The organism is Bacteroidota bacterium, from assembly GCA_016715945.1.
Taxonomy (GTDB): Bacteria; Bacteroidota; Bacteroidia; order Bacteroidales; family F082; genus JALNZU01.
On sequence record JADJXJ010000001.1, the window covers coordinates 749,729 to 807,399 of the forward strand.

Sequence of the window (57,671 nt, forward strand, 5' to 3'; positions counted from 1 at the left end):
GTATGTGACCAAGTCGATGAGGAAAATCATGCGCGACCAGGTGTTCGACATACGTTTTGATACCAGTTTTGAGGATGTGATAATGTATTGTGCCCGCTCATCCGGCAGGGCAGCCCAGGGCACCTGGATCAGCGATGAACTCCGGCAGGCTTTTGTTCAACTCCATCGGCTCGGTCTTGCCCATTCGGTCGAAGCCTGGAAGGAGGGGCAACTCGTAGGAGGTCTGTATGGCCTGGCGCTGGGTGCCTGCTTTTTTGGCGAAAGCATGTTTTATCTCACACCAAATGCTTCCAAGGCAGCCTTCATCGGGCTGGTGAAATTTCTTGAAAGCCATGGTTTTATGATGATCGACGCCCAGCAGGAAACGCCCCATCTGGCCAGCCTGGGCGCAAAGGCACGCCCACGTTCCGAATTTCTGATGCTCTTAGCCGATGCCTTGAAAAAACCTACCCTCATCGGAAAATGGAACAGCCCGGCTCAGGATTTTGTATCTTTAACCTTTTGATGCCATCCCTGTAATTATCACGAAGCAAACACAATCATGGATCAGGAATATTTTATGCAGGAAGCAATCCGGCTGGCAGCTTTGAACGTAGCGCAGGGTGGGGGAGGCCCGTTTGGAGCTGTGATTGTGAAAGATAATCAGATTGTCGGTGTGGGCCGGAACAGGGTGACTTCTTCGGGCGACCCCACCGCTCATGCCGAAGTGGTAGCCATACGCGATGCCTGCCGGAACCTTGGTACCTACAACCTGGAAGGCTGCACTATTTTTTCCAGCTGCGAACCCTGTCCCATGTGCCTTGGCGCCATCTACTGGGCTCGCCTGAGCAGGCTGTTTTATGCCGCTACCCGCCATGATGCAGCAATAGCAGGTTTTGACGATGAATGGCTTTATACCCAGATACAACTCGACCCTGCAGAGCGCAGCCTGCCTGCCACAAACATCATGCGCGACCGGGCGGTGGAAGTGTTCCAGGCCTGGGTTCAAAGCGAGAATAAAATACCTTATTGATATGAAACAGGATCTGGCCAGGGAGGTTGCAGGCATATTGCTCCGAAGCCGGCACACATTAGCTTTTACTGGCGCCGGCATCTCAGTCGAAAGCGGAATACCTCCATTCAGAGGCAGTGGTGGCATCTGGGATAATTACGACCCACGATTGCTCGAAATTGGCTTCTTCGTGCTCAACCCCGCCCGATCGTGGGAAGCCATAAAAGAAATTTTCTACGGTAAGTTCCGCGGAGCCAAACCTAATGCCGCACACCTTACCCTGGCCAAATGGCAAAAAAACGGCATCCTGCGAAGGGTCATCACCCAAAATATCGACAACCTGCATCAGGAAGCAGGATCTGAGAACGTGATTGAATTTCATGGCAATGCGCAACGACTGAGCTGCCTCGACTGTCAACGGCAATATCCCATCGACCCCATTCTCATCGCGCGTGCCGTGCCATCGTGCCCCAAATGCGGTGGTTTGCTCAAACCCGATTTTATCTTTTTTGGCGAAGGAATTCCACATGATGCTTACCACGAATCTTTTGCTGAAGCCACAGGCTGCGATTGCATGCTCATCATCGGCACCTCAGGCGAAGTGGCTCCCGCCAATCAAATCCCCATCACCGCTGCCTCAAATGGCGCCTTCATCATCGAAATCAATACTGAAATTTCCACTTACAGCAAACACGTCAGCAACCTGATCGTGCGCGAGCCTTCCGGCAGCTTCCTTCCTGCAGTGGATCAATTTATTAACAATATCCCAGCCTGAAAAAATGAAACATTACCTTACCACACTTTTCTTCCTGTTTCTTGCCTGCCAGCTTTTTGCACAGCCCGACAAAAATACCCTGCACCAACTCGACGAATATTACCTTAGGGCACTGGCCGAATGGAATGTGCCGGGTATGGCCGTGGCCATCACCACCGGCGACAGCATCATATTTGCAAAAGGATACGGAGTGACCGACATCAGCACCCGGCAGGCTGTGGACGAACATACCCTGTTTGCCGTTGCCAGCAATACAAAAGCCTTTACCGCTGCAGCTCTGGCTCTGCTTGTGGAACAGAATAAACTCAGGTGGAACGACAAAGTCAGACAATACCTTCCCTGGTTTGCACTTTACGATCCCTATGTTTCTGATCAGATGACGATTCGCGACCTGCTGACGCACCGCTCCGGCCTGAAAACATTCTCGGGCGACCTGATCTGGTATGGCAGCACCTACTCCCGCCGCGAAGTCATCGAAAAGGCGCGCTACCTCAAACCCGCATTCGGATTCAGGGAGCAATTCGGATATTCCAACATCATGTACATTGCTGCCGGCGAACTCATTCCCGCCATCACCGGGCAGTCGTGGGACGATTTTGTCCGCACAAACCTGCTGAACCCATTGGAAATGAATCGCTCCACCCTGCATGTGAGCGAACTTGCCCGATTGCAGAATGTAGCCCAGCCCCATACCTATGTGGACGGAAAACTGCGTCAGATTCCCTGGGTCGACTGGGACAATATGGGACCTGCTGGCTCATTAATCTCAAGCGCTTCGGACATGGCGCGTTGGCTGCAAATGCACCTTGGCAATGGCACATACCAGCAAAAACAGATTCTCGACCCCGAAAGTGTAAGGGCTATGCAGCAGTCTGTAACCCCGTTACCGGTTTCGAAAGCCTTCGAAGAACGCTTCCCCGGCACACATTTCAGGTCTTATGGCCTCGGATGGAGCATGTTCGATTACCACGGACAAAAAATCGTGACGCACAACGGAGGCTACGATGGTATGATCTCGCAAACCGTACTCATTCCACGCGAAAACATTGGCTTTGTGATTCTTACAAATGCACTGTCGAACATGTACTACCCCTTGATGTACAAAACCCTCGACCTGCTGCTCAATTTGCCGGACCTGCGCGACTGGAGTACCGAAATTTTGGCTCAACGCAAACAAAACGAGCAAAAAGCAAAGGAAGAACGCGCCCGTCTGGAATCAGAACGCATTAAAAACACCAGACCTTCGCTTCCTCTTGCGGCCTACGAAGGTTTCTACGGCAGTCCGGTGTACGACAGCATCAGTGTATATCAAAAGGACGGTCAGATGTGGTTGCAGATGATGCGCACGCCCGACTTTATTGCCAGGCTGACACATTGGCATTATGATACTTTTGAAATGGAATTCATCACTCAGCCATCACTACCCAAAGGTTTTGCTACCTTCGGGCTCGACCGCAGCGGCAAGGTGACCAGTATGGAATTGTTTCTTGACAATCCCGACTTCGATTTTACCGAACTCGCACCAAGGAGACTTTCTCCATGAACCTTTTGCCCTGGTAAATGTTTAACAGCGAAACAAATTCCACGAAAATGAAACACCTGATCATGTTTAGCTTTCTTCTCATAGGCATCGTCACAGTGCAGGCCCAGAAATCATTCCATGATTTTGTGGTAACCGATATTGACGGAAAACCCTTTGCCATGTCGAGCCTGAAAGGAAAAAAGGTGATGGTAGTCAACACAGCCTCCAAATGCGGACTTACTCCCCAGTACGCCAAACTCGAAAAGCTTTATGAGCAGTACGGCGGCGATAAGTTTGTCATCGTTGGCTTTCCGGCAAACAATTTTATGGGACAGGAACCCGGTACCAACGAAGAAATCAAGGCATTCTGTTCCGAAAACTATGGAGTAAGCTTTCCGATGATGTCGAAAATCTCGGTCAAAGGAAACGACATGCATCCTTTGTACAAATGGCTCACCACCAAAGCGCTCAACGGGGTGGAAGACAGCAGTGTCAGCTGGAATTTTCAGAAATACCTCATTGACGAAAACGGTCGTCTTGTAAAAGTACTGAGCCCGCGCACCGACCCGCTTGACAAAGAAATTGTGGATTGGATCAAAGGCAGCTGAAAACAGAATAAAATTACTTTTCAGTTAAAAAACCAAGTGCAGTGCAGTCGGATGACTACACTGCACTTTCTTTATGTTGAAAATCAGATATAAGCGGGTAAAAGCTTCAGGTAGCGGTCGCGGATTGCCGCAAGGTGATCCTTGTTAAGGTTTTCCCGATAAATACGCACCAGCTCAATGGTCTGGTCTTTTTCGAACACAAATGCCCGGGCTGCGTCGAAATAGAGCAGATTGGTATCGTACTTTACCTCCGTGGTCAGTGCTACAAATTTGTCCCAGTTGATAGGGCCGGGCAGCTCGAAGTACCCATGATGGAGCTGCTGGAGGTCGTTATACATGCCCTCGCCCCAGGGTTCCAGGTAAAAGTATTTATCGAGCCTGATCCAGCCATAGGCGTTCTGTATGACCTTGTGCCTGCGCTTCATTTTCAATCCTTCCTCCACGAGCAGTTGCTGCAGCTTTTCGATGTCGCTGTACAATGCCAGGTCGCGCACCCTGATGCAGAACACCGGGTCGTTGCCGGGAAAAGTAATTGAAGCATGTACTGCATCGAACGGAAAACCGGCGCGCTTATGCACCGCATTCACAGCCAGCATGATGTCGCTGGTGAACCAGTGCCCCTCGAGCATGAGGTAAAGATAAAGCGGCTTTCGGATGTCGGGTATCCGGTCATAATATCCGTAAAAGGGGGATACCGACTCGAGCACGCATGTGTCCTTGATTGGGAGATTGTGCTCCACACAACTCAGGGGCTCGTATTTTAGCAAGCCTCCATATCGCATCAGGTTGTTTGAGTCCATTTTGCTTTAATTTGGTTTGGCTTAAAGATACGAAAAAAACAAGTCTTCCGACATCGTCAGACACAAAAAAAAACAGCCCAACGGCTGCCTTGGAGCGGGCAATGGGGGTCGAACCCACGGCCCTCAGCTTGGGAAGCTGATGCTCTACCACTGAGCTATGCCCGCATGTGATGCAAAATTAAAAAACATCGAAGTTTGTTTTTCCATTCAATGATCAAAATCTTTAGACGGATGGTATGGAGAACAAAAAAAGCAGCCATTGCTGACTGCTTTGCTGTGGGAGCTACTGGATTCGAACCAGTGACCCTCTGCTTGTAAGGCAGATGCTCTGAACCAGCTGAGCTAAGCTCCCTCGCGTTTGGAGCTGCAAATATACGGCAACTTTCGGACATGCAAAATTTTTCAAAAAAAATTTTCTACCTCGCGCTCTTCATGAAATTAAACAATTGTTTATCAATAATATATATAAATCTAAATGTAATCTATCAGGTATATGGCATATAAGACAGGATTGGGTGAAAAGCAAAGCATTATATTTCATAGTATTGCATTAAAGTTTTGCTCATGACGCGTTTACGATTTTTGATTTCGGGATTACTGGTTTTTTTCTTGGTTATCGGGGCAGGTATCACCGCAACAGCCTGGCCGGCACATACGCTAATATCGACCGCCGCCCTGAAGAATCATCCCCATTGGCAAAATGCCCGTGAGGTCAGGGCAAAGCCCCTTGAACAGTTTGTGATCGATAACAAAAAGGAGCTGGCCGCATTTCTTGCCGGTTTCGAGCAATGGAGCAGGGAAAATCTGCCATTCTACGTGCCAGCACCCGAAATGCTCTCTTTTCCGGCTGATATTGACGATTACCAGGCGATGCGTGCTTTTTTTATGGCGCTGAGGATCAACCCAAACGTCAAAGTGCCATTGTTTCTCAATATTCCCAGGGGCCAGGAAACGAGTTTGCCCCGGCTCGAAGCTTCCGCCGTAACCACGCTGTCGAACACTGCCGGAATGAATTCAGGAACCTATGTGGCCTTGTCGCCCGACATGGAGGTTGATCCATTTCTGGTGCTCACCACTGCCAACGATGAACCTGACTATGGTTTCGATCTGGGTTTGTTCGACGACAACGGTACCGACTACGGTCGGCTCTACGGATTTGGAAATCAAACTTTTGGCAATCCCAACCTGGAGTACAGCAGCCAGGCGCCTTTTCACATGGGTTTTTACCACGAACCCGGTATTGTTTACAAATTTGCGCCTTTTTTGCGCAAGACATTTCTCGATTACCGCCATCTGCAGTATAAGGCATTGTCCGAATTTGCCTTTGCGCATCACGAACCCTATTGGGGCTACCGCTTTCTGGGATGGTCGATGCACTATCTTGCCGATGCGACCATGCCTTACCATATTCGCCCGCTGCCCGGATATTCCACCTTGAGGATGCTATGGATCAACTTCAAGTCGATGCTCGGATTTGGCAAAGCCAGGCGCGATGCCGTGCAGCTTGTTTCGAACAGGCATACCGCAGTGGAAGACTACCTGCAACAACGCCTGAACAACATTTTCGATAAGGCAGATTTTGACGATCCGCTCTATCAGGCACTAATTTCAGATAATCAAGTGGTTAATGTTGACACAAGATTCCTTGTCGATCAGGCCTCAAAAACTGCATTTGCAGCCTCAAAAAGTTTCGACAGGGCAGTCCGGCGTGGCCTTCCCAACGAGATGGTAAACGACCCGGCCGTGGAAGTGAGCGAGCATCCGGAGATCACAAATATTGTGTCGTATGCCCGTGACGTGTGCGCTCCAAAACACATCGACGCCCTCGAAAAACAATCAGCCGAGCGTTTCGCCTACCTGGGGAAGGTGCTGCGAAGCATGTTGTCGTCAGTTAATTATGAAAATTAAATACAAGAATCTATTAGACAATACTTTAAGCTATGAAGAAGTGGCAAAAGGTCTTACTTGGGGTGCTTGTGGTCCTGCTGGCACTTGCCGGCTTTGCCTGGCTGGCATTGGGCTACATCAGCCGCAGCGCGCTCCCCGATTACAACAAAGATGTGCAGCTGAGCGGACTGAAGGCGGGTGTTGAGGTGTTTCGCGACGAAAGGGGAGTGCCACATGTGTATGCACAGAATTCCCACGATCTTTACATGGTGACCGGCTACCTGATGGCCCAGGACAGGCTCTGGCAGATGGATCTGCTGCGACGTGTCACCCTGGGTCGCCTGTCAGAAATTTTCGGAGCGGATATGGTTGAAGCCGACCAGCTGCTCAGGGCTTTGCGCATGTCGGACAAATCGCTTATGGTTATCGACAGCCTGGATGCTTCCATGCGATCGGACCTGGAGGCTTTTGCGTCGGGGGTCAACCAGTGCATCGCCCATCTCGGAAAAAAACTGCCACCTGAGTTTACCATCCTTGGCTACAAACCCGAACCCTGGCAGGTTGTCCATACGGTGAACCTGATCGGCTACATGGCCTGGGACCTCGCCGGATCGTGGCAAAACGAGGTGGTTCTGCACAAGCTCCGTTCCAGAATGCCTGAAGAAAAATGGTTGCAGCTGTTTCCCGATATGAAACTTCAAAACACCTATGTGTATTCTGATAATCAAAGTTTTACACTACTTGAAGCCGGATTAAAACTGACGGGTCTTGGGCTGGAAATACGCAACGGAAGCAACAACTGGGCATTGTCGGGCGAACGCACCGTTTCGGGCAATGCCATGCTTGCCAACGATATGCACCTTGGTTTTGGATTGCCGGGCATCTGGTACCAAATCCACCAGACCGTCGAAGGAGAATTTTCTGTTGCCGGGGTTGCACTGCCTGGTGCACCTGCTGTGATTTGCGGCCACAACGAACATATTGCCTGGGGCATGACCAACCTTTATGTGGACGAAATGGACTTTTTTACCGAAAAACTGAATGAAGAAGGAACCCATTATTTCTTCAACGGTGAATGGCAGCCTCTGGAGTTGCGCAAGGAGAAGATTGCCATCAAAGGCGGCGACACGCTGCTGAAAATCAATGCATTTACGCACAGGGGGCCAGTCATCTCAGGTTTTAAGGGCGTTGAAAATGAAGCCATCTCAATGCGCTGGACGGGCAATGATTACAGCAACGAACTGCGCACAATTATGTTGCTCAACCGTGCCCGCAACTGGAACGACTTTCGCAATGCCGTGCGTACGTTTGGTGCCGTGGCACAAAATATTGTTTATGCTGATGCAGAGGGCAACATCGGCCTGCAGGTAACCGGAAATGTGCCTGTGCGTAAAGCCGGAAATGCCGTTTTCGTCTATCCGGGCGATACCAATGCCTACGACTGGACAGGCGCTGTGCCTTTTGAGGAATTGCCCTACGAGTTCAATCCCGAAAGGGGATATGTTTCTTCGGCCAACAACAGAACCACCGGGCCGGATTATCCTTATTATATCGGGTACTGGTACGACAATTCCGCACGGATTGACCGCATCAGGGAAATGATCGAATCGCAGGATAAGCTGGATGTGGAAGATTTTATGAACATGCATGTGGATCAGACCAGCGTCTTTGCACCTTCATATGTAAAAACCATTGTGCCGATTCTAAAAAATTCGAGCGATCTGAGCCCGCTGGCTTCAACAGCCACGTCTTTGCTCGAAAATTGGGACTTTTCCATGCGGGCTGAAGCCCCCCAGCCTGCAATATTCGAAGGTTTTTACAGGCATTTTATGGCTGAACTGCTTAAGGATGAAACCGGAGAGCTTTTCACCGAGCTGGGTGGAGGCCTGCTTCGTCACATTTTTGCACAGACCTTTAATAATCCATCGTCTTCACTGGTTGATAACATAAACACCCCTGAGGTTGAAGATTTTGAGACACTTGTGTGCAAAAGCTTCGAGGCTGCAGTGAAAGAGCTGGAACAAAAGCTCGGATCGGAGCCACAATCATGGAAATGGGGCGACATACATCAACTTACGCTGAGCCACCCCATGGGCAAGGTGAAAGCGCTCGACAAATTGCTTGGCCTGAATAAAGGGCCTTATCCGGTTGGCGGAAGCTTTCACACCGTGAACCCAATGGGATATAGTTTCCACAAAAATTACAATGTCACACATGGGGCTTCGCAGCGCCACATCTACAATACCGGAAACTGGGAACAGTCGTTCACAGTGATTCCCACGGGCGCATCGGGCATTCCGGCAAGCAGGTATTATGCCTCGCAAAGGGAGATGTTTCTGAAAAGGGGAGTATTATCGCGAACCCTGGCAACGCGAACAGGTGGAGTCGGCAGCAAAGTACAAAGCTGCTTTCATGCCGGCAAACTAAAACGAAAAAAGCGGGTTGCCCCGCTTTTTTCTTTACATCCGGAAATATACCTTGAAGGTCTGTGGGTTTGATTGTTCCGCATGGTGCATCGCACCCAGGCTTTTTGCCTTGTCAATCAGAGGAGCCGGCAAAAATGGTGCAATCAAAAGATACTTGTAGCCTGAAGGCATCTGCTTCAGGTCTTCAAGCACCTGACCCACAGGATGTTCGCCTGCCTCGAGCATTGGTCTGGCATCAAGTTCCTTATATAGAGGGAACTGTTTCACCCAGTCAGGACACTCTGCCTGTGCTTGAACCGATGCCTTGTCAAGGGCAAGCGCATCCTGTCCTACAGCAGCCCTGAGCCTGTTGATAAGCAGTTCAAGCTCGATTTGTCCGACCTGGGCTGCCTGCTGGAGTGTGGTGATTCTTGCCACTGTTTTTCGCAAGACCGGGTTGCGGAGCTTAGTAAAAGCCGGCACCAGTTCAATCAACACCTCTTCCAGTTCGGGATAGGTCTCGATCAGATGCAGTACTTTGGTTTTCGGGCTGATGATCAATGTGTTTTCTTTCATGGTATTACGGTTATTTGCTATAATTCAGAATGCGTTGCTCTCCTTCCAGACTTCGGTAGTGCGTAAGATCGTGCGATACTTCCAGCGTACCCAGAAACTCCCCGGCTTCGTTGCGCAAAGCAAAATATTCGATGTGAATAAAACGACCGCCTTTGTTGATCCAGAAGGGCGCACGGCTGGCTCTTCCCGAGCGGAAATCCTCTACAATCTTATCCACAATATGTGCACTTGCCGGTGGATGGCAATGCCTTACGTCGCGGTTGAGTATCGCCCTGTTTCGCTGGAAAATCCGATCAGCACTTTGTGAAAAATATTTCACCTTGTCGTGCTTATCCACAAAGGTGATGTCGACCGGAAGGGTATTGAGAATTGCCTGCAGCTCCTCGAGGCTGAAGCTGCCCGTGGGAAGTTGTACCCTGCCATCGTGGCTTACGGATTGTACCTTTTGCTGTTCCACAGCCCAGTCCGGAACCCATTTCACCGGCGGATCATACAAGCAGAAGCCGAACTCAGGCGTCTGTTGTTCAATCTGATACCAGTCGGCTTCGGTGAGGTGATCCAGTGCCATTGGCAATAGAATTTCCTCTTCTTTTTTGGTCATGTCAACCACCTGCCGGATGGCCGGAATGAGGATCATTTCGCTTACACTTTGCAGGTCGTCCATCGTAATACCCTCTGTTTGCAGCACTTCAAGACTTCCTTTAAGCAATTCGCGGATTTCGTCATGCTTTCCCCACATCACTTTTGGTGGCCCGGTGATACCCATACGCTCCAGAAATGGAAACAACAGGTACTCCTTTCGCTGATAGTGTTTGTCAGCATCAATCAGCGCATTGAACGACGACCTTAACTTCCAGATCAACCCCTGAAGCTGATCATCGGGAGCGGTGGGCAGCGACTCAATAATCGCCAGGGCTTCTTCGGCTACCTTTCGCAGGGCGGCATTCTCTTTTCTGAACACATCAACCGGATGCCCCTCGGGCACAATCCTGATATTGCTCAGATCAATACGGCCGTCCAGCACAGCTGCATGCATATCGCACAAGCGCAACACTTCCTCCTCTGGCAATCCTTCAGCAATGAGCTCCTGCTCCACTTCAACTACTTCTCCGTACGGAATGCTTCCCAAAGTGGCCTTTAATTCGGCAGCAACCCCTGCCTCGTCGTGCCCTTCGTGCAACTTAAGAATCAATGTCTTAAGTCTCTTCTTTCGCTCAATTGAGTTGTCAATCAATTCACTCATAAATCAAATTTTTAGTACTGTTTTACTTAAATATTGCTCAAAAGATTCCGGCACTTTTGGTGCCGGAATCTGTTAAAATTTCCATTCAAGACCGGCTGTGATGAATCTGTGCATTCCCACGCGGATACCTTGTGGACGGCGGGTGACAATGTACCGCTCGTTCAGAAGGTTGCGTGCCTGCAGGTGAAAACTCAGGCCATATTTTTGAATCTCATATCCCAGATTCATGTTAAGGGTTTGATAGGCAGGTATTTCGCCAATTCTGCCCGAACTTGTTGCTGAAATATATTTGTAATCGGGATTGGCCTTTGCCTCCGCAATCACCTCCTGCACATTTCCGGTATTGAGCAGGTCGGTGAATTGCCGGCCGGTAAACTGCCAGCTCAATCCTGCACTCAGCCCGTTGCTGTGCGTCACCTCGGCCCATGCAGCAGCTACTAAGTTGGGAGAATAGGGGGTATGGTTACCTTTTACATTCACCCAAACTGTGTCGTATGGAGCATTTTTCCTGATTTTTTGTATCACATAGCGGTTGTCGCTGAACTGCGATTGCATTACGGCACCGCTCAGGCCGTTGCGAACGTCCCATTGGCCGATCTTACCGGATTTGAGCACCATAGCCATCTCCACACCTTTGTGTGTGGTTTGTCCGCCATTGATCAATCCTGCACCTTGTCCGCCCGACGATTCCGAAACCGGGATCACCTGATTGCTGAAATTCATAAGGTAGGCGGTCAGGTTGGCGAGCAGCCGCTGGTTTTCATACCGTATTCCAAGCTCAAGATTCCGGCTTAGCTCTGCATCCAGTTGCACATCTTCGCCGCTGTTGCTGATGGCGTCTTTAATGCGCGGGGGTGCAAAGCCTTTGTGTATTCCTGCAAACAAGCCTAATTCATTGCTTATGTTGTAATTCACTCCCGCACCGGGTATAAGCGCGTAAGTTTGTGTATTTCCGCTCACGAGTGTGTCTTTGCCGGCCACTCGAAGTATCGTGCGCTGATATTCTATGGCTTCACCCCTGAGACCATAGGTCAGGGAGAGTTTTTGTCCGATGCGGGTCTTTTGCTGTGCAAAAAGGCTGGCAGCTTGTCCGCGACGCAACTCGTCATCCCTCAGGTCGCCAGACCTTGCCTCTGCCAGACGTCCGTTAATGCGCTGTTCCTGAGCTTTTTCGGTATGAATCCTGAATCCTGCATCCAGTTGATGTCCCAATCCTGCAAGCTCATAATGTGCGGTAAGGCGATTTTCGTATCCGGCAACTTCGAAGGCCCTGTTGCGGTTGCCTGTGCTGTTGCGCATATAGATGGCTCCTTCGGGCTGGTTGGGGTCGCCCCAAACCACTCCTGTGAGACCGGAGGCATTAGAGTTGTACGTAAAGTCCTGCCTCCTCCAGTTGCGCACAGTGGTATAGGCATAAGCTGTTTGCCTGAGGCTGATCTGGTCAGTGAGCTGTTGCATGTGCTGCAGGCTGAGGGCATACCGCCGGATGTCGAGCCTGTCGTTGGGTGCTATCACCGTATAGTCGTTTCCTCCGGCATCGAACATCGGCTGGGTGAGACCGACGTAGGTAGCATTCGAGGCTTCGTCGTACACGCTCATTTTCAATGTGATCACCGACCGCATGCCGCTTTTCAGCCTGATTTTGCCATTGAGGTCGTTTAGCCTGAATTTCAGAGGGCCGAGCTGGTCGGCTTGTTTGCGCAGGTAGTCGAAGGTGTAACCAGTATTGCCATGCGTATTGCCAAAATGCAGCCTGCCGGTGAAAAATCCCCCGGGGGCGCCACGCAGGCTGATGAGTCCTTCGGCTTGAGCAGGAGGTTCGGCAGTTAGATAATTAATTACCCCACCAATGGTTTGCGGACCAAAAAGAATCTGTCCGTTACCCTTAAGAATTTCCACGCCACTCATTCGCTCAATGGCAGGGGAGTAGTAAAGCTCCGGTTCGCCATAGGGATTTAATGCCACGGGCACACCATCTTCCATCACCAGCTGGTTGCGGCTGCGGTCGGGGTCAAGACCACGAATCCCAACATTGGTGCGCAATCCTGCCGGATCTTCATCCGGAACATGAATGCCGGGTACATGCCTGTAAGCATCCGCATTGCTCACAGCCAGGCGAATGTTTTGATCCTTGCCGTCCACTTTGTGCACCGATCCGGGGAGATAGCGAAGCAACCCGATGCGGCTGCCGCTCACCGTCACGGGGTCCATCGTAAGCGTTAGTTCGTTCAGCAAAACCGAAACTTCCTTCGATTCGTTCCGTGCAAGCTTTACGTTGATCCTTTGGCTTTCGAAGCCAAGGGTCTGAAAAACAATGGTGTATTCTCCCGGTTTAAGATAGAGCCAAAACTTTCCTTCCGCATTGGTTGAAGTACCGGTGTTGGTTCCCTGCACATACACTGCTGTCACGGGAAGGGGATCGTTTTTATGTTTTACTATACCAAACAACAGGGCTTCGCCATCATTACCAGCGGAAATATGATGTATGACACCTAAAAAGAACAAAAGGATGATAAGAGCGGTTTTTGTTTGCATTGTGGAATTTTTGTGCAAACTTAGCCCCCCTTTCAGGCCAGGGGAATCCCCACAATTTGGTATTTGATTCCCTGAATTATTTGCTCAACATGGTATAGCTTACGAATGCAAGTACGTGCAACAGGCTTCCGGCAAGCACAAAGAGGTGGAAAATAAAATGGGTTAAGGGCCGGCCTTTTTTCAGGTAGAAAAATACTCCTGCACTATAGGCAATGCCGCCAGCAAGTATGAGCCAGAGGGTGAGGGCCGGCAGCATACGCACAAGGGGGACAACCACAAACAACGCCTGCCAGCCCATTCCGATGTAAAGCCAGGCCGACACCTTGCGGTGACGATGTGCGTAGAACCAGATTTTGTAAACAATGCCTGCCGTGGCAATAAGCCAGCTCAGGCCAAACAGCACCCAGCCGGTGGCGCCGCCAAGCATGGCCAGGGCCACAGGAGTGTAACTGCCTGCGATCAGCACATAGATGGCAGAATGATCAAACTTGTTGAGGTAATATTTCAGCCTCGGACGGCTCGCACCGTGGTATAAGGTGGAGGCGGTGTAAAGCGTGATCAGGCTGGCCCCGAAAATCGAATAGCTTACTACCTGCCAAACATTTCCCCAGATGGCTGCAAATGTGACGAGTATGGCCGTGGCTGCCACACCGATCAATACACCTGCCGCGTGCGAAATGGTATTGTAGCGTTCTTCTCGTACCCGAGCCGCAGGACTAAAGGAGGGTTTTCTCATGATTGGCTTTTGTTATCAAACGATTCGCAATCCCTAAAAGTTGCCTGCTGATAAAAATAAACAGCACTTTTGATGAATATCCATTGATAACGAGCAATTTATAAGTTTCTGGGGCAAATCATGCGACATGTACATTTCACGGCAAGCCGCCATATTTGTTTTCTTTGCAGTAAAATCGGTACATGAACCTGTTCTATGCACCTGATGCGGCGCCGGGGCTCACGGTGCTTGGCGAAGAAGAGTCGTTGCACTGTGCACGTGTACTCCGCATGAAAACGGGTGAACGCCTGCTTGTGACCAATGGCAAAGGAATGCTGTTTGAAGCCAGGGTAGAAGAACCTCATCCGAAGCACACCTCTATCATATGCGATGAGGGAATCCGGATTCCGGGCACGCCTGATGACCTGGTTCACATCGCCCTGGCCCCGACAAAAAACATCGAACGTACGGAATGGTTTATCGAAAAAGCCACGGAGATCGGTATTGGCACCATCAGTCTATTTTTTTCCGCACATTCCGAACGCCGTACGGTGAAACCCGACCGCCTCAGACGAACAGCCATTGCCGCCATGAAACAGTCGATGAAGGCCACTTTACCCGAGATCGTGGTGTACGAAAACATGCATGACTTTCTGGAAAGCGTTGCAGTTGAGCAGCGTTTTATTGCCTGGATTGATGCTTCGGTTAGTCAGACACTTGCAGAGACTGTTGTTCCCGGTCGGGGAACAGTGGTCATGATTGGACCCGAGGGCGATTTTACACGCGCCGAAGTCAACCTGGCCATCGATCGCGGCTTTGTGCCTGTGAGCCTGGGGAAGTCGCGGCTGCGCACCGAAACAGCTGCGCTCGTGGCTTGCCATACCATCCAACTGCTCAATCAGCTAAAAAAACTTTAGGCATTTTTGCGCGTTTATTCCACATGAACAGATTCAATTTTATCCTAATCATTTTCCTGCTGAATTCGGCTTTGCTCTCCGGGCAGCCCGATGTGCAGATAGCGCTACTCAAATACCGTGGTGGTGGCGACTGGTATGCCAATCCCACCTCTTTGCCAAATCTGGTAAAGTTTTGCAACGAGCAACTTGGTACCAATATCAGCCGGCAGATTGCCACGGTTGAGCCGGGATCGCCGGAGATCTTCAACTATCCTTTTGTTCACATGACCGGGCATGGCAATGTGCTTTTCGATGCAGCTGAAGCCCAAAACCTGCGCAACTATCTGATTGCCGGAGGGTTTCTGCACATCGACGACAACTATGGCATGGACCCTTTTGTCCGTCCGCAAATGAAAAAAGTGTTTCCGGAGCTTGATTTTATTGAATTGCCCAAAGATCATCCCATTTATAACCAGAAGTTTAAATTCCCGAACGGATTGCCCAAAATTCATGAACACGACGGCAAACCCGCCCAGGGTTTCGGGCTTTTCTGGGAAGGACGTCTGGTTTGTTTTTACACCTACGAATGCGACCTGGGCGACGGCTGGGAAGACGCCGCTGTGCACGGCAATTCGGAGGAGACCCGGCTCAAAGCTTTGCGCATGGGAGCCAACCTCATTCAATATGTGTTCAACAGGTAGGCCAAAAGCTTTACTACTAAAAAAGCTTTCTTAACTTTGCATAAAAGCTTGAAAATATTGTTATTATATTAACAAAACAACATTATGAAGGTATTTGACCTCGACATGATCCGGGCGGTGTATGCCCAAATGCCCTCGAAAGTGGATGAAGCCCGCAGGATGCTCGGCAGGCCGATGACACTGGCCGAAAAGATTCTTTACGCGCATCTGGCTGACCCATTGCCATCTAAGCCCTATGAGCGCGGCAAATCGTATGTGGACTTCAATCCCGACCGTGTGGCCATGCAGGACGCAACGGCACAAATGGCCCTGCTTCAGTTTATGTCGGCCGGACGTAAAAAAACTGCCGTTCCCAGCACCGTGCACTGCGACCACCTTATACAGGCCAAACTGGGCGCCGATGCCGACCTGAAAACGGCCAACGACACCAATAAAGAGGTGTATGATTTTCTGGCCAGTGTTTCAAATAAATATGGCATCGGATTCTGGAAACCGGGCGCGGGTATCATCCACCAGGTAGTGCTCGAAAATTACGCCTTCCCAGGCGGTATGATGATTGGCACCGACTCGCATACCCCCAATGCCGGTGGGCTTGGCATGGTTGCTATTGGTGTGGGAGGCGCCGATGCTGTGGACGTGATGGCCGGCATGCCCTGGGAGCTCAAATGGCCCAAACTGATCGGGGTGAAGCTGACGGGCAAACTCAGTGGCTGGACCTCGGCCAAGGATGTCATCCTCAAGGTGGCCGGCATCCTGACCGTAAAAGGAGGTACCGGTGCCATTGTAGAATATTTCGGGCCGGGCGCACTCAATATCTCCTGCACCGGAAAAGGCACAATATGCAACATGGGAGCAGAAATTGGCGCCACCACATCCATCTTTGGCTACGATAGCAAGATGGAAGAATACCTCAGGGGAACCGGACGCGATGCCGTGGCCGACGAAGCCAACAAAATCAAGGAATACCTCACAGCCGACCCTGAGGTGTATGCCAATCCCGAGCAATACTTCGATCAACTGATCGAAATCGATCTTTCCACGCTGGAGCCACACATCAACGGGCCTTTCACACCTGACTTAGCCACCCCGGTATCGAAATTTGCCGAGACTGCCAAAGAAAAAGGCTGGCCCTTGAAGCTCGAGGTAGGCTTGATTGGCTCGTGCACCAACTCGTCGTACGAAGACATTAGCCGTGCTGCCTCGGTAGCCCGCCAGGCACTGGATAAAAAGCTCGAGGTGAAGTCGGAATATACCGTTACCCCCGGCTCGGAAATGGTGCGATACACCGTGGAACGCGATGGTTTCCTGGGGGTGTTCGAAAAAATTGGAGGCGTGGTGCTTGCCAATGCCTGCGGACCGTGCATCGGCCAGTGGGCGCGCCACAATGCCGAAAAAGGAGAGCCCAACAGCATCATGACCTCGTTCAACCGCAACTTTGCCAAACGCAACGACGGCAACCCAAATACCCATGGCTTCGTGGCCAGCCCCGAAATTGTTACAGCCTACGCCATTGCAGGCCGCCTCGACTTCAACCCGTTGACCGATACCCTGATCAACAAGGACGGGGTGGAGGTGAAACTCGATGAACCACAGGGCATCGACTTCCCGCCACAGGGTTTCGCTGTGGAAGACAACGGTTATGTGGAGCCTGCAGCCGATGGCTCGTCGGTGGAAGTGATTGTGGACCCTGCCTCCACACGCCTGCAGCTGCTCAAACCATTTCCCAAATGGCACGGCGATGATTTCCACCAGATGTACCTGCTGATCAAAGCCAAGGGCAAATGCACCACCGACCACATCTCGATGGCCGGCCCCTGGCTCCGCTACCGCGGTCACCTCGAAAACATAGCACAAAACACCCTCACAGGTGCCATCAACTACTTCAACGACAAGGCCAACAGCGTACTCAACCAGATCAGCGGACAATATACCGCTGTGCCTGATGCAGCAAAAGAATACCGCGATACCGGTCCGGGATCCATTGTGGTGGGCGACGAAAACTACGGTGAAGGCTCGTCGCGCGAACATGCAGCCATGCAGCCCAGATTTCTTGGGGTGAGGGTAGTGCTCGTAAAATCGTTTGCCCGAATCCACGAAACCAACCTCAAGAAACAGGGAATGCTCGCACTGACTTTTGCCGAAAAGTCGGATTATGATAAAATACGCGAAGATGACCGCATCAGCGTACTCGGCCTCAGGGAGTTTGCTCCGGGCAAGCCGCTCACGGTACGTTTGCACCATAGCGACGGAAGCACCGAAGATTTCCTTGCAAATCACACTTACAACCACAACCAGATCGAATGGTTTAAAGCCGGCAGCGCGCTTAACCTGATTAAGGAAAAGCAGCATCAGTAATCAGATTTCACATTCCACAACAGCCGGAGGGATTTTACCTTCCGGCTTTTTTTTAATTCCAAAGGATGGGTGTATTTTAGCTACAGTAAAACATTGCCGATGAAATTCCTTGTTACCCTCTTGCTTGCATTTGCGCTGATGCATGCTTCACACGGACAAAGCGTTTGTTTTCACGACGATCCTCACCGTTATATCCCCGAAAAATCAGCTGATTACCAACACATCAGTGCCTGGCTGAGCATCGACACCCTCGACCGATCGTTCTCGGCGACAGTGTCATTCAGGCTGCAAACTACGCGAACCGATGTGGACACACTGAAATTGCAGGCACCTGAATTCAGTTTTGAATACGTCCGATTCGACGGAAACCCTGTCCGCTGGCACATGAGCGACGGATACCTGCACGTGGTCATGCCAAGGCGCAGATTTTTCGACCGGCAGCACACCCTCGAGATGAAATATGTTGTAAAAGAGGCGCCTGAGCTGCATTTTGTGGGTTGGGACGATAGCACTTACACCATGCGCAGGCAAATATGGGCACACAGGCCCTACACCTGGCTGCCTTTTGTAAACGACCGCCTGACCATGGACCTGCATATCACCTTCAGCAGCAACTATCAGGTTTTCAGCAATGGAATCCGTGTCGGCGTCCGCAAAAATAAAAACGGCACATCCACCTGGCATTACCAGATGAGGACCGAACATACCTTTTTCTCAACAGCCCTGGTTATCGGTAAATATAAATGGAAATCTTTCAAAGCCTCCAATGGCCTGCCGGTCGAGCTCTGGTACTATCCCGACAGGGAAAACCATGTCGAAAGTACCTATATGCTGATGGATGAGATGATCCGCTTTTGTGAGGAAGAATTTGGCGTGCCCTATCCATACGAGCTCTACCGCCAGGCGCCCGTAGCCAACTACCTGTATGCCGGCATGGAAACCACCACATCAACCATCTTCGGCGATTATCTCCACATCGATCCCCGTGCCTTCTGGGAACGCAACTATGTGAATGTCAACGTGCATGAATTTATTCACCAATGGTTTGGCAACTACCTCTCGCATTTGCGGCACACCGACGTCTGGCTCACCGAAAGTTTTGCAACCTACTATGCCAAGCTGTTCGAGCGAAAATATTTCGGCGAGGACTACTATCAATGGGAACGCCACAAGGAATACCAACGCATGCTCAATGCCGCACTGTTTGACGACTACCCTATTGCCGACAGCAGGGGAGGGGTTGATCGCTGGTATCCAAAGGGTTCGCTTGTGCTTGATTATCTCCGCTACCAGCTTGGCGACCACGACTTCCGCAAGGCCATCCGTCACTACCTGACCAAGCATGCCAACAGTGAGGTGTGGACCTACGACCTGCGCAAAGCGATTTATGAGGCCACCGGCCGCAGCATGGATGCATTTTTTGAGCAATGGATCGAAAGGGGAGGAGAACCTCACTATGTAATTGATTATGAAGATCATGGAATGTCGTTGTTGTTCCGTGTCCGGCAAACCCAGCAGGTTTCGCCCCTCAGGCCCGTGTTCAAAGGATGGATCGAATTTGAAATAGGTTTTCTGGATGCCACCCGGAAGACCTACAAATTCTGGAACGACGACACCCTGAGCTATTATGTGCTGCCCAAGGAAGGAAACATCATCTACATGATTTTCAACCCGGCCGGGATGATGCCCGCTACCCACACATTCAACCGAAGTATTTATGAAAGGCTGGATCAGTACCTCAACGCACGCCGGGTTTCCGACAGGTATGAGGCCCTGGTAAGTTTGCGGGCTGAGCCGCTGGAATCGAAGCGCGGGTTTTACCTGATGCACGCCCACCTGAACGAACATCCGCTTGTGCGTGCCGAATTGCTCGAACAGCTCCGCTACGATACAGTGCCGGAAAGTGTTGACCTGTTTGCCTCCTCGCTGCGCTCAAAAGATGTGATGGTACGGCGGGCAGCCCTGCAACGCCTTGAGGCCCATCATTTTCCTCAGCTCAAGGAGCTTGTGGTTGCCTGCCTGAGCGATACGTCCTACTCCAATATCATTATTGCCCTCGAAAAACTTTCAGAATTCGATCGCGGCAACTTGAGCCAATACCTCAGGCAAACCGCTCACGAAAGAGGATTCCCCGGTTTGAATGTCCGAATCGCATGGCTCAGGCAGGCCATTGGTGCAGGCATGGAGGAGTATGCAGGCGAGTTGGCTGATTATTGCTCGCTTAAGTACGATTTCCGCACCCGCACGAATGCCATTCAGGCCGTGGAGCAACTCGGTCTTTGGAACGACAAAACCATACCGGCAATCGTGGATGCAGCACTGCATTGGAATTTTCGCCTGGCCCCGGTAGCCACCGAGGCACTAAAAAGTGCCATAACGAAAGATGCTGTAGCCCCGGAACTGATCAGGTCGGTTTTGGAGAAACGGGCCGTCGGTGAGCCGAAAGCCGGGGCGCTGAGCGCGCAACTATTTGAAAATTAGACGTTGAAACGAATGTGAAGGATGTCACCATCCTCTACAATGTAATTTTTTCCTTCCACCCTGAACTTGCCGGCATCTTTTACCCCTTGTTCTGATTTATAGGTAATGAAGTCTGCATATTTCATCACTTCGGCTCGGATGAAACCACGCTCGAGGTCAGAATGGATCACTCCGGCCGCTTGTGGAGCCGTCATTCCCTTGCGTATCGTCCATGCCCTGACCTCTTTCGGACCTGCCGTGAAAAACGATTGCAGGTTGAGCAGCTTATATGCAGCGCGAATCAACTTATTCACCCCCGGTTCCTGCAGACCCGCATCGGCCAGAAAGACAGCCCTGTCCGATTCGTCTTCGAGCTCGCTTATTTCGGCTTCGAGTTTGCCTGCAATCACCAGCACTTCGGTGTCCTGGCCTTTCAGTGCATTGGCCACAGCTTCGGAGTAGGCGTTGCCTGAAGTTGCCGATGCATCGTCCACATTGCAAACATATATTACCGGTTTGGCTGTAAGCAACTGCAATTCAGCAAAATACTTCCTGTCGTCTTCTTCGATGGGTGCGGTTCGGGCGTTGCCCATGTTTTCGAGGTGGTTTTTCAGCACCGTGAGCACGTCCAGCGCATGACGGGCGTCTTTGTCGCCTACCTTGACCAGTTTTTCCAGTCGTTGAATCTTCCGCATCACCAGGTCGAGGTCGCGCACCTGTAGCTCAAAGTCCACAATTTCCATATCTCTGACCGGATCCACCGAGCCTTCGATATGTGGCAGCGAAGGGTCGTCGAAACAGCGCAGCACATGAATCAGGGCATCCATCACCTGGATGTCGGCCAGAAACTTGTTGCCCACGCCTTCGCCCTGGCTGGCTCCTTTGGCCAGACCCGGCACATCGACAATCTCAACCGTTGCCGGCACCACCCTGGCCGATTTAATGAGGGCATCAATGGCTGTCAGCCTTGGATCGGGTACTTCCACCGTACCGATGTTCGATTTGGTTGCGCTGAAAGCAAAGCTCGAAGCCTCTGCCTTGGTGTTCGACATGCAGTTGAAAATGGTGGTCTTGCCGGTGTTGGTCAAGCCAATAATGCCACATTTGAGAGCCATAGGAAAGCGTGTGAATATAATTTGGGCTGCAAAAGTACTCATTAATCGCAAGTTGGCATCAGGTCTCACGGCCATGCGTAAAAAACCGAAGGCTAGATGCTTGATTTTGTGGAATAAATTCGTACTTTTGCACACTCATTTCAGGACCCTTCCGGGTCGGCCTACAAAAAGGCTTGTCTCCTGAAAATGTGTGTATTGTCGAACCTCCCTGTTCAATGGCCGGAAGATTGTGCAGGTACAAGTAAAAATTAAATGACTGAAAACGAAAACATCATCAACGAAGGACAGCTTCAGGAAACTCCTCAGCCTGCAAACAATGTTGATGAGCAAAGCCCGGTGGCAGCCGAAGCTGTTGCCGAGGTAAAAAAAGAAGCCGCTAAACCGGCTAAAAAACAGCAGGTTCCCGGCGATTTCGACTGGGACGCTTTTGACAAGAAAAGCGAGAAGTACAATGTGGCCGACCGCGCAAAGCTCGAAAGCATGTACGACCGCACCCTCAGCGCCATTAACGACCACGAAGTGATCGATGGTGTTGTGGTTGACAAAAACAACCGCGAAGTCATTGTAAACATTGGCTTCAAAAGCGATGGTGTGATCCCGTTGTCGGAATTCCGCTACAATCCGAACCTCAAGGTGGGCGACAAAGTTGAGGTTTACGTTGAAAACCAGGAAGGTGCTGGTGGTCAGCTCCAGCTGTCGCACAAAAAAGCCCGCCTGTTGCGTGCCTGGGACCGCATCAACGAAGCCTACGAAAAAGAAGAAATCATCACCGGTTATGTGAAGAGCCGTACCAAAGGCGGACTCATCGTGGATGTGTTCGGCATCGAGGCCTTCCTCCCCGGTTCGCAAATCGATGTGAAACCTATCCGCGACTACGATATCTACGTTGATAAGACCATGGAATTCAAAGTGGTCAAAATCAACCAGGAATACAAGAACGTGGTGGTTTCGCACAAAGCGCTTATCGAAGACGAACTCGAACAGCAGAAAGACGAAATCATCAGCAAGCTCGAAAAAGGCCAGGTACTCGAAGGTACAGTCAAGAACATCACCTCCTATGGAGTGTTTGTTGACCTGGGCGGCGTGGACGGTCTGGTTCACATCACCGACCTTTCGTGGGGCCGCATCAACCACCCGGAAGAAATCGTTCAGCTTGACGAGAAGATTAAGGTAGTTATCCTCGACTTCGACGAAAACAAGAAACGTATTGCGCTTGGTCTCAAGCAGCTTACACCTCACCCATGGGATGCACTCGACCCCAACCTCAAGGTGGGCGACAAGGTGAAAGGCAAAGTAGTGGTAATTGCCGACTACGGCGCTTTTGTCGAAATCATACCCGGTGTGGAAGGTCTCATCCACGTTTCGGAAATGTCGTGGTCGCAGCACCTGCGCACCGCACAGGATTTCCTGAAGGTGGGCGACGAGGTGGAAGCCGTTATCCTCACCCTCGACCGCGAAGAGCGCAAAATGTCGCTGGGTATGAAGCAACTCATCCCCGACCCGTGGGCCAATATCCAGCAGCGTTACCCCGTCAACTCGCGTCACAAAGCAATCGTACGCAACTTCACCAACTTTGGCATCTTTGTCGAACTTGAAGAAGGCGTGGACGGCCTGATCCACATCAGCGACCTGCACTGGTCGAAAAAGATCAAGCATCCGGCCGAATTCACCAAGATCGGCGAAACCATCGAGGTTGTCGTACTCTCGGTTGACGAAGAAAACCGCCGCCTGAGCCTCGGACATAAGCAGCTCGAGGAAAATCCCTGGGATGTATTCGAAAGCATCTTCACTGTCGGCAGCATCCACAAAGGTACCATCATCGGCACCTCCGACAAAGGCATGGTGGTTTCGCTGCCCTACGGCGTGGAAGGCTTTGCTCCCAACCGTCACCTGAAAAAAGAAGACGGCTCGCAGGCAAAGATGGACGAAACACTTGATTTCAAAGTGATTGAGTTCTCGAAAGAAAACAAAAAGATCATCCTTTCGCACTCACGCATTCACGAAGACCAGGCATTGCTTGCCCGCCAGGCCGAAGCCGAAGGCAAAGCAGGCGAAGCCAAATCGACCAAGCGCGTGGTGAAGATCATCAACGAGAACCTCGAGCGTCCTACCCTCGGCGATCTTGACGTACTTGCTGACCTGAAAGAAAACCTCGAAAAAGAGGAAAAGGCCAACAAAAAGAAGTAATCAGGAACTTTAGCCATATGAAAGGCCATCCTGCCCTGCAGGGTGGCTTTTTTTATTCATGCCGGCTGCATTTGTTGGCTTATTGTAAATTTGGTCCTATGATTCCCTTTCACATCACCATACTTGGTTCAGGTTCGGCCGTACCCAGCCTGCATCGGGCAGCCACCAGCCAGCTGCTCCGTTACGACAACACTACCATACTGATCGACTGTGCGGAAGGTACACAACTTATCATGCAACGCATGCACATCAGCCCGGTCAGACTCCAGAAAATACTGATCAGCCACCTCCATGGCGACCATTACTTCGGGCTGATTGGCCTGATCAATACCATGCATCTGATCGGTCGCACAGCCCCGCTTTTCATCTACGGCCCCGCTGAATTGTACAACATCATCAGCTTGCAGCTTGCCGCAGCCGACACCTCTTTAAGGTTTCCACTTCATTTTCATCCGTTTACCGCTCATGAAACTCAGCTTCTTTTTGCCGACGAACAGCTGAGTTGCAAGGCATTTCCGGTCAAACACCGCATACCCGCATGGGGCTTCCGCTTCGATGAGGTAAACTCACAACGCAATATCCGTCAGGAAGCCATTGAGGAATTTAACCTGACTTTTGAACAGATCAGAGCGGTCAAAGAGGGTGCAGATCTTGTGCTTCCTGATGGCAGCATGCTGCCGGCAGAAACCTTGCTGGCTCCGCCCCGCAAACCAAGAAGCTATGCTTTCTGCACCGATACGGCCTATTTTCCTGAAATGGTACCAAACATCCAGGGTGTGGATGTGCTTTACCACGAAGCTACTTTTTCGGAAAACATGCAGGCCGAAGCCAATGCCACCTGGCACAGTACCACCCACGACGCAGCCAGAATTGCAAAACTGGCTGAAGCTAAAAAACTGATTATCGGTCACTTCTCATCCAGATACAAGGATGCTGATCAATTGGTGCACGAAACAGAAGAAATTTTTTCACCCGCAGTTGCAGCCATGGACGGTCTGACCATAGCCATAGAATAAAAAACAACCGCCAAATTGGCGGTTGTTGCACAGGGTTGTATGAGAAAAGGGCTGTTGGTGGTTGTCAGTCTGTCAGAATACCTGGAATTTGTAAGTCTCTGGTTGCGAAAATTCACTTTCGAAAAGCCTGAGCATGTAGGTGCCGTTGCTGAGATTTGGCAGGTTGATGCCGTGAATCGGGAAGCTTGCCTTCACCAAAGAGCGCCCCATCATGTCGATAATTTCATAAGTCTGGTAATTGCGTTTCGATTGCACATAAAGCATATTGCTGGCAGGATTGGGATATAAAACCGCAGCATCTGCCTTGAATGCCTGCAAACCAACCAAACTGGGATCATATTCGTAGGCGCCCAGGTCAGGATTATTGTCGCGCGGATTGCCATTAATATCGTATGGTACAGGGAAGAAGACCTGAGGGAAATTTGGATTGACCAGCGGACTACCCGGGCCTACATCAAATGTGGTAGGGGGGTTGATAAACAAGGGGTCAGCCGTGATGATACCCGTTCCACCCCTTGGCCAGCCAAACTCGACAACACTGTAGCTGATTTCCAGAATCTGTCCTGGGTCTACATTGAAATTACCGTTTGTTGTGTTATTGGGTGTAGGCCCTGAATAAGAAGGGCCATTGCTGTAAAGGGTTGAATTGGCCACTTTTACTATTCCCGATCCTGGATTAGAGCCAGTGATATAAAACAACCTTCCCGGCGCCTGGCTGTAGTTGATTGTGTTGGTATTGTAGTCGAAGAATCCGTTGTTCCACCAGATCACATTTTGTGCAGTCAGTTGAGTGATGTGTGACCCGCTGACAAATAACCTGTTACCAATCGAAGCATGGTTGTGATAGAATACTGAGTTGAACATGTCCATTTTGGCTCCCTGAAATAAACCGATAGCGCCACCGGCATCCCCACCGAAGTTATCGTGCGCAATGATGCCCTCCACGTTTATCAGGCTGTTGGCAGTAGCAGAGATTGCAGCTCCTGTCCCAACATTCAATGCAAAATAACAATCCTTGATTTTGGGAGAGCTTGCAAATAGGGTTATGGCGCCGCCAAAATAGAGGTTGTAGTTCTGGCGGAATACACAGTTTTCAATTCTGGGGTTCGCAAAACTTTTTAAGCTGATGGCACCAGCGCGAACACCAGCAGGAGCATTCCAGCTATTTGCACCCTGAAAAAAGAAACCATCGAGTACAGTAGCATCAGTAAGCATTCCCTGATTGATGAATATCGCGTACGCATTGTTGTTCAGTGGTGGCTGATGTACCTGGTAATTCGGATAACCTGGCCATCCGGCGCCATCGTCACCACTTACGTCGCCAGTGAGAATAGTTTGAAGAACTTGTGGATTGCGAACACTGAAGTCGCCTTCCTGACCGGGTTGTCCTGGGAAACCACCATAAATCTTGACGCCTTCTTTAAGGACAAACACATTTAAGCGGGGATCCGGATTTCCATACTGTTGATTGGAATCCGTCTGTGATTTGTACACCCCTGCCGCAACCCAGATCTGATCTCCAGGACTTGAGGCCATGATGGCTTCCTGCAGTCCTCTGTAAGATTGATTGTTTTGCCAGGAATGCGGTCCCTGATAATTGAATCCCATCAACCCTCCGGGTTTCACATAGCGTATCACCTGGGCCTGCATGCCTGTGAAACCAAAAAGAAGAAAGAACATCAGTAACAGATACACTGTCTTTCTTGTGAGCGAGTAACGAAAATTGTAAATTACCTCCATAATGGTTGCATTTTTAAAATTAAAACTACAATTGGTTGAACTTCTGTAAAGTTAAACGCAATGATGCATGCAAACCATAATTTGGTTGTATGGAGGCAAATATTTAACAAAATATTAACTTACTTCAGATATATCCGGCTGATATTACAAGTTTTGCAACTATTTTTAACAATATATTGCAAAATACTTTCAAATTGTAAGCATCTCAAAAAGCACTTCCACCGGATGTTTTGCAACATTGCCGGTGCCGTCGGCAATCTGGTGCCGGCATGATGTGCCAGAGGCGGTGAGCACGGCATCAGCCGGCATGGCACGAACTGTGGGGAAAAGGACGAGTTCGCCGATCTTCATTGAAATATCGTAGTGCTCAGCCTCATAGCCAAACGATCCGGCCATGCCACAACAGCCTGAGGGTATTTCTTTAACCTTCCAGGTGGGATGTATGCTCAAAATTCTGCGTGCAGCCTGGGTGGAGGCAATGGCTTTCTGCTGGCAATGCCCGTGATAATAGATTGTCCGGGGTGCGGGATCGAATTGCTCCGGATTAATGCGTCCTTCGTCAAGCATCCTGGCCAGGAATTCTTCAATGGTGAAGCTGTTGCCGGCCAGTTCTTCGGCCCTGGCTTTCAAATCAGCGCCAACAAGTTCCGGATATTCGTCCCTGAAACTCAGAATGGCTGATGGCTCGATGCCTACCAAAGGCGCATGATTAGTCACAATATCCCCCAGCAGCAATACGTTCCGTCGCGCAATCCGCCGTGCCTTACGCAGCAAGCCTTTGCTCAGATAGGTTCGTGCACTTTCGCTATGTTTCGGGATAATGACCTCAAAACCAAGCCTTTCGAGCAGAAGTATGGTCTTGATTCCGATGTGAGTGTCATTGTAATTCGTAAACTCATCATTGAACAGGTAAACACGTCCTTTGCCATTGTGCGTGGGGCGATGTCTGGTTTTCCATTGGCTGAGTGTCTGACTCTGAAGCAGAGGAATTGACCGGTCTTTCGCAAAACCGGTGATCTTTTTGAAAAGACCTGCCAGATGTTTTTGTTTGAAGAATGCGTTTGTTACACCCGGCATAAGTGCTCCGATCCTGTTGAGTGTCGCAAAGTGGGCTATCAGCCACGACCTGAAAGGCAATCCATGCGCATCGTAGTAATGTTGCAGAAACTCCGCTTTAAGTTTGGCCATATCCACACTGCTCGGACACTCCGATTTGCAGGCCTTGCACGAAAGGCAGAGGTCGAGGATGTCGTACATTTCTTTACTTGCAAAAGGATTTGCCTGTTTGGGATCGGATAGGATTTCGCGCAGCAGGTTGGCGCGTGCCCGGGTTGTGTCGCGCTCGTTGCGTGTGGCCATGTACGAAGGACACATGGTGCCACCGATGACTTCAGATTTTCGGCATTGGGCGGTGCCATTGCATTTCTCGGCAGCCCGCAACATGCCCTGGTCTTTGCTGAAATCGAATATGGTGTCGAACTGTCGGGTGGATTGTCCGGGTTCATAGCGGAGCGAGGTGTGCATGGGTGGCGTACGGACAATCTTGCCGGGATTGAAAATGTTATGGGGATCGAAGGTGGACTTAATTTCTTCGAGCAGGGCATAGTTGTGCTTACCCAGCATGAAAGGAATAAACTGTCCGCGCAGCCTGCCATCGCCGTGCTCACCACTCAATGAGCCTCTGTATTTTTTGACCAGCTTCGCAGTGTCTTCGGCTATTTTTTTGAACAACTCCACGTCGGCCGGGTCTTTCAGATTGAGCACGGGTCGCAGATGCAATTCGCCTGTGGCAATGTGGGCATAGTAAACACATGCTTTGCCGTAGCCTTTCAGCATTTTTTCGATGTCGGCAATATAATCCGGCAAAAATTCGGGATGCACGGCGGCATCCTCTATCACAGCCACCGGCTTGGCATCGCCGGGCATGTTGTTTAGCACACCCAGGCCTGCCTTGCGAAGATCCCATACCTTTTTCATGTCCTGACCGGTAACCATCGGAAAATAGTAACCCAGACCTGCCTCCCGCATCTCCTGCTCCATGAGCCTTGCTTTGCGTTCTATTTCCGAAGGATCATGTTCGGCAAATTCCACAATCAGAATGGCGGCAGGATCGCCCTCGACGAAAAAACGGTTCTTACGTTGCTCAATGTTTTCTTTGGTCAGATCCATGACGGTCTTGTCCATGAGCTCAATAGCTACCGGACTGTACCTCAGTGCAATAAGGTTGGCTTGCAGGGAATCCTGCAGGGTTTGGCAATGCACACAGATCAGAGCTTTGTGTCGTGGTGGCAATTCCACCAGGTTGAGTTTGATCTCGGTGATAAAGGCCAGGGTGCCTTCGGAACCTGCAATCAGTTTGCACAGGTTAAACTGCTCGCCTCCTTCGCTGAATGGAATTGTATCAGCCAGCAAATCAAGCGCATATCCTGTGTTGCGCCTTCGTAATCTGGTGTCGGGGTATTGAGCTTTGATTTCGTTGCGGTTCGTTTCATCCCTCAGCATCTCGTCCAGCTTGCGGTAAATCTCTCCCTCAAGTGAGGGGAGCTTCAGCTTTTGTGCATACGACCCGGGGTCGAGCGCGTGAAAGTGCACCTGGCTGCTGTCGCTGAGCAAAGCCTTGATTTCGAGGGTATGATCGCGTGTTGAACCATACACCAGCGAGTGTGCGCCGCAGGCATTGTTGCCAACCATGCCGCCAATCATGCAGTAGTCGGCGGTGGAGGTTTCCGGACCAAAAAAAAGTCCGTGCGGCGCTAAAAATCTGTTGAGTTCGTTGAGCACAACCCCTGGCTGAACCCGCACCCATTTTTCGGCTACATTGAGCTCAAGAATGGCATTTATGTGCCGGCTGACATCTACCACAATGCCATTTCCAACAACCTGACCCGCCAGCGAGGTGCCCGCTGCACGTGGTATGAGCGAGGTCTTGTGAGTTCGGGCAAACGTAATCAGCCGCTCAATATCCTGTGCATGAAGCGGATAGGCTACGGCCAAAGGTTTTTCGCGATAAACCGAAGCATCTGTGGCATAGATCAGTCGAACGGCCTCATCATACAGGATCTCGCCATCAAACTGCCCCCTGAGCTCCGCAAGTGCCTGATAAGGCTTTGACTTACGTACCCCTGATTGTGCTGACATTGGTCTTATTTCTTAACCATATCGGTGCTCTCGAAGATCTTGTCGGCCGATTTGGCGATGAATCCCGAATAGAGCCTGCCATCTGCATCCGGATAACGCAGTGCAAACTCATAATAACATCCCGGTATCTGACGAACACCTTCAATAAACGCTACTTCAATCATTTCGCTGCGGATGCTCGACTGCTCGAGAAGTTCGGCGGGAGTACCCTTGATTTCTCCACCCGAATCGTTGATGCGAAATCCATTGTCTTTCAGGAGTTGGTTGACCATCTGCAGGTTGGTGTATTTTTTCAGGTGATTTACACTCACCGTGAAATGGTTAGCCCTGAAACCATGCACATAGAGCCAGGCGGCATATTCCGACTCGGCCCTGAGCTTTTCGTAAACCTCGAAGCTTACAGGCGCCCACACACAACCACTGAAAATCAGCTCATCGGAGGTGAGCAGCTCCGCCGGAATTTTGTCCACAACATCTTTGATGGTTTGTTGAACAAACGGGCTGAACTTGTGTGCGAGCAGTTCGGAGATAAAGACCCTAGGGCCACCTTCCATCTCGAAATGTCTGGCATACAGGTGCTTATCTTCAAAATGGTATTCTCCTGCATAGATGTACCCAGCTTTGATAAAGAGCTTTGAGAGTACCTCAATATTGACCCTTGGATCGTCGAAAGTGCGGAATGCAATATGGTCGTTCACCACAGTTTCGCCCTCGTTGACAAAGAGGTCGTAAACTTTCTGTACAGAAGGATTCTGGGCTGTGTAGCTTTGCCAGAGACGATCGAAAATTTCTTGTGCTGTCATAATTGTTTTCTGTTTAGAACAATTGCCAAAGGAAATGGTTGATTTTCGGCTCCGAAATTAGCTCAGAAATGCCGGATGATAAAATAATATCACGCAAACAAGCGGGAGTGTGTGCTTTTCCGCGCATCAAGCCGGGCAGTTGCGAAAATTCCCGGCTTCCATCTACCAAAACGTCTGTAATGATGCCCCGTTTTACCTCAAGCGAGATGCGAAAGTTTACCGTGCCAAGCGCAACCTGCTTTTCGAAGGTGTAATCCGGACTGTAGCCAAAGTTCCATTGGTCGGTGGCATACTTTTCCAACACAAGTTTCTGAATGGCTGATATTTCATCCTGACTAAAGCCTCTTATCTCGCTGATTGTCAGATGTTTAATCAAATATTCCTGAAGCAGGATATTAAAATTGCCGAAAGAGACAGATGTATTGGACAGGCTGCTGATGTTGGCCACTTCCACCGGATTGGAGGCTATTGCTTTTGACTGGTAAGGATGGTCAGGGCGACGGATCAGCCGGCGGATGGCATCAAGATCTGCATTGAAAAGCAGGGTGCCGTGATGCATGCTGCGGTTTTTAAACACATGAGCTGCGTTTCCAGAAATTTTTAAGTTGTTGACTGACAAATTGCTAATCATTGACAACTCAACTTTTAATCCAAGGCCAGCCAGAAAGTTGATGATTGGTCGGGTAGCAGCTGCAAAATCAATTTTGTTGGTTTTGGAGCTGTTGTCGGTGATGAGGGTAAAATTGAGATTACCCGGACCGTGAACCACCGTGCCACCTCCGGATATGCGCCTGATAACCGGTACCTCACGTCCGAACACTTCTGCCGGATGAATCTCGGCATAAGCAAGCTGATGTTTGCCAGTTACCACGCACCAGTCGTTTTCCCACAACATTAATACCTCTTCGGTCAGCTGCCGAACTGCAAACTCCTCAGCAGCAAGGTTAAACCATGGGTCAAGGCCCGGTTTCTCCAACAGAATCATGAGCAGGCAATGGAATAGGAGGTTCAAAATTAGCCTATTTAACTCATGAGAGGCCGAAAAGCACTACTTTTGCAGCCTCCGGGAGCTATCCCGATACACAAAAATACCATGCAGGAAATCAGAAACATAGCTATCATCGCCCACGTTGACCACGGCAAAACTACCCTGGTTGACAGAATCTTGTATCAGGTCAAATTGTTCAGGGACAATCAGGAAGTGCAGGAACTCATCCTCGACTCCAACGATCTTGAGCGCGAACGTGGAATCACCATTCTGGCAAAAAACGTTTCGGTAAGATATAAAGGCATTAAAATCAATATCATCGACACTCCCGGTCACGCCGACTTCGGAGGCGAAGTAGAGCGCGTGCTTAACATGGCCGATGGCGTATTGCTGCTGGTGGATGCTTTCGAAGGTCCCATGCCTCAAACCCGATTTGTGCTTCAGAAAGCCATCGAAATGGGACTGAAACCGATTGTAGTAATTAATAAGGTGGACAAACCCAACTGCCGGCCGGAAGAAGTGCAGGAAGCGGTATTCGAACTGATGTTCAACCTGGGAGCCACCGAAGATCAGCTGAATTTTACCACGGTTTACGGCTCATCCAAAGAAGGCTGGATGTCCGATCATTACAACAAACCCGCACAGGATATTTCACATCTGCTCGATGTGATCATCAGGGATATCCCTGCAGCAAAATTCATCGAAGGCACTCCGCAGCTTCAGATCACCTCGCTCGACTATAGCTCATATGTGGGCCGCATTGCTGTGGGCCGCCTGCACAGGGGCACCCTTCAGGCAGGGATGCCTGTTGCGCTGGTGAAGCGTGATGGCAGCATCACAAAACACACCATCAAGGAGCTGTATGTTTTCGAGGGCCTTGGCAAAGAGCGGATTAAGACACCAGTGCATGCGGGCGACATTGTCGCATTGCTGGGTATCGACGATTTCGAAATTGGCGATACCGTGGCCGATGCCGAAAATCCGGAAGCCATGCCGCCCATCAAGATTGATGAGCCCACGATGAGCATGCTGTTCACCGTGAACAACTCGCCATTCTATGGCAAGGAGGGCAAGTTTGTCACATCCAGGCATCTGAGGGAGAGGCTTTTCCGGGAAACAGAGAAAAACCTCGCACTTAGGGTCGAAGAAACCGACTCCCCGGAAAGTCTCCTGGTGTATGGCAGGGGTATTCTGCACCTGAGTGTGCTGGTCGAGACGATGCGTCGTGAAGGGTATGAGTTTCAGCTGGGTCAGCCCAAGGTGATCATCAAAGTGATTGACGGCGTAAAACACGAACCTGTTGAAACCCTCACTGTGCTTGTGCCGGAAGATTTTGCCGGAAGAGTGATCGAGCAGGTAACCATGCGCAAGGGCGAATTGCTCGAGATGCATCCGAAAGGCGATCGCATGCACCTGGAATTCAGCATTCCTGCCCGTGGCATCATTGGTCTGCGAAACAATATCCTCACAGCAACAGAAGGTGAAGCCATCATCGCCCACCGTTTTAAAGATTTTGAACCCTGGAAAGGCGAACTGCCAAACCGCACCAATGGCGCCCTCATTTCGCTCGACACAGGCACAGCTATACCTTATTCTATCTGGAAGCTTCAGGACAGGGGGCGTTTTTACATCAATCCGAACGAAGAAGTCTATGCCGGTCAGGTGATCGGCGAAAACAGCCGTCAGGGCGACCTGGTGGTTAATGTGTGCAAAACCAAAAAGCTGACCAATGTGCGCGCAGCTGGTTCCGACGAAAAGATCCTCATCATCCCGGCGATCAGGTTTTCGCTTGAGGAATACATGGAAAACATCCGTGAGGACGAATACCTCGAAGTGACACCTCGCAGCCTGCGTTTGAGAAAGATCATACTCGACGAAAATGAGCGCAAAAGGTATTCAAAATCTGTAAGTTATGAATAAGAAGGCGATAATAATTCTCCTGTTCTCAGCATTAATGTTCCATTCCTGCAGCGTGATTGACCAGATTGCGCAAACCCAGGCACTCAAGCAATGCACCTTCGACATCAAAGGCCTCGACAAAATCAACCTGGCCGGTATTGAGCTCCGTCAGGGCATGAAGCGTTCCGACCTGACGGCACCTCAGGTAATACAACTAACCGGAGCGTTTTTCAACAACGAACTCCCTCTGACTTTCAATGTGTTGCTGAACATTGACAACCCAAACGACCGGCAGGCGATGATGTCGCGCATGGACTACAGCGTGATACTCGACGGTCGGGAAATGTTAAGCGGTAGGCTTGATGATTCATTTAGCATTCCGGCCAAAGGCAATACAGTGGTTCCGGTGACTGTTCAGGCCGATCTGCTCAAGCTCTTCAGTGGGCAGCAGGCCGATGCCCTGGCCAACCTTGCCTTCCGTTTAACTGGCAATCAGGGTACCCATCCTGTTGAGCTTCAGGTAAAAATAAAGCCTTATATTGAAGTTGGCTTGCGTCAGGTAGCCTATCCGGGTTTCATGACCCTCAAAAAAACCTTCTAACCAGCCAGCAAAGAACGTAAACCTGACAAGCTCCAGGTGGCAGGCTGTTCCGGCTTTTGATGAAACAGCCAAAGTGCGCGTTCGATGGAAGCTTCCGCAACATCCGGATAGTGCATGCTCAAGGAATGGTTTTCTTCTATCCAACCAAGTATTGCTGAAGAGTTTAAGCCCGTTGGTTTCCATATGACCTTAACACCAAGCTGTTCGAGTGCGGCAGCGTTGCAGGCTTGTTCGTACTGGGCGCGCATGGGCACAACCATCAACGGGATGCCCAAGTGAAGTGCTTCGGCAGGCGTTTCGAAACCAGCCCCGCACAACACCCCGACTGAAGATGCCAGACTTTGCATAAAGTCCTGGGCATCAACCGGAACCACAAGCATATCGGGTCTGGGCCGGAATGCGGCCTGCACCCTGGCAAATACCTGCCAGTGTCTTCCACGAATCACCGGAAGTATGCCTATAAGCTTCTCTATCGAATAAGCTGGCAAATATACTGTGTAGTGCCTGCCTTGCCTGGGCTTTATGGAATAAAGTTCGCTGCGGATAACCGGAGTGAAAATATCGGGGTGGTATGCCGCAAAATGAAAACCGACAGCTTCGTTGGCAGGTGCATAATGACGAAGTACAAGCTCTCCGGCGAGGTCTGAGGTTTGAGGTTTTGGCACCCCGGGCTTGAGAAGAGCCGACTGGTGGCTCAGCGCAATGGCGGGCACATCGCGTAACCTGCAGGCCCAGGCCGTCACCGGCTCAAAATCGTTGATCACCAGATCGTAATTCCTGACAGGAACTTCTTCAACGGATTTCAGAAATTTCCAGATCCTGGCATCACTGTACGTTTTGTAAAAATCTATTCCGCCATTCCGTCCAAATGCAAAACCCAGTCCGTCGAATTGATAACGCACTGGAAATGATGGCTTCAGCGAATGCGATTTACCGCTCACAAGCACATCCACGCGGCCGTAGCGCGAAAGTACAGGGTACAACTGTGAGGCCCGGCTCAGATGTCCATTGCCGGTGCCCTGAACTGCAAACAGTATCCTCATCCGTTGAACTCTTTGACCATCAAAGCAAACAACTCATTGGCCTTCAGCTCGTCAATGGCGAAAATTGCCTCATCGGCAACGGGACGTGATGAAACATTCAGGCCACTCAAACGAAAATCGAAAAGGCTCCAGCCCACTTCGTGCTCATATTCCAATGCCGTGAGGTTCTCAATCCAATCGCCTGAATTCATGTATTTTACTTCGTGATGTGAGGTAGAAATATTCCGGATTTCCGGGTGATGAATATGCCCGCAAACAATGGCGCCATAACCTTTGCGCGCGGCAAGTTCGGCAGCTGTAGCCTCAAAATCGTTGATAAACTTTACGGCCGATTTTACGTTTTCCTTCACCTTTTTCGAAAACGATACCTTTTCCATCTTCAGTCCAGAACGCACACTGTTGACATTGGTGTTGAGCCAGATGAGGGTATCATAACCAATCGCCCCCAGTTTGGCCAGCCATTTGGAATATTGCATCACCACATCAAACACGTCGCCATGGAAAAACCATGTGCTTTCGCCATCAAGATCCAAGGTTAACTGATTGACTATATGCAGGTTGCCTATTGTGAAGCCATTGAAGCGACGCAACATCTCATCGTGGTTTCCGGTGATGTAATACACTTTTGTTTTGCGGGCTGCCATGGCAATGATTTGCTTCACAATCTTCATGTGCAGGGGAGGCCAGTAGTTTTTTCTGAATTGCCAGATGTCGATGATATCTCCGTTGAGAATGAGTATTTTTGGATCGATGCTTTTTAGATAAGCATGAAGTTCGGCTGCACGGCAACCCCTGGTACCCAGATGCACATCAGAAATCACAACAATTTCCGGACGTCGGCGGTTTGTAGCCATATTCATGTTTTAAAATATAGCACAAATCAAGCCCTCAAGGCTGAAGTCAGTTTTAAGGCCGGGTAAAATTTTTGCTATCAAATTGCACCCTCAAGGTTAACACAGTTCATGCTAACGCGACAATCAGACAAGAAAAAAGAGGAATCTGAGGTACTCAGGGCTTGGCTGCAAATTGGGTCAGATTTGCCAAAGGGTAGGATTGTCTCCAGTGAATCACCTGATTTTCTGTGGCATATCTCCCGCAGAAAGATTATCGGAATCGAGCTGACAAAGCTGATGTTTCCGTTTTCTGCGGCTCACATTGACCTTGGTATTAGAGAGGGAAGATGGCATCTGATCCAGAAATTGAATCAGCTGATTGTCTCAAAAAATGAACTTATACCGCTTTACCTTTCAAATACCCGATCGAGTGAAATCTGGCTTCTCGTCGATTGCGATGATATGGCATTCGGCTACATGCATCACCTCCTGCCGGGAATAGGGGAGTGGCTGGCAGCAAACAGGTTCAGCAGAATTGATCTTTTCTTTGGCAAACAATCTGTTTCTTACAAGGTTAAGTGATGTTGGCTACGTTAATTACCGTATTGGCTGACCAGGAAAACGGGTGTTTTTTTGTAAGCGAATTTTGGTTCGCTGGATATGATTAATCAAACAGCCGCTCCGGGGGGAAGCGGCTGTTTGATTTTTTTTCCCGGATGTTAAACTTTCACTGTTTCAAGGTTTTGTTGCGCGCCCACTCTTCTTTGTAATATTTCCAGGGGGCCAGCAAAAATCCGTAATTGTAATGGGCATTGGGTTTGTGATGGTCAAGATGTGCGGTGATGGTTGCCCTCAGGTAACGGTTGCTCAGTTTATCGAGCATGTGAAGCCTGCGGTGCACAAGCACATCGTGAAACAGGAAATAGGCCAGGCCATAGAGCGCAATTCCGAGTCCGATGTAGAATTTCCAGTCGAAAGCATCCTTGATGCCGTAGAAGATGAAAAGAAAGCTGGGCGTAGCAAAAATGAGTGCAAAAACGTCGTTCCATTCAAATTTGCGCCCGTCGCGGATGTGGTGATCTTTGTGCAGCACCCACAAGAATCCGTGCATGATGTATTTGTGCGAGAACCAGGCCACAAATTCCATAAACAGGAATCCGCCCAACACAAGCAATACTGCAAAATACCATTCCATAAACTAAGCTATTTTATTGGTTTTTAAATATTCCTGAAGTTGTTTGAGGGCAATTTTGAACCATACGGTGTATTTTTCGGGATGCTGTTCAACATCCTTATAAAGCTCTTTCATACCGACATATTTCCACGAAGCCACCTCGTCGGTATTTATCTCAGGCTGATCGTCGGTGATGCCGATAAAAACATGGTCGAATTCGTGCTCTGTAAGACCTTGACCTACGTCGGCTTTGTAAATGAAGTCGAAAGCTTTGCGCATATCACAACTCATGCCCATTTCTTCTTTCAGGCGGCGCGATGTGGCCTGCTCCAGTGTTTCCTCATGGCGAGGATGGCTGCAGCAGGTATTGGTCCAAAGTCCTGGCGAATGGTATTTGGTCATGGCCCGCTGCTGGAGAAGCATCTGACCATCATTGTTAAAAAGGAAAATTGAGAAGGCCCTGTGCAACAAGGCTTTTCGGTGAGCTTCCATTTTTTCCATCAAGCCCAATGGTCGGTCCTGCTCATCAACCAATACCACAAATTCGTCTTGTGTTGTCATCTTTTGTCAGCAATAACTTTTTGAAGTGCCGTGATTCTTGCCAGATAGGTCTGATCTCCGGAATACATTCCCTGCAAATATAACAGCACATTCGTCCAATATGTTTTGTTAATCCCGGGCTGATTGGGGTTTTTTTCAAGATGATCCAGGATAAACCTTGTATCGGACTCAATATCAGAACTGTAGTTCAGAAAGGAAGGGGTTTTGTGCTGCATACTCAGCCTGATAAAACGCAGCTCAGGTAAATCGTGCCTGAGCTGGATAGCTTGTTCAACCAGGCGGCGCCCCTCCCGGAACCGGTTGTATTTTGTAAGTGGCGAGACGGCCTGCTGGGCTGTGTTTGCCGTAGCTACCCCGTGATAGGCCATCATCAGGGGATCGTTTTGATGTATGCTCTTCCCGGTGATTTGCAGGATACGGTTTGCCGCGGCAGCATCCTGGTCGAGCCTGAAAAATAAAGCACGGACAAGATCTGCATCTGTCGCACCTTGAGACTGAACAGAGTAAGAAAACGCTAACAGCCAGATAATCAATATCATCAAAACATATTTATCTTATACCTCACGTAGGAGGTGAGCATGAGGGCATACTTGCGCGTATTGGGTATCCGGATCCGTTTGTCTTCGAGCAAGCGCTTGGCATTGAGCCTTTTAATTTTCTTGAAGAGATTGTAGTAATACACATAAGCGACATACACACCAAAACGCACGCCGGGAGGGAGCTTTTTGATGCCGCTGAGTCCATCCCTGAAGTCTTTCTCGATGTCGGCTTCGATTTCTTCTTTTTTGAGGCGGTCGAAATTATTGAGGTTGAGACCGGGGAAGTAAGTGCGCCCAAGGTGTTGGTGGTCGTTATGGAGATCGCGGAAAAAATTGAATTTTTTGAAACGCTGAACCCAGCCGCATGGCGGGATATTTGAGTTCGTTGTATTTCTCCATATCGCCATCGGTGAACACATGCAGGCACATCAGACCAACAACTTCTGCCGAACCCAGGATGTAATCCTCATAGAGCATCTGGTTGTATTCTATCTTGTCCAGGTCCATTTCCATGCTTTTCAGGAACCTGTCGATGTGCTCCCATTGGATGTTGTATTTGTGCACTGTATCCTGGAAGCTATGCAGAATCGGGTTGAGGCTGATGCGCCGTTCAATGGCGTCCACGGTGGCCTGGCGGAACTCGCGCATCAACAATTCTTTGTTATGCTCGTGAAAAGAATCTACGATTTCGTCGGCCAGGCGCACAAAGCCGTAGATGGCATAAATGGGCGCATGGTATTTTTTGTCAAAAAGCCGAATGCCAAGCGAAAACGAAGTGGTGTACCTCCGTGTGGTCAGTTTGCTGATTTCGTAGGATACTTTGTCGTAGAGCGCTTTCATAGGGTTGTTTTTTGTTTTTTAATGATTTCTCTTGCAGCTACCTGCCCCGAGATGATGGTTGGTGGCACGCCGGGGCCGGGGGTAGTAAGTTGTCCGGTATATAAGAGATTTTTCACCTTTTTACTAAACATGGATGGCTTCAGGATGGCTGTCTGCATCAGGGTATTGGCCAGTCCGTAAGCATTTCCTTTGTATGCGTAATAGTCCTTGGCAAAGTCCCGGTTCGAATAAAAACGCTTGTAAACGATATCGTTGCGGAACCTATTCCCGGTAACTTCTTCTATCCTGTTGATGCTCAGGTCGAAATAATGCTGGCGGATTTCGTCGGTGTCGTTCAGGCCTGGTGCCACAGGAATCAGAATGAAAAGGTTTTCCATTCCTTCGGGAGCTACGGTAGGATCGGTAGCAGAGGTACAGCTCAGGTAAACGGCGGGCTTTTCAGGCCAGCGTGGGGTATCGTAAATATCGCGGGCATGCTGGTCAAATTCAGGATTGAAGATCAGGGTGTGGTGCAACACATTGTTGAGCTTCTTGCCGATACCCAGGTAATAAATGAGCGATGATGGCGACATCACCCGGCTGTCCCAGTAGCTTTCGTCGTATCGCCGGTAGGCTTTGGGCAACAGCTTCTGCTCCACGTGGTGATAATCGGCACTGGCGATGACATAGTCGGCCGGAACGCTTCTTTTGTTTGTAATCACCTGATTAATAGTACCATTTTGAACCGGTAGCTCCAGCACTTCCTCGTTGTAGCTGAATTTTACCCCTTGCTCGACGGCCAGTTTTTCGAACCCCTGCACAATACTATACATGCCGTTTTTCGGATACCAGGTGCCCAGCACAATATCACCATAATTCATCAGGCTGTACAATGCAGGAATCTTATCGGCAGTGGCTCCGAGAAAGATCACGGGAAATTCAAGTGCCCGGAGCAGACGGGGGTCTTTGAAGTATTTCCGGATGAATGAGGCAAACGACTGGAAAAGGTCGAGCTTGAGTGCACCTTTAATGATATCCCATTCCAGATACTCGGTCAGGCTTTTTGCCGGCTTGTGCACCAGGCGGTTGATTCCTATTTCATATTTAAATCTGGCATCGTCGAGAAACTTCTGAAGTTTTTCAGCGCTACCCGGTTCAATCTGTTCGAACAATGCTTTGATGGCATCCAGATCTGCAGGTAGATCAATCATCTGGTCATTGTCGAAATACATCCGGTAAGAGGGATCGAGACGCTCAAGGGTGTAATAATCGGAAACTTTCTTTCCGAAGTAGGCAAAATACTGTTCAAAAACATCGGGCATCCAATACCAGCTTGGCCCCATATCGAAAGTAAAACCACTTTCGCTGAAGCGACGCGCTCGTCCACCGGGCATGTTGTGCTTTTCAATCACTTCCACTTCAAACCCATGTCTGGCAAGCGTTGCTGCTGCCGAAAGGCCGGAAAATCCGGCTCCGATTACAATGACCCTCTTACCCATCATAAAAGTTTGTGTGTAAACAAAACATTAAAGGCATTGTTCAAAGTTCAACTATTTTGATGAGCGTGCCCTGGCAGTTGCAACTTTTTTTATTTTAGTAACTTTGGCAAACTTAAACAGACATAAATTTCCTTTCATGCTTTTAGCAATTCAGGATTTCACCTTGCCCCTGAGAGACCCTGTCCTCATATTTTCCATCATACTATTTATCATCCTCTTTGCGCCAATTATTCTCAACAAGCTTAAGATTCCATACCTAATAGGTCTGATCATTGCCGGTGCAGTGATTGGTCCGAATGGTCTGAACCTATTGCTTCGCGACAGCAGCATAACGTTATACGGCACGGTGGGTTTGCTTTACATTATGTTTCTCGCAGGGCTTGAGATCGACCTGGGTACTTTTCGCAAAAACAGTGGCAAAAGTTTAGTCTTCGGGCTGTTCACCTTTACGATTCCAATGGCGTTAGGCATTGCTGCTGGCTTGCATTTGCTCAATTTTTCGCTCATGAGTTCGATTTTACTTGCCAGCATGTTTGCTTCGCATACGCTTTTGTCGTACCCGATTGTCAGCAAACTCGGCATACAAAACAGCAGGTCAGTGGTAATTACGGTTGGTGGCACCCTGATCACCGATACCATGGCGCTGCTTGTGCTGGCAGTGATTGCAAACCTGGCTGTGGGCGAAGTCGGACAGGATTTCTGGTTGCGTCTGGGCATCTCGATCACCGTATTTGCGCTTGTGGTAATGTTTTTGTTTCCTCTGTTGGGACGTTGGTTTTTTAAGAAATTCGACGACAGCATCCTGCAATACATCTTCTCGCTGGCCATGGTTTTTCTGGGAGCTGCACTGGCCCAGGCTGCTGGCATTGAGCACATCATTGGCGCATTTCTGGCCGGTTTGGCGCTCAACAGGCTTATCCCGCGCACCTCACCACTCATGAACCGCATCGAGTTTGTGGGAAATGCCTTGTTTATTCCGCTTTTCCTGATCGGTGTAGGTATGCTGGTGGACTACAGGGCCTTTGTTCGTGATACGGAAACCATACTCGTTGCTGCAGTGATGACCGTGGTTGCCATCTCAGGAAAATATATAGCGGCTTTCATCACCCAGAAAGTTTTCGGAATGGCCTCGCACGAGCGCAATATCATTTTTGGGCTGAGTAATGCCCAGGCGGCAGCAACCCTTGCTGCAGTAACAGTGGGCTACAATATCATTCTGGGCCACGATGCCTCCGGTGCACCGATCCGACTGCTAAACGATGCCGTGCTCAATGGTACAATCGTAATGATTCTCATCACTTGCACAGTGGCTTCCTTGGCAACCCAAAGAGGCGCACAGCACCAGGCCTTGCTCGAGATGGGGGATGAAGTTGAAACAGAAGCTCATTCAGAAAATATTCTCGTAGCATTGTCGAACGAAAGGACAATGAGCGAGCTGGTGAACATGAGCCTACTGTTTAAATCGAAAAGCAACAAGCACGATATTGTAGCCTTGCACATAGTTAATAATGAAAAAGACAAGGAAATGTCGGAGAAAAATGCCGACAAGATGCTCGACCGGGCTTCGGAGATTGCCGCCGCTTCCGATGTGGTGATGCGCAAAATCCTCCGATACGACCTCAACCTCGTCAATGGCATCACCAGCGTAGCAAAAGAGCTTAAAAGCACCGACCTGCTGCTCGGGGTGGATCCGAAAAAAGGGTTGAGCGAAAACTTTATTCACAACCTTTCGGAAGGCATCCTCAGTAAAACTGACCTCACTGTTTGGATTACAAAAGCTTACCAGCCATTTCAGACGGTAAAACGTTATGTCGTCATCATTCCCGACAGAGCAGAACGCGAAATAGGCTTTCCGCTCTGGATCGTCAAACTTTGGAATTTGTGTCGGAATACAGGGGCAAAGCTCAAGATTTTCGCAACACAGCAAACCATCAGGTGGCTGGAGGTGGTTCAGAAAAATCAACCCATCCAGCTTAACTGCGAACCTTTTGAAGAATGGGATGATCTGCTCATCATCAGCCGCGAAATAGAGGAAAACGACGCGATGATCCTGGTAATGAGCCGCAAAGGCTATGTTTCGTACAATGATGCCATGACGAAAGTTCCGCACTACCTGAATAAATACTTCAGAGACAACAACTACATATTGTTGTTTCCGGCACAATCAACAGGTAATACGGAAAATCTCAGCATGAGTGATGACGCTGTATTTGAACCACTTAGCGACAATATCGAACGTCTCGAAGATTTTGGAAAAGCTATCGGTAAGCTATTCAAACGAAAATAAAAGGGCAGAGCTCCTTGCTTCAACGTAAAAATGCGTTGAGTTACAAATCGTATTGATAAAAAAACTATTTTTGCACCCTCAATTTAGATAGTACTTATGTATCTGACCAAGGAAAAAAAAGCTGAAATTTTTCAGGAGATCAGTGGATCGGCCACCAATACCGGAGCACCTGAATCGCAGATTGCATTGTTTACCTTTCGCATCAAGCACCTGACGGAGCATCTCAAGAAGAACAAAAAGGACATGGCCACCATGCGCGCGCTGGTCAACCTTGTAGGCAAACGCAGGAAACTGCTGGATTATCTGAAAGAAAGAGACATTGAGCGCTACCGCCAGATTATCAAAGACCTCGGTATCCGCAAATAAACCATACGATGGTTATGCGCTAAAAAAGGCAATTTGTTGATTGCCTTTTTTTGCATTTGCTACACCGGTAAAAAATTACAACAACATGATGCCTCAAGCAATCACACAGGAAATCAGCCTGCCCGACGGTCGGCTGGTAACCATCGAAACCGGCCGCCTGGCCAAACAAGCCGACGGAGCCGTAGTGCTCAAGGTGGGCAAAACCATGCTGCTGGCCACAGTGGTCTCAGCCAAAGAAGCCAAGGAAGACGTCGATTTTCTTCCACTCAGCGTCGATTACAAGGAAAAATTTGCTGCAACAGGCAAATTCCCCGGTGGCTTTTTCAAACGCGAAGGACGGCCGTCGGATTATGAAGTGCTCATCGCACGCCTGGTGGACAGGGCATTGCGTCCGCTCTTCCCCGACGACTATCATGCCGAAACCCAGGTGGTCATTAACCTCATCTCGGGCGAAAACGATGTGCCGCCGGATGCGTTTGCCGCATTGGCAGCTTCGTCTGCACTTATGGTTTCCGATATCCCTTTCAACGGCCCCATCTCGGAAGTCAGGGTAGCACGCATTAACGGCGAATTTGTGATCAATCCCAACAGCAGTGTACTCGAAAACGCTGACCTCGATCTCATGGTAGCCGCCACTTTCGACAATATCGTTATGGTAGAAGGCGAATGCAAGGAAGTATCGGAGGCTGTAATGCTCGAAGCGCTCAAAGTGGCTCACGAAACCATCAAAGGACAATGCCAAGCCCAGATGGAACTCGCTTCGAAGGTGGAAAAATCTTCACCCAAAAGAACATATTGCCACGAAGTGAACGACGAAGAGCTTCGCAAAGCGGTGCACGATTTTGGTTATGAAAAGTGCTACGCACTGGCGCTCAAAGGAAACCCCGACAAGCATGCCCGTGCCGAAGCATTTGAAGCGGTGAGGGATGCCTTCATCGAAACCCTGCCCGAAGAAGAGCGGGAGGCAAAAAGCGGTCTTGTCAAACGCTATTTCCACGATGTGGAAAAGAAAGCCGTGCGCGATGCTATTCTCAATGAGCGCGTGCGCCTCGATGGCCGCAAACTCGACGAAATCCGACCCATCTGGTGCGAGGTCGATTATCTGCCATCTACCCATGGATCAGCCATCTTCACACGTGGAGAAACCCAGTCGCTGGTCACCGTTACCCTGGGCACCAAATTGGACGAGCAAACCATTGATGGCGCTGTCTTTGAGGGCACAAGCAACTTTATGCTGCACTACAATTTTCCCTCGTTCTCCACAGGCGAAGCAAAGCCCAGCCGGGGTGTAAGCCGTCGCGAAATTGGCCATGGCAACCTGGCTGAACGCGCCCTCAAACCCATGGTCCCCAACGGCGACGAAAATCCATACACCATACGCGTCGTATCCGATATCCTCGAGTCGAACGGCTCAAGCTCCATGGCATCAGTCTGCGGCGGTACACTGGCCCTGCTCGACGCAGGTGTCAAATTGAAAAAACCTGTCGCAGGTATTGCTATGGGTCTGATTTCCAGTGGTTCGCCTGACAAATATGCTGTATTAAGCGACATCCTCGGCGACGAAGACCACCTCGGCGACATGGACTTCAAGGTTACCGGCACCAAAGATGGAATAACTGCTTGCCAGATGGATATCAAAGTGGACGGGCTCACTTACGAAATTCTTGAAAAAGCCCTCGAACAGGCTCGACTCGGCCGCCTGCACATCCTCAATGAAATGGCAAAAGTAATCACCCAGCCCAGGCCTGATTACAAAGAACATGTGCCTCGTATCGAGAAAATGTTTGTGGATAAAGAATTCATTGGCGCCATTATTGGACCCGGCGGAAAGATTATCCAGGAGATGCAGCGTGAGACCAACACTACGATTGTCATCGAAGAAAAAGGTGAATTTGGTGTCATCGATATTGTGTCGCCCAACAAGGAAAGTATCGAACTGGCCAAAGCCCGCATCCGTGCCATTGTAGCCGTGCCCGAAGTAGGCGAAGAATACCTTGGCACCGTGAAAAGCATCCTGCCTTTCGGCGCATTCGTCGAAATCCTGCCCGGAAAAGACGGACTGCTGCACATTTCCGAAATTGAATGGCGCCGCCTCGATACGGTCGAAAGCGTGCTGAAAGTTGGCGACAAGGTGAAAGTGAAACTCATCGGTATCGACTCCAAGACGAACAAGATGAAACTTTCCAGAAAAGTGCTGCTTCCAAAACCTGAAGGCGGTAAGAAAATGTAACCCCTTCCGCACATTTTCGTAAACAACAGGCAAAATGTTCACCAGGATAACCTATGAGACAACTAAAAATTACCAAACAAGTTACCAACAGGGAAACTGCCTCGCTCGACAAGTACCTTCAGGAGATTGGTAAGGTCGAACTCATCACTGCAGAGGAAGAGGTGGAGCTTGCACGGCGAATAAAACAAGGCGACAGGGCAGCCCTGGAAAAACTGACCAAGGCCAATCTGCGTTTTGTGGTATCAGTTTCTAAGCAGTATCAAAATCAGGGCCTTAGTCTGCCCGACCTCATCAACGAAGGCAACCTTGGCCTGATTAAAGCTGCACAGCGCTTCGACGAAACACGTGGCTTCAAATTTATCTCATACGCAGTCTGGTGGATCCGTCAGTCCATTCTTCAGGCACTCGCCGAGCAGTCACGCATTGTTCGCCTCCCGCTCAACAAGATCGGTTCGATCAATAAGATAAACAAAGCTTATGCAAAGCTCGAGCAGGAGTTCGAACGCGAACCCAATTCGGAAGAGATTGCCGAGTTGCTCGAGATTACGGAAACCGAGGTAAAAGAATCGCTCAAAAATGCAGGAAGACACATCAGCATGGATGCCCCGCTCGTTCAGGATGAGGACAACACCATGTACGATGTGCTGCGCAGCGAGGAATCGATCACTCCCGAAACCGAACTGCTCTACGAGTCGCTCCGCAAAGAAATCGACCGCGCCATTTCCACACTCACACCACGTGAAGCCGACGTAATCCGGCTTTATTTCGGACTCAATGGAAGCCACCCGATGACCCTGGAAGAAATCGGCGAAAAGTTTGACCTCACCCGCGAAAGGGTACGCCAGATTAAGGAAAAAGCCATTAGAAGACTCAAACATACCTCACGCAGCAAGATACTGAAAAGCTATCTGGGATAAATTCTCTGCAAGGTCGTTCTCAAAAAAGCGCCATTGCTCCACAATGCAATGGCGTTTTTGCATCTGCCCGAAAACCTCCCTTCAAGCTGCATTCGTACCTTTGCAAAAAAATCCCCGATGCGAATAGTCTGTTTTGGACCGGGTCCGAAATTTAAAGGCGGCATTGCAAACTACAACACTTCTCTGGCCCGTGCCCTTGATAAAATACCTGGAAACGAGGTATTTATAGTCTCCTGGACCCATCAATACCCTGCCATCATCCCGCGCGATTTTATCGACCGCAAAAGCCGGCAGGACCAACTTGCGGGTACCAATATCAAGGTGCGCTACCTCACCAACTACAACAATCCCCTGAGCTGGCTCAAAACCGCTGCAACCATCGCCCGGCTCGAACCGGATATGGTTATCTTTCAATGGGCGATATCCATTCAGGGGCTTCCAATGGGTGTGATTGCCTCGCGACTGAAAAAACTTACCAAAGCTGCCATCGTTTTCGACCTGCATTTTGTGCTTCAGAAAGAAGGGAGCAGGATCGATGCGCTGTTCACCCGTTTTGCCCTGAACAAGGCTGACCGTTTTGTGGTACACGCCCTCAGGACTGCGCAGGAACTCAGGTCGTTATTCCCCAATCGCCGCTTTGTCATCCTGAACGACGGTGAAGTAGCCAATGCAGGAGAGGGTAGGGTGGTCAGGTTGTATCATCCTGTTTACGACATGTTTACACCCGATCCGGCCTTCGACAAACAGACACACAAGGCTGCCATGAACCTGCGCGAACACGTGTTTCTGTTCTTCGGTTTCATCCGTAAATACAAAGGCCTGCATCTGGCCATAGAGGCTTTTGCCAGGCTCCGTACCGAGCGAAACGACGTCAGCCTGCTTATTGTAGGAGAGTCGTTCTGGCAAACGCTCGACAATTCGAAGTGGACCACCAGGTTCAAAAAGGCACTGTTTGGAGCAGCCGGAAAGATTTTTCTGAAAAACAAGGATGATGAGGGCGACTACAAACCATTGGAACTCATTGATCAGCTTGGCATAAGGGATGCCGTACATGTGGTCAATGAATTTGTGCCCAACGAAGAGGTGCATAAGTACTTCCAGGTGAGCGACAACCTGTTGCTGTTTTACCTCACTGCCACACCTTCAGGGGTTGAATCGATTGGCTATAACTTCCAGATACCGATGCTGGCAACGGCTGTCGGCCATTTTCCGGAAACCATCAAAGACGGATACAACGGATACTTGGCTAAACCACTCGACCTTGAAGACATGTGCAACGTGATGCGAAAAGCGATAGCGCAGCCCATACCACGCGAAAATGTAGCCAAAACAGCCGAAGGCATGAGCTGGGCAAACTACGCCGGAGCAATCATTACCTACCTTAAATAAAAACGGCCGCTGCGGGCGGCCATTCTTTTTTCAATAATCATCTTCGTCGTCGAAGCTGTTGAAGTCGTCGTACTCATCATCGTCGAAACCCAGATCGAAGTCGTCTTCATCGTCCCAGCCAGGTTCATCCTCGTCGTCGAGCAAAGGATCTTCAAAACCATCCAGCTCTTCGGATGCATCGTCGAGGTATGCTTCAAGCATATCATCGTCGAAGTTTTCAAGGGCCATGGGTTCCGAAATCTCAGTGGGATTCATGGCCTTGAGCTCGCGCATGACCTCCGGCGACACATAGAACTCATCTATGTTGTTGAAGCAGAATTCGATGTACTTCTGGTCGCGTTCAAACACTTCCTTGATCGTTTTCCCTTCGTATTTGCCAAAGGTGAAAACCGAGTCGATATCATAGAATTTCATTGGTAATGAATGATTTAGATTTGCTTTGTTGATCAACCAAATTTATCACCAGAAACTTGAAAACTGCAAGTTTATTTTCAAAAACATGGAAAAAAACTTGCAGAGGCTACTTCTTAAATATGAAGTACACGGCAAGTACCAGAAACACAAATCCGATGATGTGATTCAGCCTGAAAGTCTCGTTGCGAAAAACGAGTAGGGTGAAAATCATGAACACCGACAGGGTGATGACTTCCTGAAGCACTTTGAGTTCCACCAGGCTAAATGGGCCTCCGTTGCCCTGGTAACCTATGCGGTTGGCCGGCACCTGGAACATGTACTCAAACAAGGCTATTGACCAGCTGATCAGCACAATCCAGGTGAGATTTAACTGATCAAACCCCTTTAAGTCCTTGAATTTCAGGTGTCCGTACCAGGCAAGGGTCATAAACGCGTTCGAGAGAATGAGCAATAAGATGGTAGTTACCGATTTCACTTTTTCGAATTTTGGCTGCAAAATTCTTATTTTTTTCGTTTGATGCCCGACACCACCGGACGGGCGGTCAAGCACAAAAAGCCTATTTTTGCGCATCAATTTTCCAGCATGGATATCCCAGACATTATCGCAGCCTCGGTGGCTGTGAAGCAAAAAATGTTATCCGATCCCGAACTGCTGAAACGCATTGAGGACCTTGCCGGCCTGGCTGTGGAAGTATATCGGGGTGGCGGAAAACTGCTTTTCTGCGGCAATGGAGGCAGTGCCTCTGATGCACAGCATCTTGCAGCAGAACTCAGCGGACGATTTCAGTTCGACCGGGCACCCTTGTTTGCCGAGGCGCTGCACGTGAATACTTCCTACCTTACGGCGGTGAGCAACGATTACGGCTACGAACAGACTTATGCCAGGTTGGTGCGAGCCATGGGCAGGCAGGGCGATTTGCTCATTGCACTCAGCACTTCCGGAAACTCGCCCAACATTGTGCAAGCAGTAAAAGCAGCAAAAGAAGGCGGTATGCATGTGGCTGGACTTACCGGCTCGACAGGCGGAAAGATGAATCCCTGGTGCGATTTGCTCATTTGCGTGCCCTCGGATGTTACCGCCCGCATACAGGAAGCCCACATCCTGATCGGGCACATCATCTGCGAACTTATCGAAAATCAGCTCTTTGGTCCAAAATGAGCCCACACAACAAGCTACCCGACGTTGGCTGCAACTGGTCGCTCTTTCTGGACCGCGATGGAGTGATCAACCAACGACCACCGGGTGACTATGTGCGCAACATTTCCGGATTTGTCTGGCTGCCAGGGGTCCTCGATGCCATTGCAAACCTCTCAGGAATTTTTGGCCGTATTGTGGTGGTAACCAATCAACAAGGTGTCGGATTGGGCCTCATGAGCAAGACCGAACTCGATCAGATCCATGCCTGGATGCAGGAACAGATAGCGCTTCACGGTGGAAAAATCGATTTGGTGCTGTGCTGCACCATGCGTAAAGATGAGCCCGAAAATTGCAGAAAACCAGGGCTTAGCATGGCCATGCAGGCAAAATCTCATTTTCCAGAAATTGATTTCAGCCGGTCGTTCATGGTAGGTGATACAGAAAGCGACATCATTTTCGGCCGGAATGCCGGAATGCTCACCGTGATGGTTGGCGATGAAGCCTGCAATCCGCCACCTGACTTCAGGGTTAGTAGCCTGGCTGAGTTTGCCGGCCTTTTTATGAATAAAACCATTTAAAATGGCCGCTTCTTCGCTCATACTCACGGTTTTCACAGCATATGTGCTGCTGCTTTTCCTCTTTTCGTGGTTCACTTCGCGCAAAACGAACAATGAGGCCTACTTTATCGGAAACAGAAAGTCGCCCTGGTATGTGGTGGCTTACGGGATGATAGGCGCCTCGCTATCTGGTGTTACTTTTATCAGTATCCCCGGCTGGGTCGGACAAACACAATTCACCTATCTGATGGTTGTGTTTGGCTATCTGTTTGGATACCTGGTTATTGCATATGTGCTGCTTCCGATTTACTACAGGATGAATTTGGTCTCCATATACAGTTACCTGCAAAGCCGGTTTGGAACTGCCAGCCAGAAAACCGGAGCGTTGTTTTTTATTCTTTCGCGACTCATCGGGGCTTCGTTCCGCATGTTTCTGGTAATAAACGTATTACATTTGTTTATTTTCCAAAGTTTTGGTTTCCCGTTCTGGACAACAGCATTGCTTTTCGTAGTGATAATCACCCTGTATTCCTTCAACGGAGGCATTCGTACGATTGTGTGGACCGATACACTGCAAACCACTTTTATGCTTGGCGCACTGGTAGCTACTTTTTACATCATCGGCGAGAAACTTGGGATCCACATGGGTGGACTTTTGCAAAGAGCTGTTGATGAAGGATATACGAAAATTTTTGAAACAGACTGGCGTCATGATCGCTTTTACCTGAAGCAGTTTTTCAGCGGAATGTTTATCACAATTGTGATGACAGGGCTGGATCAGGACATGATGCAGAAGAATCTGAGTTGCCGTTCGCTGGCCGATGCCCGGAAAAATGTCATCACCCTCGGTGCCCTGCTCATCCCCGTGAATCTCATGTTTCTTTTTCTGGGGGCCTCGCTTTACATTTACGCAACCGATAGCGGTATTTTACTCAACTTTCCTTCCGACGAACTTTTTCCCAAACTGGCGGTTGAACACTTTGGAGGTGCAGTGGCTGTAATATTCTTTATAGGCCTCATCGCAGCTGCATTTTCAAGTGCCGACGGCGCAATCACAGCATTAACCACCTCCACCATCTACGACATCCTGGGCAAAAAAAATGAGTCGGAATCTTCCTTAGAAAAATTGCGCTACCTGATTCATTTTTTTATTTCTTCGCTGATCATTTTAATCAACGTTCTTTTCAGAAACATCAACGACAAAGCGGTAATCGACAGCCTGTTCACCATTGCCGGCTACACCTACGGACCACTGCTTGGCCTGTTCACGTTCGGCATTTTTACGCCCAACAAGGTCAACGACAAGCTGGTTCCTTTGGTTGCAATCATCTCGCCGGTTTTGTCCTGGTTGCTCAACAAGTACTCCGTCGAACTTTTGTGGGGCTACCGATTTGGTTTTGAGTTGCTGATTCTGAACGGTGCATTGACATTTTTTGGATTATGGCTCATTAAAAAACAGAAATAAAACAACAAACCATTCAATCAAACCACTATGGAAAATTTCCGATTTACAGCCCTTGCACAGACGCTTGACCGTCAGGTGCCACCGGTGAGTTATCCGGCCGAAAAAATCTCGGACTATTATGGCTCGATGGTTTTCAACAACGAAACCATGCGGGAGTATCTGACCAAGGAAGCCTATAAATCGTTGCAGCAAACCATCAGCAGCGGCGCCCGTATTGAAAGGCGGATTGCCGATCAGGTTGCTTCGGCCATGAAAGCCTGGGCTTTGAAGCATGGAGCTACCCATTACACACATTGGTTTCACCCGCTCACAGGATCCACTGCCGAGAAACATGATGCCTTCATCAATCCGCTGCCTACAGGAAAAGCCATCGAAGAGTTTTCCGGTTCTTCGCTCATCCAGCAGGAACCCGATGCATCTTCGTTCCCAAGCGGTGGTATCCGCAGCACCTTCGAAGCCCGCGGATATACAGCCTGGGACCCAACCAGCCCGGCTTTCATCATGGAACAAACCCTGTGTATTCCTACAATTTTCGTTTCCTACACCGGGGAGTCGCTCGACTACAAAACGCCTCTGCTCAAATCCATAGATGCACTGGACAAGGCAGCCGTGAAAGTTTGTCAGATGTTCGACAAAAGCATCTCTAAAGTCTATCCCACACTCGGATGGGAACAGGAATATTTCCTCGTTGATTCGGCCTTGTATGCTGCACGCCCCGACCTGGTACTTGCCGGCAGGACAGTTTTTGGTCATTCATCAGCCAAAGATCAGCAGCTTCACGACCACTATTTCGGTACAATACACAGCCGCGCCCGCGCTTTCATGCGCGACCTCGAAATAGAGGCCCACAAACTGGGTATCCCCCTAAAAACCAGGCACAACGAAGTGGCGCCCAGCCAGTTTGAATGTGCGCCGGTTTTTGAAGAAGTTAATGTGGCAGTCGATCATAACCAGTTGCTCATGCACCTGCTCGACAAAGTCTCACGCAAACATCACTTAAAAGTGCTCTTGCATGAGAAGCCTTATGAAAACATCAACGGCAGCGGCAAGCACAACAACTGGTCTATGGCCACCAACACAGGCGAAAACCTCTTATCGCCCGGCAAAACTCCCCAGGAAAACCTGCGCTTTATGGCTGTGCTGAGCATCATCCTCAAAGCAGTTTACGAATACGAGGAACTGCTCCGCGGAAGTATAGCCTCCGCCAGCAACGACCTTCGCCTTGGGGGTAACGAGGCTCCGCCGGCCATCATCTCGGCCTTCATTGGCGAACAACTTACCAAAGCCCTCGATGAGTTCGAAAACCTGCCTTCGCGCAAAAACCTTACCAACAGCAATGGCAAGAGCGTGTATCTGGCTATCCCAAAAATTCCGGAAATCCTTCGCGACAACACCGACCGCAACCGCACATCGCCTTTTGCTTTCACCGGCAACAAGTTTGAGTTTCGTGCTGTCGGCGGCTCGGCCAACACCGCCAAGCCCATGGTGGCCCTCAATACCATCGTGGCCGAGATGTTCGACAGGTTCTATGCCGGTGTGCAGGAGCAGGTCAAAGCCGGATTGAAAAAAGAAGATGCCATCTTCGAAATGACCAAAGCTTTCATCCGCGAATCGAAAAACATCCGCTTCGAAGGCAACAGCTACAGCGATGAGTGGAAAGAAGAAGCCAGGCGCCGTGGCCTGTCGAACCATGCCAGCACACCTGAGGCTACCAAGGCCTATGTGAGCGAAAAAGTGATTGCGCTGTTCGAAAAACATGGGGTCTTTACACGCCGCGAACTCTTTGCACGCTACGAAATCAAGCTGGAAAAATATGTCAAGAAAATCCAGATCGAAAGCCGTCTGGTAGGCGACCTGAGCGTCAACCACATCATCCCTACTGCCATTAAGTATCAGAACACCCTGATCGAAAATGCAAAAGGCCTCAAGGAGGTGCTGGATCAGAAAACTTTCGTGAAACTGAGCCGCAACCAGCTGCAGAACATCAAGGAGATCTCCGAACACATCTCTGAGATCAGACAGTTTGTGGAAGAAATGACCGAAGAACGCCGCAAAGCCAACCGCATGGAATCGATTGAGGAAAAGGCCGACGCTTATTGCCACAAAGTCAAACCCTATTTCGACAAAATCCGCTACCATGTGGACAAACTCGAGATGCTTGTGGACGATCAGCTCTGGCCCTTGCCCAAATACCGCGAACTGCTCTTCATCAAATAATTGGTTTAATTAGCTGATTAACAGCCGTCCAGAAGATAATTCAGGGCGGCTGTTTTTTTATAGGCCATGCCCGGCAGGCAGTCATGCCTCCTTTTGTATATCTTCGCAAATCAAGGAGATGAGCCTATGAAAATCAGACCTGCATTACCTGCGATTCTTGGTTTGTTGTTGCTGCTTGGCTATCACCCACAGGTGTCAGCCCAGTTCAGCGTAAGTCCGGTGTCTTCCGGTTCGAAAAACACCGAAACACCCGGTTTCTTTTATGCATTGCCGCGCACAGTGTTCAAAATCAACATCATAGTCGAAGAAAACGAACGCATCAAAGGCCCGTATGCCGAGTTTGCAAAGCGCATGCTGGGCATTGACGACGTCATCATGCAGGATGAAACGCAATATGCAATAAAAGATATCATTGTAAGCACACTAACCGAACCTGACCCGAAGACCTGGTTTTTCGTCGAATTCGACGAACGCTCTTCCAGGGATACCCGCACGCTGATTTTTGAGATGCTCGACAACGGCATAATCCTCGCTATGGACGATGCAGCAGTTCAACGTCCCCTGAACTCCCAGCACATTGAAACCACCATGGTGAATGCCCCAAACCAGAAACACTTCCGCTACTTTGCCGAGCATAACCTTTTTCAGAGGGTTGACACCATCGTCCGCCGGATTACCATCGATACCACAGTCATACGCCGCAACATCCTGCAAACCGCCTGGGTTGACCGCAATCCGGAACAAAAAGCACGAGCCTCGGCTGAAATGATCCAAAAGATCAGGGAAAGCCGTTTTAACCTCATCTCTGGTTTTCAGGAAGTTAATTTCAGTCAGATACCTTATATGGACAAGCAAATGCTCAAGCTAGAAGAGGAGTACCTTAGCTTGTTCACAGGTATGGAAGTCCGCACACTTACAGAGCACGTCGTTTATTTCACCCCCGAGGCGGATGCCAGGGGCTTTCAGACTGTAGCTCGTTTTACTGAGCAAAATGGCATACTCGAAAGCGGTAACCGGGGCGAACCTATTCAGCTTGTCATCGAACCGGCCGGCAATTCCCGTGAACTGGGCAGCGCCAACCTGCGCAACCGCCTTAACAATGCGCTCTATTACCGAATACCCGAAACAGCCGAGGTGAGTGTAATCTATAAGGGGAAAATCTACCAAAGGCAGCGTTTGCCTGTCAGTCAGCTTGGCTCCATAGCCGTAGCGCCTGCCAGCCGCACACGCCTGATTTTCGACCCGGCCACTGGCATGGCCACCACCATAAAACGCGACTGATCACACCAGCGCTTCCCTGATTCTTACAAGACGGATAAGCAAATCTTCCAACTTGCTCAGGTGCAGCATATTGGCTCCATCCGATAGGGCTTTGGCCGGCTCGGGGTGAACCTCCATAAATAAACCATCGGCACCAGCTGCAATAGCCGCACTGGCAATCAATCCAATCAAAGCTGGATTGCCGCCGGTTACCCCGGAAGGCTGATTCGGCTGCTGCAACGAATGGGTGCAATCCACCACCACAGGTACTCCAATCTGCTGCATGAAAGCCACATTCCGGAAATCAACCACAAGATCCTGATATCCAAAACTGTTGCCCCGTTCCGTCAACATCACCTTTTCATTTCCCCGGGAAAATACCTTATCTACGGCAAAGCGCATGGATTCGCCGGATAAAAACTGTCCCTTCTTGATGTTGACAACTTTGCCTGTTTCAGCCGCTGCCGCAAGCAGTTCTGTTTGCCGGCAGAGAAATGCAGGAATCTGCAGCACATCAACATACTGCGCTGCCATTGCAGCCTCAGGCGTTTCATGGATGTCGGTCACCACCGGAACCCCAAACTGATGCTTTACTTTTTCGAGCACCCTGAGCGCTTTCTCATCACCTATACCGGCAAATGAGTCAGCCCTCGAGCGATTTGCCTTTTTGTATGATGCCTTGAATATTAAGGGGATATTGAGCCTATCACATACATCCACAAGATGTCCGGCAATTCTTAAAGGCATTTCTTCGTTTTCGACCACACAAGGTCCGGCCATCAGAAAAAATCTGTCAGCTGTTATGTTATCAAAAAGCTTGAAGTCATCAATCTTAATCATCTGCTTATCAATGTTTTGCAATTTCTGTCAACTCATCTGATTCCACCACAATCTTTCCCTGAACCTTAAGCGCAAGCCTCAGCATGGCCACTGCCACCGATCGTGCATGTATGGCCTTGTATTTCCGGTACTTACCCGTGAGAAAACGATCAGCGAGCTTCATCAGCCACTCACCAAACTTTTCTCCCAGCCTGAATTCCTGTCGTGGTCCAAGCAACAGTGAGGGACGCACGATCACTATATTCGGAACACCGCTGCCGAGCACCTCTTTTTCCATCTCACCCTTGGTGCGTAAGTAAAAATTTCGTGCATGGGCCTTTGCACCAATGCTCGAAACCACCGCAAATACGCTTACCCCATTTTCGGCTGCTTTTTTGGCAATAGCAACAGGTAAATCCTTGTCAATCAAGCGAAATGCGTCTTTGCTTCCGGCTTTGGCTCTCGTGGTGCCCAAGCAGCAAAATACCGCCTCAGGTTTTTCGCGACTTACCCAGGTGGCGAAATCAGAAGGTTCGCAAATCTGGCTGATTACTTTCGGGTGCCTGAGATCCGGCGCTTTGCGTCCGACACATATGACCTTCCCGATTTCCGAGCTATGTATCAGCTCATCAAGCACATAGCTGCCTACCAGGCCGGTTGCACCGTAAAGCATCACTTTGTTGAATTTCATAGCGATTTGATGATTGACTTAAGACGATCAGTAAAAGTAACCAAATATACTCCTGCGAAAATCAACAGCGTAGGAATCGACATGTACCACTCCAATCTGTCTTTTCCGAATAGTATAGCAACCAATCCGGCGAAAAAGGGCTGGAGGTAAATAAAGGAACTGTTGGTGGCCGGCGAAATCCTGCGCAGGGAGTAATTGTTGAGGAAATATGCCGCAACGGTAGTAAAAAACAAAACGTATCCTATTGACAACCAGATATGAGCAGGTATCGCCTGCCAGTCGGATGCGATGGCCACAGGTAAGGTGAACGGAAGCACCCATAACAAGCCAAACAAAAATACCCAGCGCATGATGTTTAGGGCTGAATAGCGCATAAGCAAAGGCTTGATGAGCACCAGATAAAGGCCATAAGAACTGGCATTGATAACAATCAACAAGTTACCAAGCATCGTATCTCCGCTCGCATCAAAGCGCCCCCCGCGAAGAATCAGCAGGGCAGAGCCCACCGTTCCGATGGCAATGCCGGCAACCTTGATCCAATGTAGCCTTTCGCCCCGGAGCAAACGCGAAAATATGAGAACTGTAATCGGGACACCCACCATGATGATGCTTACATTGATGGGCGTTGACAGATTCAGCCCTTCAAAAAACATGATCTGGTTTAAGGCTACACCAAATATGGAAGCCACAGCTATGCGCAGCAGGTCAGTACGTTCAGTTTTCCCGGCAGGCACTTTGACCGAAACGAGCCAGAAAAAAAGGGCGGCACCAGCCACCCTGATGAGGATAATTGCCCTGGGTTGAAGGTAATCTGGCATGATTCCCTTGGCAATCACGTAGTTGAGACCGTAAATCAGGTTGGCCGTCAGTGCTGCGGTTAGGGCAAGCGGCCTGGAATGGGTCATGGGTGATTAACTTCAAAAAGGCAAATCGTCGGCTGCGGGGTCAACATCAAAGCTGGCGTTTGTCGATGCAGCAGCAGGGGAGGGTGGAGCAGGGGAGGGGGCAGCCTCCGATGCCCTGTCGATCCGGAAAGGCTTAACATCGGTGTACCAACGGCCATTGTACTCGCGCGACTCGATGCTGAACTGCAGCTTAAGCAGATCGCCCTGATTATACTCGCGGACCTTATCAGCAAGATCGCCCCAGCAAACAAAACAAATTTTGCGGGGATACTGATCGAGCGTTTCAACAATCAGCTCCTGCTTCGTCCAGGTGCCATTGCGTCCCTCGCCACTGGTACGTTGTCCCAGCTGCACAAATTTTGCGGTGATTTCCAAACTCATATGATTGATATTTGTGTGAATTTGCCTGTTGATGGTTGCCTGAAAGGCATTATGCAAAGTTAACAAATCATAGGTCGAAAGTATTGAACCCTTGCCTAATTTCGGCTGTTTATTCAGAACACGTAAAATGTAAAATGAAAACAATACAGTATCTCATGATCATCCTGCTTTCAACCATAAGTGGACCAGGCTTTCCGGCCGGAAAACAAAC

General features: G+C 49.7%; 49 protein-coding genes, 2 tRNA genes and 1 pseudogene (2 of these 52 running past the window's edge). 27 read left to right on the forward strand and 25 right to left on the reverse strand.

Annotation, left to right across the window (positions count from 1 at the left end; genetic code table 11):
* The 5 genes in view from IPM52_02730 to IPM52_02750 are tightly spaced (at most 47 nt apart) and all read left to right on the forward strand, a layout consistent with a single transcriptional unit that may run on beyond the window.
* On the forward strand, window positions 1–505 hold the 3' portion of the coding sequence (locus tag IPM52_02730; protein MBK9290537.1) for a leucyl/phenylalanyl-tRNA--protein transferase. The gene continues 206 nt to the left of window position 1, outside the view; only the last 505 of its 711 coding nucleotides appear in the window; its start codon lies off the left edge, out of view; it ends in the stop codon at window positions 503–505.
* 36 nt (window positions 506–541) lie between these two features.
* Window positions 542–1,012 carry a nucleoside deaminase gene (locus IPM52_02735; GenBank protein ID MBK9290538.1) on the forward strand — a complete coding sequence of 157 codons (471 nt, stop codon included), beginning with the start codon at window positions 542–544 and terminating at the stop codon, window positions 1,010–1,012.
* Window position 1,013: 1 nt separating this feature from the next.
* Complete coding sequence (locus IPM52_02740; GenBank protein ID MBK9290539.1) at window positions 1,014–1,766, forward strand: NAD-dependent deacylase; 753 nt, start codon at window positions 1,014–1,016, stop codon at window positions 1,764–1,766.
* Window positions 1,767–1,770: 4 nt separating this feature from the next.
* Window positions 1,771–3,309, forward strand: coding sequence for a serine hydrolase (locus IPM52_02745; protein ID MBK9290540.1), 1,539 nt, complete (start codon window positions 1,771–1,773; stop codon window positions 3,307–3,309).
* A 47-nt stretch (window positions 3,310–3,356) separates the two neighbouring features.
* Window positions 3,357–3,896, forward strand: coding sequence for a glutathione peroxidase (locus tag IPM52_02750; GenBank protein ID MBK9290541.1), 540 nt, complete (start codon window positions 3,357–3,359; stop codon window positions 3,894–3,896).
* An 83-nt stretch (window positions 3,897–3,979) separates the two neighbouring features.
* Here IPM52_02750 and IPM52_02755 read toward each other — a convergent pair whose 3' ends face one another.
* The 3 genes from IPM52_02755 to IPM52_02765 form a co-directional block, all read right to left on the reverse strand.
* On the reverse strand, window positions 3,980–4,696 hold the full coding sequence (locus IPM52_02755) for a hypothetical protein (GenBank protein MBK9290542.1): 717 nt from the start codon (window positions 4,694–4,696) through the stop codon (window positions 3,980–3,982).
* Window positions 4,697–4,786: 90 nt separating this feature from the next.
* Window positions 4,787–4,861, reverse strand: a tRNA-Gly gene (locus IPM52_02760).
* Between the two features lie 112 nt (window positions 4,862–4,973).
* Window positions 4,974–5,048: transfer RNA gene (locus IPM52_02765), tRNA-Val, on the reverse strand.
* Window positions 5,049–5,260: 212 nt separating this feature from the next.
* On the opposite strand from IPM52_02765, the gene IPM52_02770 reads away from it, so the two are divergent.
* The gene (locus IPM52_02770) at window positions 5,261–6,604 is read left to right on the forward strand and encodes a hypothetical protein (GenBank protein ID MBK9290543.1); all 1,344 of its coding nucleotides are present in this window, start codon (window positions 5,261–5,263) and stop codon (window positions 6,602–6,604) included.
* Window positions 6,605–6,636: 32 nt separating this feature from the next.
* Complete coding sequence (locus IPM52_02775) at window positions 6,637–9,081, forward strand: penicillin acylase family protein (GenBank protein ID MBK9290544.1); 2,445 nt, start codon at window positions 6,637–6,639, stop codon at window positions 9,079–9,081.
* Here the strand turns inward: IPM52_02775 and IPM52_02780 are convergent.
* The 4 genes from IPM52_02780 to IPM52_02795 form a co-directional block, all read right to left on the reverse strand.
* Window positions 9,043–9,564 carry a DUF1858 domain-containing protein gene (locus IPM52_02780; GenBank protein MBK9290545.1) on the reverse strand — a complete coding sequence of 174 codons (522 nt, stop codon included), beginning with the start codon at window positions 9,562–9,564 and terminating at the stop codon, window positions 9,043–9,045. The genes IPM52_02775 and IPM52_02780 overlap by 39 nt on opposite strands.
* 10 nt (window positions 9,565–9,574) lie before the next feature.
* Window positions 9,575–10,807, reverse strand: a complete 1,233-nt coding sequence (locus tag IPM52_02785; GenBank protein MBK9290546.1) for a DUF438 domain-containing protein — start codon at window positions 10,805–10,807, stop codon at window positions 9,575–9,577.
* 72 nt (window positions 10,808–10,879) lie between these two features.
* Window positions 10,880–13,342 (reverse strand): TonB-dependent receptor, encoded by a 2,463-nt coding sequence (locus IPM52_02790; GenBank protein ID MBK9290547.1) that lies wholly within the window; start codon window positions 13,340–13,342, stop codon window positions 10,880–10,882.
* A gap of 76 nt (window positions 13,343–13,418) precedes the next feature.
* Window positions 13,419–14,078: a hemolysin III family protein gene (locus IPM52_02795; protein MBK9290548.1), complete on the reverse strand. Its 660-nt coding sequence runs from the start codon at window positions 14,076–14,078 to the stop codon at window positions 13,419–13,421.
* 182 nt (window positions 14,079–14,260) lie between these two features.
* On the opposite strand from IPM52_02795, the gene IPM52_02800 reads away from it, so the two are divergent.
* The 4 genes from IPM52_02800 to IPM52_02815 all read left to right on the forward strand — a co-directional run bounded on the left by IPM52_02800 (window position 14,261) and on the right by IPM52_02815 (window position 20,490).
* On the forward strand, window positions 14,261–14,974 hold the full coding sequence (locus IPM52_02800) for a 16S rRNA (uracil(1498)-N(3))-methyltransferase (protein ID MBK9290549.1): 714 nt from the start codon (window positions 14,261–14,263) through the stop codon (window positions 14,972–14,974).
* Window positions 14,975–14,997: 23 nt separating this feature from the next.
* Window positions 14,998–15,654 (forward strand): DUF4159 domain-containing protein, encoded by a 657-nt coding sequence (locus IPM52_02805; protein MBK9290550.1) that lies wholly within the window; start codon window positions 14,998–15,000, stop codon window positions 15,652–15,654.
* Between the two features lie 84 nt (window positions 15,655–15,738).
* Window positions 15,739–18,009, forward strand: a complete 2,271-nt coding sequence (locus tag IPM52_02810; GenBank protein MBK9290551.1) for an aconitate hydratase — start codon at window positions 15,739–15,741, stop codon at window positions 18,007–18,009.
* A gap of 99 nt (window positions 18,010–18,108) precedes the next feature.
* Window positions 18,109–20,490 carry a hypothetical protein gene (locus IPM52_02815; GenBank protein ID MBK9290552.1) on the forward strand — a complete coding sequence of 794 codons (2,382 nt, stop codon included), beginning with the start codon at window positions 18,109–18,111 and terminating at the stop codon, window positions 20,488–20,490.
* Here the strand turns inward: IPM52_02815 and ychF are convergent.
* Window positions 20,487–21,584, reverse strand: a complete 1,098-nt coding sequence (gene ychF / locus IPM52_02820; protein MBK9290553.1) for a redox-regulated ATPase YchF — start codon at window positions 21,582–21,584, stop codon at window positions 20,487–20,489. The two genes, IPM52_02815 and ychF, sit on opposite strands and share 4 nt — an antisense overlap.
* A 252-nt stretch (window positions 21,585–21,836) precedes the next feature.
* On the opposite strand from ychF, the gene rpsA reads away from it, so the two are divergent.
* Window positions 21,837–23,771, forward strand: a complete 1,935-nt coding sequence (rpsA, locus tag IPM52_02825; protein ID MBK9290554.1) for a 30S ribosomal protein S1 — start codon at window positions 21,837–21,839, stop codon at window positions 23,769–23,771.
* 98 nt (window positions 23,772–23,869) lie between these two features.
* Complete coding sequence (locus IPM52_02830) at window positions 23,870–24,787, forward strand: ribonuclease Z (protein MBK9290555.1); 918 nt, start codon at window positions 23,870–23,872, stop codon at window positions 24,785–24,787.
* A gap of 72 nt (window positions 24,788–24,859) precedes the next feature.
* On the opposite strand, the gene IPM52_02835 is transcribed toward IPM52_02830, so the two are convergent.
* From IPM52_02835 to IPM52_02850, 4 genes are all read right to left on the reverse strand, one after another.
* Entirely contained in the window at window positions 24,860–26,527 is a 1,668-nt protein-coding gene (locus IPM52_02835; protein ID MBK9290556.1) for a T9SS type A sorting domain-containing protein, read from the reverse strand.
* 189 nt (window positions 26,528–26,716) lie between these two features.
* On the reverse strand, window positions 26,717–29,665 hold the full coding sequence (locus tag IPM52_02840; GenBank protein ID MBK9290557.1) for an FAD-binding protein: 2,949 nt from the start codon (window positions 29,663–29,665) through the stop codon (window positions 26,717–26,719).
* 5 nt (window positions 29,666–29,670) lie between these two features.
* Window positions 29,671–30,468 (reverse strand): DUF1338 domain-containing protein, encoded by a 798-nt coding sequence (locus IPM52_02845; protein ID MBK9290558.1) that lies wholly within the window; start codon window positions 30,466–30,468, stop codon window positions 29,671–29,673.
* Between the two features lie 13 nt (window positions 30,469–30,481).
* The gene (locus IPM52_02850; GenBank protein MBK9290559.1) at window positions 30,482–31,480 is read right to left on the reverse strand and encodes a lipoate--protein ligase family protein; all 999 of its coding nucleotides are present in this window, start codon (window positions 31,478–31,480) and stop codon (window positions 30,482–30,484) included.
* An 81-nt stretch (window positions 31,481–31,561) separates the two neighbouring features.
* Here IPM52_02850 and typA point away from each other — a divergent pair, with 81 nt between their 5' ends.
* Both typA and IPM52_02860 read left to right on the forward strand, forming a co-directional pair.
* The gene (typA, locus tag IPM52_02855) at window positions 31,562–33,376 is read left to right on the forward strand and encodes a translational GTPase TypA (GenBank protein MBK9290560.1); all 1,815 of its coding nucleotides are present in this window, start codon (window positions 31,562–31,564) and stop codon (window positions 33,374–33,376) included.
* Window positions 33,369–33,956 (forward strand): LEA type 2 family protein, encoded by a 588-nt coding sequence (locus IPM52_02860; protein MBK9290561.1) that lies wholly within the window; start codon window positions 33,369–33,371, stop codon window positions 33,954–33,956. The genes typA and IPM52_02860 overlap by 8 nt, the downstream gene beginning before the upstream one ends.
* Here IPM52_02860 and IPM52_02865 read toward each other — a convergent pair.
* Window positions 33,953–34,999 carry a glycosyl transferase gene (locus IPM52_02865; GenBank protein MBK9290562.1) on the reverse strand — a complete coding sequence of 349 codons (1,047 nt, stop codon included), beginning with the start codon at window positions 34,997–34,999 and terminating at the stop codon, window positions 33,953–33,955. The two genes, IPM52_02860 and IPM52_02865, sit on opposite strands and share 4 nt — an antisense overlap.
* Complete coding sequence (locus IPM52_02870; GenBank protein MBK9290563.1) at window positions 34,996–35,853, reverse strand: UDP-2,3-diacylglucosamine diphosphatase; 858 nt, start codon at window positions 35,851–35,853, stop codon at window positions 34,996–34,998. Before IPM52_02870 ends, IPM52_02865 begins: the two co-directional genes overlap by 4 nt.
* A 108-nt stretch (window positions 35,854–35,961) precedes the next feature.
* Between IPM52_02870 and IPM52_02875 the strand changes: the two genes are divergently transcribed.
* A complete protein-coding gene (locus IPM52_02875; protein ID MBK9290564.1) occupies window positions 35,962–36,414 on the forward strand; it encodes a hypothetical protein in 453 nt (150 codons plus the stop codon).
* A 145-nt stretch (window positions 36,415–36,559) separates the two neighbouring features.
* Here IPM52_02875 and IPM52_02880 read toward each other — a convergent pair whose 3' ends face one another.
* The 5 genes and pseudogenes from IPM52_02880 to crtI form a co-directional block, all read right to left on the reverse strand.
* Window positions 36,560–37,027, reverse strand: a complete 468-nt coding sequence (locus tag IPM52_02880) for a sterol desaturase family protein (GenBank protein ID MBK9290565.1) — start codon at window positions 37,025–37,027, stop codon at window positions 36,560–36,562.
* A gap of 3 nt (window positions 37,028–37,030) precedes the next feature.
* Entirely contained in the window at window positions 37,031–37,567 is a 537-nt protein-coding gene (gene idi / locus IPM52_02885) for an isopentenyl-diphosphate Delta-isomerase (protein MBK9290566.1), read from the reverse strand.
* On the reverse strand, window positions 37,564–38,106 hold the full coding sequence (locus tag IPM52_02890) for a hypothetical protein (protein MBK9290567.1): 543 nt from the start codon (window positions 38,104–38,106) through the stop codon (window positions 37,564–37,566). The genes idi and IPM52_02890 overlap by 4 nt, the downstream gene beginning before the upstream one ends.
* A pseudogene (locus IPM52_02895) lies at window positions 38,106–38,946 on the reverse strand (squalene/phytoene synthase family protein). Before IPM52_02895 ends, IPM52_02890 begins: the two are co-directional and overlap by 1 nt.
* Complete coding sequence (crtI, locus tag IPM52_02900) at window positions 38,943–40,427, reverse strand: phytoene desaturase (protein ID MBK9290568.1); 1,485 nt, start codon at window positions 40,425–40,427, stop codon at window positions 38,943–38,945. Before crtI ends, IPM52_02895 begins: the two are co-directional and overlap by 4 nt.
* A 133-nt stretch (window positions 40,428–40,560) precedes the next feature.
* Between crtI and IPM52_02905 the strand changes: the two genes are divergently transcribed.
* The 5 genes from IPM52_02905 to IPM52_02925 all read left to right on the forward strand — a co-directional run bounded on the left by IPM52_02905 (window position 40,561) and on the right by IPM52_02925 (window position 47,613).
* A complete protein-coding gene (locus IPM52_02905) occupies window positions 40,561–42,711 on the forward strand; it encodes a cation:proton antiporter (protein ID MBK9290569.1) in 2,151 nt (716 codons plus the stop codon).
* Window positions 42,712–42,807: 96 nt separating this feature from the next.
* The gene (rpsO, locus tag IPM52_02910) at window positions 42,808–43,077 is read left to right on the forward strand and encodes a 30S ribosomal protein S15 (GenBank protein MBK9290570.1); all 270 of its coding nucleotides are present in this window, start codon (window positions 42,808–42,810) and stop codon (window positions 43,075–43,077) included.
* A gap of 88 nt (window positions 43,078–43,165) precedes the next feature.
* Window positions 43,166–45,307 carry a polyribonucleotide nucleotidyltransferase gene (gene pnp / locus IPM52_02915; protein MBK9290571.1) on the forward strand — a complete coding sequence of 714 codons (2,142 nt, stop codon included), beginning with the start codon at window positions 43,166–43,168 and terminating at the stop codon, window positions 45,305–45,307.
* A 53-nt stretch (window positions 45,308–45,360) separates the two neighbouring features.
* Window positions 45,361–46,224 carry a sigma-70 family RNA polymerase sigma factor gene (locus tag IPM52_02920; protein MBK9290572.1) on the forward strand — a complete coding sequence of 288 codons (864 nt, stop codon included), beginning with the start codon at window positions 45,361–45,363 and terminating at the stop codon, window positions 46,222–46,224.
* Window positions 46,225–46,341: 117 nt separating this feature from the next.
* The gene (locus tag IPM52_02925; protein MBK9290573.1) at window positions 46,342–47,613 is read left to right on the forward strand and encodes a glycosyltransferase; all 1,272 of its coding nucleotides are present in this window, start codon (window positions 46,342–46,344) and stop codon (window positions 47,611–47,613) included.
* A gap of 30 nt (window positions 47,614–47,643) precedes the next feature.
* Here the strand turns inward: IPM52_02925 and IPM52_02930 are convergent, their stop codons facing one another.
* Both IPM52_02930 and IPM52_02935 read right to left on the reverse strand, forming a co-directional pair.
* Window positions 47,644–47,868: a hypothetical protein gene (locus tag IPM52_02930; protein MBK9290574.1), complete on the reverse strand. Its 225-nt coding sequence runs from the start codon at window positions 47,866–47,868 to the stop codon at window positions 47,644–47,646.
* Window positions 47,869–48,133: 265 nt separating this feature from the next.
* A complete protein-coding gene (locus IPM52_02935) occupies window positions 48,134–48,502 on the reverse strand; it encodes a DMT family protein (protein ID MBK9290575.1) in 369 nt (122 codons plus the stop codon).
* Window positions 48,503–48,610: 108 nt separating this feature from the next.
* Here IPM52_02935 and IPM52_02940 point away from each other — a divergent pair, with 108 nt between their 5' ends.
* The 5 genes from IPM52_02940 (at window position 48,611) to IPM52_02960 (ending at window position 54,685) form a co-directional block, all read left to right on the forward strand.
* Window positions 48,611–49,186 carry a D-sedoheptulose 7-phosphate isomerase gene (locus tag IPM52_02940; GenBank protein MBK9290576.1) on the forward strand — a complete coding sequence of 192 codons (576 nt, stop codon included), beginning with the start codon at window positions 48,611–48,613 and terminating at the stop codon, window positions 49,184–49,186.
* The gene (locus IPM52_02945; protein MBK9290577.1) at window positions 49,183–49,743 is read left to right on the forward strand and encodes an HAD-IIIA family hydrolase; all 561 of its coding nucleotides are present in this window, start codon (window positions 49,183–49,185) and stop codon (window positions 49,741–49,743) included. The genes IPM52_02940 and IPM52_02945 overlap by 4 nt, the downstream gene beginning before the upstream one ends.
* Before the next feature lies 1 nt (window position 49,744).
* Window positions 49,745–51,187 carry a sodium:solute symporter gene (locus tag IPM52_02950; GenBank protein ID MBK9290578.1) on the forward strand — a complete coding sequence of 481 codons (1,443 nt, stop codon included), beginning with the start codon at window positions 49,745–49,747 and terminating at the stop codon, window positions 51,185–51,187.
* 27 nt (window positions 51,188–51,214) lie between these two features.
* Window positions 51,215–53,404: a glutamine synthetase III gene (locus tag IPM52_02955; protein ID MBK9290579.1), complete on the forward strand. Its 2,190-nt coding sequence runs from the start codon at window positions 51,215–51,217 to the stop codon at window positions 53,402–53,404.
* 126 nt (window positions 53,405–53,530) lie between these two features.
* Complete coding sequence (locus tag IPM52_02960; GenBank protein ID MBK9290580.1) at window positions 53,531–54,685, forward strand: DUF4831 family protein; 1,155 nt, start codon at window positions 53,531–53,533, stop codon at window positions 54,683–54,685.
* Here IPM52_02960 and kdsA read toward each other — a convergent pair whose 3' ends face one another.
* Genes kdsA through IPM52_02980 form a run of 4 tightly spaced genes read right to left on the reverse strand, consistent with a single transcriptional unit; the run spans window position 54,686 to window position 57,454 of the window.
* Window positions 54,686–55,504 (reverse strand): 3-deoxy-8-phosphooctulonate synthase, encoded by an 819-nt coding sequence (gene kdsA / locus IPM52_02965; GenBank protein MBK9290581.1) that lies wholly within the window; start codon window positions 55,502–55,504, stop codon window positions 54,686–54,688.
* A 7-nt stretch (window positions 55,505–55,511) separates the two neighbouring features.
* Window positions 55,512–56,174, reverse strand: coding sequence for an NAD(P)H-binding protein (locus IPM52_02970; protein ID MBK9290582.1), 663 nt, complete (start codon window positions 56,172–56,174; stop codon window positions 55,512–55,514).
* Window positions 56,171–57,079 (reverse strand): DMT family transporter, encoded by a 909-nt coding sequence (locus IPM52_02975; GenBank protein MBK9290583.1) that lies wholly within the window; start codon window positions 57,077–57,079, stop codon window positions 56,171–56,173. The genes IPM52_02970 and IPM52_02975 overlap by 4 nt, the downstream gene beginning before the upstream one ends.
* 12 nt (window positions 57,080–57,091) lie before the next feature.
* Window positions 57,092–57,454 (reverse strand): DUF3127 domain-containing protein, encoded by a 363-nt coding sequence (locus IPM52_02980; protein MBK9290584.1) that lies wholly within the window; start codon window positions 57,452–57,454, stop codon window positions 57,092–57,094.
* Window positions 57,455–57,594: 140 nt separating this feature from the next.
* On the opposite strand from IPM52_02980, the gene msrA reads away from it, so the two are divergent.
* Window positions 57,595–57,671 carry the 5' end (the start) of a peptide-methionine (S)-S-oxide reductase MsrA gene (gene msrA, locus IPM52_02985; GenBank protein MBK9290585.1) on the forward strand. The gene runs 532 nt beyond the window's last position, so only the first 77 of its 609 coding nucleotides appear in the window; it begins with the start codon at window positions 57,595–57,597; its stop codon lies beyond the right edge, outside the window.

Excerpts from the sequence above, each read along its gene's own strand:
- IPM52_02735 (MBK9290538.1), top strand. The coding sequence starts at position 542 with ATGGATCAGGAATATTTTATGCAGGAAGCAATCCGGCTGGCAGCTTTG.
- IPM52_02740 (MBK9290539.1), top strand. The coding sequence starts at position 1,014 with ATGAAACAGGATCTGGCCAGGGAGGTTGCAGGCATATTGCTCCGAAGC.
- IPM52_02745 (MBK9290540.1), top strand. The coding sequence starts at position 1,771 with ATGAAACATTACCTTACCACACTTTTCTTCCTGTTTCTTGCCTGCCAG.
- IPM52_02750 (MBK9290541.1), top strand. The coding sequence starts at position 3,357 with ATGAAACACCTGATCATGTTTAGCTTTCTTCTCATAGGCATCGTCACA.
- IPM52_02755 (MBK9290542.1), bottom strand. The coding sequence starts at position 4,696 with ATGGACTCAAACAACCTGATGCGATATGGAGGCTTGCTAAAATACGAG.
- IPM52_02770 (MBK9290543.1), top strand. The coding sequence starts at position 5,261 with ATGACGCGTTTACGATTTTTGATTTCGGGATTACTGGTTTTTTTCTTG.
- IPM52_02775 (MBK9290544.1), top strand. The coding sequence starts at position 6,637 with ATGAAGAAGTGGCAAAAGGTCTTACTTGGGGTGCTTGTGGTCCTGCTG.
- IPM52_02780 (MBK9290545.1), bottom strand. The coding sequence starts at position 9,564 with ATGAAAGAAAACACATTGATCATCAGCCCGAAAACCAAAGTACTGCAT.
- IPM52_02785 (MBK9290546.1), bottom strand. The coding sequence starts at position 10,807 with ATGAGTGAATTGATTGACAACTCAATTGAGCGAAAGAAGAGACTTAAG.
- IPM52_02790 (MBK9290547.1), bottom strand. The coding sequence starts at position 13,342 with ATGCAAACAAAAACCGCTCTTATCATCCTTTTGTTCTTTTTAGGTGTC.
- IPM52_02795 (MBK9290548.1), bottom strand. The coding sequence starts at position 14,078 with ATGAGAAAACCCTCCTTTAGTCCTGCGGCTCGGGTACGAGAAGAACGC.
- IPM52_02800 (MBK9290549.1), top strand. The coding sequence starts at position 14,261 with ATGAACCTGTTCTATGCACCTGATGCGGCGCCGGGGCTCACGGTGCTT.
- IPM52_02805 (MBK9290550.1), top strand. The coding sequence starts at position 14,998 with ATGAACAGATTCAATTTTATCCTAATCATTTTCCTGCTGAATTCGGCT.
- IPM52_02810 (MBK9290551.1), top strand. The coding sequence starts at position 15,739 with ATGAAGGTATTTGACCTCGACATGATCCGGGCGGTGTATGCCCAAATG.
- IPM52_02815 (MBK9290552.1), top strand. The coding sequence starts at position 18,109 with ATGAAATTCCTTGTTACCCTCTTGCTTGCATTTGCGCTGATGCATGCT.
- ychF (MBK9290553.1), bottom strand. The coding sequence starts at position 21,584 with ATGGCTCTCAAATGTGGCATTATTGGCTTGACCAACACCGGCAAGACC.
- rpsA (MBK9290554.1), top strand. The coding sequence starts at position 21,837 with ATGACTGAAAACGAAAACATCATCAACGAAGGACAGCTTCAGGAAACT.
- IPM52_02830 (MBK9290555.1), top strand. The coding sequence starts at position 23,870 with ATGATTCCCTTTCACATCACCATACTTGGTTCAGGTTCGGCCGTACCC.
- IPM52_02835 (MBK9290556.1), bottom strand. The coding sequence starts at position 26,527 with ATGGAGGTAATTTACAATTTTCGTTACTCGCTCACAAGAAAGACAGTG.
- IPM52_02840 (MBK9290557.1), bottom strand. The coding sequence starts at position 29,665 with ATGTCAGCACAATCAGGGGTACGTAAGTCAAAGCCTTATCAGGCACTT.
- IPM52_02845 (MBK9290558.1), bottom strand. The coding sequence starts at position 30,468 with ATGACAGCACAAGAAATTTTCGATCGTCTCTGGCAAAGCTACACAGCC.
- typA (MBK9290560.1), top strand. The coding sequence starts at position 31,562 with ATGCAGGAAATCAGAAACATAGCTATCATCGCCCACGTTGACCACGGC.
- IPM52_02860 (MBK9290561.1), top strand. The coding sequence starts at position 33,369 with ATGAATAAGAAGGCGATAATAATTCTCCTGTTCTCAGCATTAATGTTC.
- IPM52_02865 (MBK9290562.1), bottom strand. The coding sequence starts at position 34,999 with ATGAGGATACTGTTTGCAGTTCAGGGCACCGGCAATGGACATCTGAGC.
- IPM52_02870 (MBK9290563.1), bottom strand. The coding sequence starts at position 35,853 with ATGGCTACAAACCGCCGACGTCCGGAAATTGTTGTGATTTCTGATGTG.
- IPM52_02875 (MBK9290564.1), top strand. The coding sequence starts at position 35,962 with ATGCTAACGCGACAATCAGACAAGAAAAAAGAGGAATCTGAGGTACTC.
- IPM52_02880 (MBK9290565.1), bottom strand. The coding sequence starts at position 37,027 with ATGGAATGGTATTTTGCAGTATTGCTTGTGTTGGGCGGATTCCTGTTT.
- idi (MBK9290566.1), bottom strand. The coding sequence starts at position 37,567 with ATGACAACACAAGACGAATTTGTGGTATTGGTTGATGAGCAGGACCGA.
- IPM52_02890 (MBK9290567.1), bottom strand. The coding sequence starts at position 38,106 with ATGATATTGATTATCTGGCTGTTAGCGTTTTCTTACTCTGTTCAGTCT.
- crtI (MBK9290568.1), bottom strand. The coding sequence starts at position 40,427 with ATGATGGGTAAGAGGGTCATTGTAATCGGAGCCGGATTTTCCGGCCTT.
- IPM52_02905 (MBK9290569.1), top strand. The coding sequence starts at position 40,561 with ATGCTTTTAGCAATTCAGGATTTCACCTTGCCCCTGAGAGACCCTGTC.
- rpsO (MBK9290570.1), top strand. The coding sequence starts at position 42,808 with ATGTATCTGACCAAGGAAAAAAAAGCTGAAATTTTTCAGGAGATCAGT.
- pnp (MBK9290571.1), top strand. The coding sequence starts at position 43,166 with ATGCCTCAAGCAATCACACAGGAAATCAGCCTGCCCGACGGTCGGCTG.
- IPM52_02920 (MBK9290572.1), top strand. The coding sequence starts at position 45,361 with ATGAGACAACTAAAAATTACCAAACAAGTTACCAACAGGGAAACTGCC.
- IPM52_02925 (MBK9290573.1), top strand. The coding sequence starts at position 46,342 with ATGCGAATAGTCTGTTTTGGACCGGGTCCGAAATTTAAAGGCGGCATT.
- IPM52_02930 (MBK9290574.1), bottom strand. The coding sequence starts at position 47,868 with ATGAATCCCACTGAGATTTCGGAACCCATGGCCCTTGAAAACTTCGAC.
- IPM52_02940 (MBK9290576.1), top strand. The coding sequence starts at position 48,611 with ATGGATATCCCAGACATTATCGCAGCCTCGGTGGCTGTGAAGCAAAAA.
- IPM52_02945 (MBK9290577.1), top strand. The coding sequence starts at position 49,183 with ATGAGCCCACACAACAAGCTACCCGACGTTGGCTGCAACTGGTCGCTC.
- IPM52_02950 (MBK9290578.1), top strand. The coding sequence starts at position 49,745 with ATGGCCGCTTCTTCGCTCATACTCACGGTTTTCACAGCATATGTGCTG.
- IPM52_02955 (MBK9290579.1), top strand. The coding sequence starts at position 51,215 with ATGGAAAATTTCCGATTTACAGCCCTTGCACAGACGCTTGACCGTCAG.
- IPM52_02960 (MBK9290580.1), top strand. The coding sequence starts at position 53,531 with ATGAAAATCAGACCTGCATTACCTGCGATTCTTGGTTTGTTGTTGCTG.
- kdsA (MBK9290581.1), bottom strand. The coding sequence starts at position 55,504 with ATGATTAAGATTGATGACTTCAAGCTTTTTGATAACATAACAGCTGAC.
- IPM52_02970 (MBK9290582.1), bottom strand. The coding sequence starts at position 56,174 with ATGAAATTCAACAAAGTGATGCTTTACGGTGCAACCGGCCTGGTAGGC.
- IPM52_02975 (MBK9290583.1), bottom strand. The coding sequence starts at position 57,079 with ATGACCCATTCCAGGCCGCTTGCCCTAACCGCAGCACTGACGGCCAAC.